59 protein-coding genes and 1 tRNA gene (1 of these 60 cut by a window edge) are annotated in these 54,787 nt (G+C 66.7%); 36 read left to right on the top strand and 24 right to left on the bottom strand.

Going from position 1 to position 54,787, the window contains the following annotated elements; genetic code table 11:
- The 6 genes from GGQ89_RS08640 to GGQ89_RS08665 all read left to right on the top strand — a co-directional run.
- Positions 1-447: the 3' portion of a segregation and condensation protein A gene (locus tag GGQ89_RS08640; RefSeq protein WP_184105460.1), read on the top strand. 279 nt of this gene lie to the left of the window's left edge; 447 of the gene's 726 nt are visible here — the last part of the coding sequence; its start codon lies off the left edge, out of view; it ends in the stop codon at positions 445-447.
- Positions 444-1,070: an SMC-Scp complex subunit ScpB gene (gene scpB / locus GGQ89_RS08645; protein WP_184105461.1), complete on the top strand. Its 627-nt coding sequence runs from the start codon at positions 444-446 to the stop codon at positions 1,068-1,070. The genes GGQ89_RS08640 and scpB overlap by 4 nt, the downstream gene beginning before the upstream one ends.
- Positions 1,071-1,223: 153 nt before the next feature.
- Complete coding sequence (locus GGQ89_RS08650; protein WP_056434199.1) at positions 1,224-1,460, top strand: Sec-independent protein translocase subunit TatA; 237 nt, start codon at positions 1,224-1,226, stop codon at positions 1,458-1,460.
- A 32-nt stretch (positions 1,461-1,492) separates the two neighbouring features.
- Positions 1,493-1,951, top strand: a complete 459-nt coding sequence (tatB, locus tag GGQ89_RS08655; RefSeq protein ID WP_184105462.1) for a Sec-independent protein translocase protein TatB — start codon at positions 1,493-1,495, stop codon at positions 1,949-1,951.
- A complete protein-coding gene (gene tatC / locus GGQ89_RS08660) occupies positions 1,948-2,733 on the top strand; it encodes a twin-arginine translocase subunit TatC (RefSeq protein ID WP_184105463.1) in 786 nt (261 codons plus the stop codon). Before tatB ends, tatC begins: the two co-directional genes overlap by 4 nt.
- 238 nt (positions 2,734-2,971) lie before the next feature.
- Positions 2,972-3,286 carry a hypothetical protein gene (locus GGQ89_RS08665; RefSeq protein WP_184105464.1) on the top strand — a complete coding sequence of 105 codons (315 nt, stop codon included), beginning with the start codon at positions 2,972-2,974 and terminating at the stop codon, positions 3,284-3,286.
- Between the two features lie 252 nt (positions 3,287-3,538).
- Here the strand turns inward: GGQ89_RS08665 and GGQ89_RS08670 are convergent, their stop codons facing one another.
- The 3 genes from GGQ89_RS08670 to GGQ89_RS08680 form a co-directional block, all read right to left on the bottom strand.
- On the bottom strand, positions 3,539-3,673 hold the full coding sequence (locus tag GGQ89_RS08670) for an entericidin A/B family lipoprotein (RefSeq protein WP_056434194.1): 135 nt from the start codon (positions 3,671-3,673) through the stop codon (positions 3,539-3,541).
- A 283-nt stretch (positions 3,674-3,956) separates the two neighbouring features.
- Positions 3,957-5,543 carry a sensor histidine kinase gene (locus GGQ89_RS08675; protein WP_184105465.1) on the bottom strand — a complete coding sequence of 529 codons (1,587 nt, stop codon included), beginning with the start codon at positions 5,541-5,543 and terminating at the stop codon, positions 3,957-3,959.
- 12 nt (positions 5,544-5,555) lie between these two features.
- Positions 5,556-5,726 (bottom strand): NepR family anti-sigma factor, encoded by a 171-nt coding sequence (locus tag GGQ89_RS08680; protein ID WP_156884308.1) that lies wholly within the window; start codon positions 5,724-5,726, stop codon positions 5,556-5,558.
- Between the two features lie 247 nt (positions 5,727-5,973).
- Between GGQ89_RS08680 and GGQ89_RS08685 the strand changes: the two genes are divergently transcribed.
- From GGQ89_RS08685 to GGQ89_RS08700, 4 genes are all read left to right on the top strand, one after another.
- Entirely contained in the window at positions 5,974-6,774 is an 801-nt protein-coding gene (locus GGQ89_RS08685; protein ID WP_042489968.1) for a response regulator, read from the top strand.
- Between the two features lie 51 nt (positions 6,775-6,825).
- Positions 6,826-6,963: a hypothetical protein gene (locus tag GGQ89_RS08690; RefSeq protein ID WP_042489965.1), complete on the top strand. Its 138-nt coding sequence runs from the start codon at positions 6,826-6,828 to the stop codon at positions 6,961-6,963.
- 106 nt (positions 6,964-7,069) lie between these two features.
- Positions 7,070-7,717 carry a sigma-70 family RNA polymerase sigma factor gene (locus GGQ89_RS08695; protein WP_056434188.1) on the top strand — a complete coding sequence of 216 codons (648 nt, stop codon included), beginning with the start codon at positions 7,070-7,072 and terminating at the stop codon, positions 7,715-7,717.
- Between the two features lie 99 nt (positions 7,718-7,816).
- The gene (locus GGQ89_RS08700; protein WP_184105466.1) at positions 7,817-8,848 is read left to right on the top strand and encodes a DUF6624 domain-containing protein; all 1,032 of its coding nucleotides are present in this window, start codon (positions 7,817-7,819) and stop codon (positions 8,846-8,848) included.
- Between the two features lie 11 nt (positions 8,849-8,859).
- Here GGQ89_RS08700 and GGQ89_RS08705 read toward each other — a convergent pair whose 3' ends face one another.
- Positions 8,860-9,018 carry a hypothetical protein gene (locus GGQ89_RS08705; protein ID WP_184105467.1) on the bottom strand — a complete coding sequence of 53 codons (159 nt, stop codon included), beginning with the start codon at positions 9,016-9,018 and terminating at the stop codon, positions 8,860-8,862.
- 112 nt (positions 9,019-9,130) lie between these two features.
- Here GGQ89_RS08705 and GGQ89_RS08710 point away from each other — a divergent pair, with 112 nt between their 5' ends.
- The 7 genes from GGQ89_RS08710 (at position 9,131) to GGQ89_RS08740 (ending at position 15,779) form a co-directional block, all read left to right on the top strand.
- Positions 9,131-11,806 (top strand): bifunctional [glutamine synthetase] adenylyltransferase/[glutamine synthetase]-adenylyl-L-tyrosine phosphorylase, encoded by a 2,676-nt coding sequence (locus GGQ89_RS08710; RefSeq protein WP_184105468.1) that lies wholly within the window; start codon positions 9,131-9,133, stop codon positions 11,804-11,806.
- Entirely contained in the window at positions 11,793-12,248 is a 456-nt protein-coding gene (locus GGQ89_RS08715) for a peroxiredoxin (RefSeq protein WP_184105469.1), read from the top strand. The genes GGQ89_RS08710 and GGQ89_RS08715 overlap by 14 nt, the downstream gene beginning before the upstream one ends.
- Positions 12,245-13,069 (top strand): ferritin-like domain-containing protein, encoded by an 825-nt coding sequence (locus tag GGQ89_RS08720; RefSeq protein ID WP_184105470.1) that lies wholly within the window; start codon positions 12,245-12,247, stop codon positions 13,067-13,069. Before GGQ89_RS08715 ends, GGQ89_RS08720 begins: the two co-directional genes overlap by 4 nt.
- Positions 13,070-13,156: 87 nt before the next feature.
- Entirely contained in the window at positions 13,157-13,906 is a 750-nt protein-coding gene (locus GGQ89_RS08725) for a M23 family metallopeptidase (RefSeq protein WP_056434181.1), read from the top strand.
- Between the two features lie 178 nt (positions 13,907-14,084).
- Positions 14,085-14,423, top strand: a complete 339-nt coding sequence (gene erpA, locus GGQ89_RS08730) for an iron-sulfur cluster insertion protein ErpA (protein WP_056434179.1) — start codon at positions 14,085-14,087, stop codon at positions 14,421-14,423.
- A gap of 1 nt (position 14,424) precedes the next feature.
- Positions 14,425-15,201, top strand: a complete 777-nt coding sequence (gene xth, locus GGQ89_RS08735) for an exodeoxyribonuclease III (protein WP_184105471.1) — start codon at positions 14,425-14,427, stop codon at positions 15,199-15,201.
- Positions 15,202-15,359: 158 nt separating this feature from the next.
- Positions 15,360-15,779: a hypothetical protein gene (locus tag GGQ89_RS08740; RefSeq protein WP_184105472.1), complete on the top strand. Its 420-nt coding sequence runs from the start codon at positions 15,360-15,362 to the stop codon at positions 15,777-15,779.
- Between the two features lie 57 nt (positions 15,780-15,836).
- Here the strand turns inward: GGQ89_RS08740 and GGQ89_RS08745 are convergent, their stop codons facing one another.
- Both GGQ89_RS08745 and GGQ89_RS08750 read right to left on the bottom strand, forming a co-directional pair.
- Entirely contained in the window at positions 15,837-16,097 is a 261-nt protein-coding gene (locus GGQ89_RS08745; protein ID WP_007405135.1) for an SWIB/MDM2 domain-containing protein, read from the bottom strand.
- Between the two features lie 56 nt (positions 16,098-16,153).
- Positions 16,154-16,357 carry a hypervirulence associated TUDOR domain-containing protein gene (locus tag GGQ89_RS08750; RefSeq protein ID WP_056434174.1) on the bottom strand — a complete coding sequence of 68 codons (204 nt, stop codon included), beginning with the start codon at positions 16,355-16,357 and terminating at the stop codon, positions 16,154-16,156.
- Between the two features lie 109 nt (positions 16,358-16,466).
- On the opposite strand from GGQ89_RS08750, the gene GGQ89_RS08755 reads away from it, so the two are divergent.
- The 9 genes from GGQ89_RS08755 (at position 16,467) to GGQ89_RS08795 (ending at position 23,523) form a co-directional block, all read left to right on the top strand.
- Entirely contained in the window at positions 16,467-17,579 is a 1,113-nt protein-coding gene (locus GGQ89_RS08755) for an S-(hydroxymethyl)glutathione dehydrogenase/class III alcohol dehydrogenase (RefSeq protein WP_076716950.1), read from the top strand.
- On the top strand, positions 17,579-17,965 hold the full coding sequence (locus tag GGQ89_RS08760; RefSeq protein ID WP_184105473.1) for a VOC family protein: 387 nt from the start codon (positions 17,579-17,581) through the stop codon (positions 17,963-17,965). Before GGQ89_RS08755 ends, GGQ89_RS08760 begins: the two co-directional genes overlap by 1 nt.
- The gene (locus GGQ89_RS08765) at positions 17,965-18,360 is read left to right on the top strand and encodes a VOC family protein (RefSeq protein ID WP_184105474.1); all 396 of its coding nucleotides are present in this window, start codon (positions 17,965-17,967) and stop codon (positions 18,358-18,360) included. The genes GGQ89_RS08760 and GGQ89_RS08765 overlap by 1 nt, the downstream gene beginning before the upstream one ends.
- Positions 18,357-19,214 carry a formyltetrahydrofolate deformylase gene (gene purU / locus GGQ89_RS08770; RefSeq protein ID WP_184105475.1) on the top strand — a complete coding sequence of 286 codons (858 nt, stop codon included), beginning with the start codon at positions 18,357-18,359 and terminating at the stop codon, positions 19,212-19,214. Before GGQ89_RS08765 ends, purU begins: the two co-directional genes overlap by 4 nt.
- Complete coding sequence (gene fghA / locus GGQ89_RS08775) at positions 19,211-20,053, top strand: S-formylglutathione hydrolase (protein ID WP_184105476.1); 843 nt, start codon at positions 19,211-19,213, stop codon at positions 20,051-20,053. The genes purU and fghA overlap by 4 nt, the downstream gene beginning before the upstream one ends.
- Before the next feature lie 193 nt (positions 20,054-20,246).
- Positions 20,247-20,873: a GTP cyclohydrolase I FolE gene (gene folE / locus GGQ89_RS08780; RefSeq protein WP_056434162.1), complete on the top strand. Its 627-nt coding sequence runs from the start codon at positions 20,247-20,249 to the stop codon at positions 20,871-20,873.
- A complete protein-coding gene (locus GGQ89_RS08785) occupies positions 20,870-21,616 on the top strand; it encodes an SDR family oxidoreductase (protein ID WP_184105477.1) in 747 nt (248 codons plus the stop codon). Before folE ends, GGQ89_RS08785 begins: the two co-directional genes overlap by 4 nt.
- A complete protein-coding gene (locus GGQ89_RS08790) occupies positions 21,613-21,966 on the top strand; it encodes a dihydroneopterin aldolase (protein ID WP_058744895.1) in 354 nt (117 codons plus the stop codon). The genes GGQ89_RS08785 and GGQ89_RS08790 overlap by 4 nt, the downstream gene beginning before the upstream one ends.
- Before the next feature lie 102 nt (positions 21,967-22,068).
- Positions 22,069-23,523, top strand: a complete 1,455-nt coding sequence (locus GGQ89_RS08795) for a porin (RefSeq protein WP_184105478.1) — start codon at positions 22,069-22,071, stop codon at positions 23,521-23,523.
- A gap of 161 nt (positions 23,524-23,684) precedes the next feature.
- Here the strand turns inward: GGQ89_RS08795 and GGQ89_RS08800 are convergent, their stop codons facing one another.
- Together GGQ89_RS08800 and leuA are read right to left on the bottom strand one after the other, a co-directional pair.
- Positions 23,685-24,485, bottom strand: coding sequence for a hypothetical protein (locus GGQ89_RS08800; protein ID WP_184105479.1), 801 nt, complete (start codon positions 24,483-24,485; stop codon positions 23,685-23,687).
- A gap of 117 nt (positions 24,486-24,602) precedes the next feature.
- Positions 24,603-26,261 (bottom strand): 2-isopropylmalate synthase, encoded by a 1,659-nt coding sequence (gene leuA / locus GGQ89_RS08805; RefSeq protein WP_076716939.1) that lies wholly within the window; start codon positions 26,259-26,261, stop codon positions 24,603-24,605.
- Positions 26,262-26,552: 291 nt separating this feature from the next.
- On the opposite strand from leuA, the gene GGQ89_RS08810 reads away from it, so the two are divergent.
- Positions 26,553-26,954, top strand: coding sequence for a BLUF domain-containing protein (locus tag GGQ89_RS08810; RefSeq protein WP_240456620.1), 402 nt, complete (start codon positions 26,553-26,555; stop codon positions 26,952-26,954).
- A 52-nt stretch (positions 26,955-27,006) separates the two neighbouring features.
- Here GGQ89_RS08810 and GGQ89_RS08815 read toward each other — a convergent pair whose 3' ends face one another.
- The 5 genes from GGQ89_RS08815 to miaA form a co-directional block, all read right to left on the bottom strand.
- Complete coding sequence (locus tag GGQ89_RS08815) at positions 27,007-27,615, bottom strand: YceI family protein (RefSeq protein ID WP_184105480.1); 609 nt, start codon at positions 27,613-27,615, stop codon at positions 27,007-27,009.
- Between the two features lie 347 nt (positions 27,616-27,962).
- Positions 27,963-28,982, bottom strand: a complete 1,020-nt coding sequence (gene ilvC, locus GGQ89_RS08820) for a ketol-acid reductoisomerase (RefSeq protein WP_056434154.1) — start codon at positions 28,980-28,982, stop codon at positions 27,963-27,965.
- Between the two features lie 67 nt (positions 28,983-29,049).
- Positions 29,050-29,565, bottom strand: a complete 516-nt coding sequence (gene ilvN / locus GGQ89_RS08825; protein ID WP_056434153.1) for an acetolactate synthase small subunit — start codon at positions 29,563-29,565, stop codon at positions 29,050-29,052.
- Between the two features lie 211 nt (positions 29,566-29,776).
- Positions 29,777-31,522 carry an acetolactate synthase 3 large subunit gene (locus GGQ89_RS08830; RefSeq protein ID WP_076718306.1) on the bottom strand — a complete coding sequence of 582 codons (1,746 nt, stop codon included), beginning with the start codon at positions 31,520-31,522 and terminating at the stop codon, positions 29,777-29,779.
- A gap of 85 nt (positions 31,523-31,607) precedes the next feature.
- On the bottom strand, positions 31,608-32,540 hold the full coding sequence (gene miaA, locus GGQ89_RS08835; protein ID WP_184105481.1) for a tRNA (adenosine(37)-N6)-dimethylallyltransferase MiaA: 933 nt from the start codon (positions 32,538-32,540) through the stop codon (positions 31,608-31,610).
- Between miaA and serB the strand changes: the two genes are divergently transcribed.
- Positions 32,539-33,423, top strand: a complete 885-nt coding sequence (gene serB / locus GGQ89_RS08840; RefSeq protein WP_184105482.1) for a phosphoserine phosphatase SerB — start codon at positions 32,539-32,541, stop codon at positions 33,421-33,423. The genes miaA and serB overlap by 2 nt on opposite strands.
- Positions 33,424-33,637: 214 nt before the next feature.
- On the opposite strand, the gene GGQ89_RS08845 is transcribed toward serB, so the two are convergent.
- On the bottom strand, positions 33,638-34,747 hold the full coding sequence (locus GGQ89_RS08845) for an SPOR domain-containing protein (protein WP_184105483.1): 1,110 nt from the start codon (positions 34,745-34,747) through the stop codon (positions 33,638-33,640).
- A gap of 226 nt (positions 34,748-34,973) precedes the next feature.
- Between GGQ89_RS08845 and GGQ89_RS08850 the strand changes: the two genes are divergently transcribed.
- Positions 34,974-36,263, top strand: a complete 1,290-nt coding sequence (locus tag GGQ89_RS08850; RefSeq protein ID WP_342354516.1) for an SPOR domain-containing protein — start codon at positions 34,974-34,976, stop codon at positions 36,261-36,263.
- 72 nt (positions 36,264-36,335) lie between these two features.
- On the opposite strand, the gene GGQ89_RS08855 is transcribed toward GGQ89_RS08850, so the two are convergent.
- Positions 36,336-37,523, bottom strand: coding sequence for a BaiN/RdsA family NAD(P)/FAD-dependent oxidoreductase (locus GGQ89_RS08855; protein ID WP_184105484.1), 1,188 nt, complete (start codon positions 37,521-37,523; stop codon positions 36,336-36,338).
- 202 nt (positions 37,524-37,725) lie between these two features.
- On the bottom strand, positions 37,726-38,181 hold the full coding sequence (locus GGQ89_RS08860; RefSeq protein ID WP_184105485.1) for a GreA/GreB family elongation factor: 456 nt from the start codon (positions 38,179-38,181) through the stop codon (positions 37,726-37,728).
- Positions 38,182-38,391: 210 nt separating this feature from the next.
- Between GGQ89_RS08860 and GGQ89_RS08865 the strand changes: the two genes are divergently transcribed.
- Positions 38,392-40,134 (top strand): DEAD/DEAH box helicase, encoded by a 1,743-nt coding sequence (locus GGQ89_RS08865; RefSeq protein WP_056434141.1) that lies wholly within the window; start codon positions 38,392-38,394, stop codon positions 40,132-40,134.
- 179 nt (positions 40,135-40,313) lie between these two features.
- Here GGQ89_RS08865 and GGQ89_RS08870 read toward each other — a convergent pair whose 3' ends face one another.
- From GGQ89_RS08870 to GGQ89_RS08890, 5 genes are all read right to left on the bottom strand, one after another.
- Entirely contained in the window at positions 40,314-41,531 is a 1,218-nt protein-coding gene (locus GGQ89_RS08870; RefSeq protein WP_184105486.1) for a dihydroorotase, read from the bottom strand.
- Positions 41,528-42,511 carry an aspartate carbamoyltransferase catalytic subunit gene (locus GGQ89_RS08875; RefSeq protein ID WP_007405051.1) on the bottom strand — a complete coding sequence of 328 codons (984 nt, stop codon included), beginning with the start codon at positions 42,509-42,511 and terminating at the stop codon, positions 41,528-41,530. Before GGQ89_RS08875 ends, GGQ89_RS08870 begins: the two co-directional genes overlap by 4 nt.
- Positions 42,512-42,709: 198 nt before the next feature.
- Positions 42,710-45,079, bottom strand: coding sequence for a TonB-dependent receptor (locus GGQ89_RS08880; RefSeq protein WP_338112410.1), 2,370 nt, complete (start codon positions 45,077-45,079; stop codon positions 42,710-42,712).
- Between the two features lie 166 nt (positions 45,080-45,245).
- Positions 45,246-45,710, bottom strand: a complete 465-nt coding sequence (ruvX, locus tag GGQ89_RS08885) for a Holliday junction resolvase RuvX (protein WP_184105487.1) — start codon at positions 45,708-45,710, stop codon at positions 45,246-45,248.
- Positions 45,707-46,813, bottom strand: coding sequence for a DUF3089 domain-containing protein (locus GGQ89_RS08890; protein ID WP_184105488.1), 1,107 nt, complete (start codon positions 46,811-46,813; stop codon positions 45,707-45,709). The genes ruvX and GGQ89_RS08890 overlap by 4 nt, the downstream gene beginning before the upstream one ends.
- Before the next feature lie 138 nt (positions 46,814-46,951).
- On the opposite strand from GGQ89_RS08890, the gene gatC reads away from it, so the two are divergent.
- The 4 genes from gatC to gatB are packed head-to-tail and all read left to right on the top strand — an operon-like array spanning position 46,952 to position 50,608.
- The gene (gene gatC, locus GGQ89_RS08895) at positions 46,952-47,239 is read left to right on the top strand and encodes an Asp-tRNA(Asn)/Glu-tRNA(Gln) amidotransferase subunit GatC (protein ID WP_037568622.1); all 288 of its coding nucleotides are present in this window, start codon (positions 46,952-46,954) and stop codon (positions 47,237-47,239) included.
- Positions 47,239-48,720: an Asp-tRNA(Asn)/Glu-tRNA(Gln) amidotransferase subunit GatA gene (gene gatA, locus GGQ89_RS08900; protein ID WP_184105489.1), complete on the top strand. Its 1,482-nt coding sequence runs from the start codon at positions 47,239-47,241 to the stop codon at positions 48,718-48,720. The genes gatC and gatA overlap by 1 nt, the downstream gene beginning before the upstream one ends.
- Positions 48,714-49,130, top strand: coding sequence for a hypothetical protein (locus tag GGQ89_RS08905; protein WP_184105490.1), 417 nt, complete (start codon positions 48,714-48,716; stop codon positions 49,128-49,130). The genes gatA and GGQ89_RS08905 overlap by 7 nt, the downstream gene beginning before the upstream one ends.
- Positions 49,127-50,608: an Asp-tRNA(Asn)/Glu-tRNA(Gln) amidotransferase subunit GatB gene (gatB, locus tag GGQ89_RS08910; protein WP_184105491.1), complete on the top strand. Its 1,482-nt coding sequence runs from the start codon at positions 49,127-49,129 to the stop codon at positions 50,606-50,608. The genes GGQ89_RS08905 and gatB overlap by 4 nt, the downstream gene beginning before the upstream one ends.
- A 265-nt stretch (positions 50,609-50,873) precedes the next feature.
- Here gatB and GGQ89_RS08915 read toward each other — a convergent pair whose 3' ends face one another.
- Positions 50,874-51,116 carry a hypothetical protein gene (locus GGQ89_RS08915; RefSeq protein ID WP_056434125.1) on the bottom strand — a complete coding sequence of 81 codons (243 nt, stop codon included), beginning with the start codon at positions 51,114-51,116 and terminating at the stop codon, positions 50,874-50,876.
- A gap of 12 nt (positions 51,117-51,128) precedes the next feature.
- Positions 51,129-51,287, bottom strand: a complete 159-nt coding sequence (locus tag GGQ89_RS08920; protein WP_167334720.1) for a hypothetical protein — start codon at positions 51,285-51,287, stop codon at positions 51,129-51,131.
- 136 nt (positions 51,288-51,423) lie between these two features.
- On the opposite strand from GGQ89_RS08920, the gene GGQ89_RS08925 reads away from it, so the two are divergent.
- Positions 51,424-51,508 (top strand) — tRNA-Leu (locus GGQ89_RS08925).
- 59 nt (positions 51,509-51,567) lie between these two features.
- The gene (gene tig / locus GGQ89_RS08930; protein ID WP_184105492.1) at positions 51,568-53,211 is read left to right on the top strand and encodes a trigger factor; all 1,644 of its coding nucleotides are present in this window, start codon (positions 51,568-51,570) and stop codon (positions 53,209-53,211) included.
- Between the two features lie 147 nt (positions 53,212-53,358).
- Here the strand turns inward: tig and GGQ89_RS08935 are convergent, their stop codons facing one another.
- Positions 53,359-54,717, bottom strand: a complete 1,359-nt coding sequence (locus GGQ89_RS08935; protein WP_206362802.1) for a hypothetical protein — start codon at positions 54,715-54,717, stop codon at positions 53,359-53,361.
- Between the last annotated feature and the right edge of the window lie 70 nt (positions 54,718-54,787).

Genomic DNA, 54,787 nt, shown 5'->3' on the forward strand with positions numbered 1-54,787 from the left:
CTGCAACTCCGGCTGGAGCGGCTGGCGGCGATGCGCGAATGCGGCGCGCGGCTGATGGCGCGTGATCGACTGGGCCGCGATGTCTTCCCGCGTGGCGCGCCCGAAGGGCTGGCGGTGCAGCGCAAGGCGATGTGGCAGGCCGAGCTGTACGACCTGATTTCCGCCTATGGCCGGATCAACGCGCGCACCCGCCCGGTCATGCACGTCGTCGCCGACCGGCAGGTCATGACGCTGGAGGCGGCGCTGGAGCGGGTGTCGATGCTGGTCGGCAGCCGGATCGACTGGTCGGCGATCGAGACCTTCCTGCCCGACGGCAGCGAGCGGTTGCGGCGGTCTGCGCTGGCGTCGAGCTTCCTCGCGGTGCTGGAACTGGCGCGGCAGGGCAAGGTCGAACTCCGCCAGGCCGCGCCGTTCGCGCCGCTGATGATCCGCCAGCCCGCGCCATGACCGAGATCGACCCGATCGTGCGCGCCGTCGAGGCGGTGCTGTTCGCCTCGCCCGAGCCGATGAGCGTGGATTCGATCCGCGCGCATGTCGGCGTCGGCAGTCGTGGGGGCAAGGGCGGCGGCGATATCCGTGCGGCCCTGGAACAGTTGGAGGCGCAGTATCGCGGGCGCGGCATCATGCTCGTCCGGCGCGGCGACCGCTGGCATTTCCAGACCGCGCCCGATCTCGCCCATTTGCTCCGCCGCGACCGCGAGGAAGCCCGCCGCCTGTCGCGCGCCGCCATCGAGACGCTGGCGATCATCGCCTATCAGGAACCCGTCAGCCGCGCGGAGATCGAGGCGATACGCGGCGTCGCCATCTCCAAGGGGACGCTCGACGTGCTGATGGAGGCGGGCTGGGTGCGTCCCGCCGGACGACGCGAGGTCCCGGGGCGGCCGCTCATCTATGCGACGACGCCCGCCTTTCTCCAGCATTTCGGGCTGACCAGCAGGCGGGACCTGCCGGGGTTGGAGGATCTGCGTGCCGCCGGGCTGCTCGATCCGGTCGATCTGGCGCTGGAGCGGATGGGTGATGAGGATATGCCCGACGCGTCCCCGGATTCGAGTGAGGAGGAACGCGATTGAGCGCTTTCCTTTGCGTCATGGCCGCGTCACAATGCTCCGCCACGGCCCTCGCATCCCCGATCGGGGGCCATGCCATCGCTCGACCATTGCCGCTGGCCCATTGCCGCTGGTGATGCCAAAGCCTAGATAGATAGAAATTCCAGGAGACGTGCCATGGGCAGCTTTAGCCCGATCCACCTTCTCGTCCTCGCAGTCGTCGCGATCCTTCTGCTCGGCGGCGGGCGTTTTTCCAACCTGATGGGCGACGTCGCCAAGGGTGTGAAGAACTTCAAGAAGGGCATGGCCGAGGAAGACGAGACGCCCGCCAAGCCGTCGGCGCGTATCGAGGCGCAGAAGTCGGCCGAGCCCGCCTTCGATCGCGATGGCGAGCGCGTGCGCGACGATCGCTGATCCCGGTCCGTTAAAGCCAGCAGCGGACTTTCATGTTCAACATCGATTCCAGCGAGTTCCTGCTGGTCGCCATCGTCGCGCTCGTCGTGATCGGTCCCAAGGATCTGCCCAAGGCGATGCGCGTCGTCGGCTATTGGGTGGGCAAGGCGCGCGGCGTCACGCGCCAGTTCCGCCAGGGCTTCGACAATATGGTCCGGGAGGCCGAGTTGGAGGAAATGGAGAAGCGCTGGGCCGCCGAGAATGAGCGGATCATGCGCGAACATGCCGCCGACACGCCTCCGCATGTCGATGCCGAAGCAACCCCTTCGGCGGCGACCCCGGCGGCGGCCTTGCCTGATCACACGACGCCTGACCACAAGACGCCCGATGCGACGCATGGCGATGCCCATGCGGATCACAGCGATCGCCCGGTGATGGTCGAAAAGCCCGTGGTCGCGCCCGCACCCGCCAGCGAGCATCCCTCGCGCGGCACCGAGGGGGCGGCATCGTGAGCGACCAGGAAGACATCGATGCCAGCCGCGCGCCCCTGCTGGAGCATCTGATCGAGCTGCGTCGGCGGTTGCTCTACTGCATCATCGCGGTGGGCTTGGCCTTTGGCGTGTCGATGTATTTTTCGGAATTCATTTTCGGCTTCCTGGCCAAGCCGCTGCTGCGCGCCGGGCAGGGGACGCTGGTCTATACCCAGATTTTCGAGGCGTTCTTCGTCCAGGTGAAGGTCTCGTTCTTCGCCGCGATGATGATTTCCTTCCCGGTGATCGCCAACCAGCTTTGGCAGTTCGTCGCGCCGGGTCTGTACCGCAAGGAAAAGAAGGCGCTGCTGCCCTTCCTGCTGGCGACGCCCGTGCTGTTTCTGATGGGGGCGGCGATGGCCTATTACATTGCCATCCCGATGGCGCTGCACTTCCTGCTGGGTTTCGACGGCATGGTGGGCGGCGTGAAGCGCGAGGCGCTGCCCGCGATCGGCAATTACCTGTCCTTCGTCATGCAGTTCCTGTTCGCCTTCGGCCTGGCCTTCCTGTTGCCGGTCCTGCTGATGCTGCTGGAGCGGGCCGGGATCGTAACCCGCAAGCAGCTGATCGGCGCGCGGCGTTATGCGATCGTCGCGGCGACGGCCGTGGCGGCGGTGCTGACCCCGCCCGACCTGATGTCGCAGGTGCTGCTCGCGGTGCCGCTCATCATTCTCTACGAGCTGGCGATTATCGGCATCTGGTTCACCGAGCGGGCGCGGTCGAAGCAGGCGGCCGTGGAAGAGGATGCCGACGCGGTGGCGTGATCGGGCTGGAGTTTGGAATTGTGAGGGTCTCGGTGAAAGCCGAGGCCCTTTTTTGTTGGGCTGATGGGGCGTGGCCTTCGACTTCGCTCAGGCTGAACGGCGGTTGGGATTTTGCCCTTTCCCCCGCTGCGTTCAGCTTAAGCGCGGTCGAGGGCCATGGGTGGCAGCGCTGGCGTCCGTAATCGTCATGCCTGCCATGGGTGGAAAGCGGCCTTCGATCTGCGTAGCGTGCCGCCCTATGCGTAATGCCAAGCGAACGGAAAGCGGGAGGATCTCGGTCGAAGGAGAGGACTTCGCATGGCGCCTGCATCGCGAGCCGCAATGGTGCACTGCCGATGGTTGGCGTGGGATGGTGCTTGCCGTTCGTCATGTCGATGGCCAGCGGGAGGCACTGGTCGAGTGGCCGATGCCAAAGGCCGCGAGTCACAGCGTGCCTTATCGTCAGCGCCCGAAGATTGATGCGCCGCTGCTCAATCGCGCCGTGACCGCTGCCATTCAGGCCGGTTGGCAACCGCTTTCACGTGGAAAGCCCGTCAGCGTGCTGGTGGAGTAGTTCCGCGAGCGAAGGTTAGCGGAACGATCGGTTCTCGGCGAAAACGGACGTTGCGGTAACGAAGGATTCGTTGAAAGCCATCGCTCGCCCCCCTCGGCGTTCGGCCATGCATCGCAACGGAATGTCGAGTTTTGGGCGAAAGCAGATCGTCAGGTTGATGGCGAAAATAACGGAACCACCTCCGCCCCAAGAAGAAAAGGGCCCCGGCGGAAACCCGCCGGAGCCCTTTCGCAATGTCAACCGGGTGAAGGCTTATTTCGCGTCGTTCGCCGTCTTGGCGACGGTGTTGCCCGCCGAGCTCACGTCGCGACCGACGCCCTCGACCGTGTTGCACGCGCTGACCAGCAGCGCACCGGCAACGATGGCCAGACCCATGAGCTTACGCATTCTCAGTCTCCTCGATGAATTCCGTCGCCGATCAATGCGTCAGGCGTGCAATCGTTCCGCCTCTGTTACGGACGCTGCATCAGATATCGGTGGAGGGAGGGCGAAGGCCCTGAAAAGATTAAGGCCTGGAAGCGTCACCGGGGGGGGGGAGGGTGGACGCTTCCAGGCCTATGGCTTGGACAGCGAGAGCGGGGGGGCATAAGTTCGCTATCCGAAGAGCAGAACACATTGCCAAGGCAGGGGTTCCCGCCTTTTTAACGACCGCCGATCTTTTTTCGAAAAGTCAGTCGCGCCCGACGATCGGGATGGCGATCTCATAGGCGCCGACCAGCGGATCGTGATGCAAGGGCGCGCGCAGCTGCCGTGCCAGCCCCTCCATGACCCGGCCATAGCGCTTGCCGATCAGGTGGCGCAGCTCGTCCGTCTCGACCAGCGCGCGGGTGACGACGCGGACGACCGCGCGGCCCTCCTGCTCGGCGGGCTTGATCGCCACGCGGATCTGCGCGGCCGGATCGCAGTTCATCGCCAGCTCGATCGTCTCGGTGACGAGGAAGGCAACGGCGACCGCCACGTCCTGGTTGACGAGCAGGGGCGCGACGTCGAGCGAGATGCCGATCCCGGCGGCGTTTTCCGGCGCGGTGGCGCGGATATTGGCGGCGAGTTCACCGATCATCGTGCGCAGGTTGAGGCCGCGATTTTCCTCCAGCTCGGCGAAATGGTGACGATGGACCACCGCCAGCGCATCGACCCGCCGCTGGATCGAGGAATAGGCGGCCATCGCCTCCGGTCCCGTCGCGCCGCGCGCATGGAAGTTGATGAGGCTGGAGATGACCTGCAGGTTGTTCTTGACCCGGTGATGGACCTCGCGGGTTAGCTTGGTCTGGCGCACCAGCCCTTCCGCCAGGCCCGCCTCGTGCGTGGCAACGGTGCGGGTGATCGCCTCGAACGTGTCCGCCAGATCGCGGATTTCCTGCGCGGGCGCGGCCTCGACCCCGGAAATGTCGAGAACTTCACCCGGTTGATAGGTCGCGACGATGGCGCGCAACTGACGCAGCGGACGGATCAGCAGTCGGTCGACGATGAACCAGCCCAGCACGACGGCGGCCAGCCACATCAGCAGCGGCAGCGCGAGCGCCACGATCAGCGAGGACGTGATCGGCGCACTCGGCGTGGAAGTGCGCAGGACCAGCCCGGCAATGCCCAGCTCGGTCCGCATCGACTTCATCCGCTCCAGCGCACCCTGGCGGGAAAGCTGCTTGATGGGCAACAACTCGCCGTCCAGCTCCAGCACCGACTCGATCGGGCTGGTCGGGTTGCTCTGGTCGACCAGCGACTGGAGGAAGGGCAGGGGGAAGAAGGCGCGGGCTTGGGCACGGCCGTCCTGGCTGGCGACCGACAGGACCAATCCCTTGCCGGGAAGGATGTCGGCTCCGATCGGCGAACCGTCGACGGGCGTGGGCAAGGCCGCGGGCAGCGGATCGCCGCATAGGACCTTGCCCGCTCGGTCGGTGATGAGGAAACGCGCGCCGGTCATCGACTGCTGCGCAAACACGCCCTGGGCGCGCGCGCAACTCGGCATATCGAGCGGATCCTGGCCCATGGCGCGCACGGCGACGCGCAGCGCCGTCATGTCGCCCATCAGCTCGGTGGCGATGGCGCGTGCGTCTTCGTTGGCGGCGATACGCAACCGGCCGCTCGCCTCGCTATCCGCAAGCCTGGTCGTCTGGAGCGTCGCGAAGATCGCGATAGCTGCCAGGATGAACAGGGTGCTGCCCAGCACGAGCACGAGCTTCGCGCCCGTCGTGAGGCGGGGCGGGGCAGGGCGGAGGCGTTCGGGAGCCTCGATGTCTTGGGGAGGTGTGCTGGCCATTCAGCCGGACGTTCAGTCCAGCTTGCTGAGAAGGTCAAGCATCTCGGCAGGAACCTGCTCGTCCACCGTCTTCTGATACGCCTGGCGAAGGGCCGAGCCCGCATCTTTCTGACCGCCCTTCGGGGGCGTGTCGGACGGCGTGTTCTTCGTCTTGTTGCCCAAACTCAAAATATCCCCCTGCACGACCCACTAGCGGGGCAACCGACGCAATGGCGGCCATGGGCACTGCCGGTTGGCGTCATGCCTGGGCCATAGTTGATGTGGCGATGAAACCAAATTCGATCTTGTTGGTTCCCGATGCGATACGAAAAAACCAAAGGGCGCGTCCATAGGGTGTGTCGGATGGGGATTTCGGGAAACGGCATTGAAAACATGCGCGGGGGTCAGCACATCAGGCGTCCGCGAATACCTCAGGGAGTGATTATTACCCATGTCGCTTGGACAGCAGCTTGCGCCCCATCTTCCCTTCCTGCGGCGCTATGGCCGGGCCCTGACCGGCAGCCAGATGCACGGCGACAAATATGTCCGCGCCACGCTGGAGGCGATCGTCGCGGCCCCGGACCAGTTTCCGCGCGACGTCGATCCACGCCTTGGCCTGTACCGCATGTTCCAGGGCATCTGGTCGTCGGCCAATTATGACGAGCTGGACAATGACGGCATCGACGCCGACGGCAATGAGGGGCTGGCCCGCGCCCGCCTCGCCCGGATGACCCCGTTGTCGCGTCAGGCGCTGCTGCTGACCGCGATGGAGGGCTTCACGCCTGAGGACGCGGCCTATCTGATCGACGTGGAGCCGAGCGAGGTCGAGAACCTCGTCTCCGAGGCGCTGGCCGAGATCGAGAAGCAGACCCGCGCCCGCGTGCTGATCATCGAGGACGAGCCGATCATCGCGATGGATATCGAGACGATCGTTCGCGACCTGGGCCATGAAGTCACCGGCGTCGCCGTCACCCGCGACGAGGCCGTGGCGCTGGCCATGGAGGATCGCCCCGGCCTGGTTCTCGCCGACATCCAGCTGGCCGATGACAGCTCGGGCATCGACGCGGTCAAGGACATCCTGGCCGAATTCGAGGTTCCGGTGATCTTCATCACCGCCTTCCCCGAGCGCCTGCTGACCGGCGAGCGTCCGGAGCCGACCTTCCTGATCACCAAGCCATTCCAGCGGTCGACCGTGAAGGCCGCGATCAGCCAGGCGTTGTTCTTCGACCAGAGCACCGTTCCGGCCGAATAAGAAAGACCTACAGTTACGGACCCAAAACGGTTGAGAGGCGTTGAGGTGGACATGGCTGATTCCAATGAACCCATTCATGTCGCCAAAGAGGATGCCAGGGCAGGGTCGACGCCGCATGTGACGCGGTACATCCTGCCCATCTCGCTGGTGCTCGTGATCGCGATCTTCGCCTTTCTGGTGCTGCGCTGACACGAGCCTCCTCGATTAGCCCTTTGGGACGGCTGGCTATTTCAGGGTTGGCCCCTTATGTTTCGAAACGGTCGCGAGGGCGGCCGTTTCCGATGATCGGATTTTCATGACGCAGCCAATGACGCGGGACGAATTCGAGGACGACGCACCCGATGCGCCCGTCGAGCACGTCGCGCTCCCCGACTCCGAATTCAAGGCGGAACTGGCACGTGTCATCCCCCATCTTCGCGCCTTCGGCCGCTCGCTATCGGGCAGCCGCGATCTGGCCGACGATCTGGTGCAGGAAACGCTGCTCAAGGCATGGGCCGCGCGCAAGCGGTTCCAGGCGGGCACCAACATGCGTGCCTGGACCTTCATCATCCTGCGTAACCTGTATCTGTCGCAGATGCGTCGTGCACGCTTCAAGGGCGAATGGGACGATCTGGTCGCCGATCGCATCCTGGCGGCTCCGGCCAGTCAGGATCGCCACGTCGAACTGGGCGATATGCAGCGTGCGCTGATGCACCTGCCGCAGCCGCAGCGCGAGGCGCTGATCCTCGTCGGTGCCGGTGGCTTCGCCTATGAGGAAGCGGCCGAAATCTGCAACGTCGCGGTCGGCACGATCAAGAGCCGCGTGGCGCGTGGGCGAGTCGCGCTGGAGGCAATCCTGACCGAAGGTTCGCTGCCCTCACGTCGTCTGCATGAAACCGACAGCAGCAAGACCGCGCTGGACAGCATCATGGGAGATGTCGACCAGTTAAGCGGCGGGCGGTAAGCGCCTTTACTTTCGGGCTTTAATAGATGGCCGTCCCGGTTCTGGTCGGGGCGGCTTTTTTGTGTCGGAATGGGTCGGCTTGACAGTGATCGCAAGACCTTGTCCGATCCGGCCATGCGCATGCTTGCCCTGATCGTCTCCGCCTTTCTGCTGACGGCGGCCACGCCGCCGGTCCCGGACGTCCTCAAACCGTATATCAAGGGCGATCGCTTCGATCCGGGTGATTATAAATGGATGAAGGGGCGCTTTCCGGATGCAACGCCGGAGGAAAAGGCGCAGTCCGAACAACTGAAATCATGGCTGAACGCCTGTTTTGACTCGGATCAGGTGGAAAGGCGGGCTGAATTGCTGGCCTTGAATGTAGCGGATCCGAAGTTGAACGGAATGGATTTTCGCGACGGGTTATGCGCGCAGGTTGCGTCGGCCCCTTCCGCAGAGCTCTGGCCAAACTTCGCTGCGTTCCAGCGTTCGGTGCAGATGGCAACGCCACTTGCCGACACCTATCTTATGGCGGTGAAGGTAGCCCAACAGGTTGGGGCGGCATCGTCACCCAAAATGGCTGATTTGCTTAAGGCAAGAGTGATCGGTGACCAGATGCTGCGCTTTGGAGTTGGCTGGGGTAGCGGCGAGATGTCCATGGCTCCGGCCGTTTCCGCCGACGTGAAAGCCATCATCGAAGCACGGCTCAGCTTGGCTTTGGCTGTGGAAGATCGTTCCAACACCGAGTGGCTGAAACGAATCGTTCGTGAACAAGGCTGGCCTAAACGCTCCGAGGTCGGCGAGGGAGCAGCCGGGAAGGCTTGGTTGCTGGTCCAGCACGCCGATGCCGATCCGACCTTCCAACTTACGTCTCTGCGTTTGATGGAGCCGCTCGTGTCATCCGGTGAAGTCTCGAAGGGCGACTATGCCTATTTATACGACCGCGTGATGCTCAAGATCACCGGCAAGCAACGTTATGGAACGCAGGCTATGTGCCTCGACGGTAAGCGCGTCGTCCAACCTTTGGAGGATGCCAAGGCCGTTGATCGACTTCGGGGCGAAGCTGGGCTGCAGCCGCTGGCGAATTATTTGAATGGCATGAACACTTCATTCGGAGAATGCCCGACTTCGTCGTCTGCTCATCACCAGTAGTAGCGTATCTGCTACTGGGAACGCCGGTCCAGCCGCGCCAGCAGCCGCACCCAGTGATCCGGCAACCGCACCGGCCGGGAATAGGCCGAGCGGAGCGCACAGCCGATATCGTCCGTGCGCTGCGGCGCGCGGACGATGCGGATGTCGCTGGTCCCGGATTCGGTGCTCATCATGGCAACATAACCGATCGCGGCTTGACAAGTTGCAAATCATCTGATGCGCATTTGTTAACGGGATCGAAAGTGTTTCTTTCGCCACACCCCGCGGGGTAGAAGCAGGGCCATGAGCAGCCTGTCCTCGTCCGCCTTGCCCGATGCCGTCGGCCGTGCCCGTCGGCATTCGTCCTTTCTGGCGATGCTGCTCGACCGGGAGCCGGAAATCGAGGCGGCGGCGCTGGCCGGAGAGTTGCTCCCGCCGCCCGTCGTGGCGGAGGACTTGCCGGTCGGTACCCGGTTGCGTCGTGAGCGGCGCGCGCTGGCGCTCACCGTCGCGCTGGGCGATCTGTCCGGGCTGCACGACCTGACCGAGGTGACGCACCGGCTGACCGATTTCGCCGACCGGTCCCTCGACCGCGCGATCCGCGCCGCGATCGAGGAGCGCACGCCGGGCGCGGAGCCGGTCGGTTTCGCCGCCATCGCGCTGGGAAAGCAGGGGAGCCGTGAACTCAACTATTCCTCCGATATCGATCCCATTCTGATCTTCGACCCCCAGACTCTGCCCCGTCGTCCGCGCGAGGAACCGGAGGATGCGGCGGTGCGCATCGGCAAGCGGGTCGTCGAATTGCTCCAGGCGCGCGATGGCGAGGGCTATGTGCTGCGCGTCGACCTGCGGCTTCGGCCCTCGCCCGAAGCGACGCCGATCGCGATCCCCGTGGAGGGGGCGATCGCCTATTATGAAAGCCAGGCGCTGACCTGGGAACGGGCGGCGTTCATCCGCGCGCGGGCGGCGGCGGGCGACCTCGCGCTGGGGCAGCGTTTCCTGGATGCGATCCGCCCATTCGTGTGGCGGCGTGCGCTCGATTTCGGCGCGGTCGGCGAGATTCGCGACCTGACCCGGCGCATCCGCGACCATCATGCGCAGGGGCAAGCGATGGGGCCGGGTTATGACCTGAAGCGCGGGCGCGGCGGCATCCGTGAGATCGAATTCTTCGCGCAGATTCACCAGTTGATCCATGGCGGCCGCGACCCCGTGCTACGGGCACCCGCCACCCGCGACGCGCTGGCGACACTGGCCGAGTCGGGGCGGATCGATGCGGGGCAGGCGGCGGCGCTGACCGACGCCTATGTCCTGCTGCGCACGATCGAGCACCGGGTCCAGATGATCGACGATCGCCAGACCCATCAACTGCCGTTCGGCGACGGGCTGGGCCGGGTCGCGCAACTCCACGGACTGCCGGATGGCGATGCGCTGATCGCCATTCTGGCACCCGTCACCGAACGGGTCGGGTGCTTCTACGACGCGCTCGACGCCGATGAGCGGCCCCGACTGCCGCATGACCCGGTCTTGCTGAACGCGCGGCTGGCGGCGGCGGGGCTGCACGATATCGAGGCGGCGGCGCGGCGGATCGCGGCATGGCGTGGCGGCGACTATCCCGCGCTTCGCAGCCCGGCGGCACGCGAGGCGTTGGACGCGGTGCTGCCCACACTGGTTGAGGCACTCGCCGAGGCCCCCGATCCCGATGCCGCGATCCTGAAGCTCGATTCGCTGTTCGAACGGATGACGAGTGCGATCAACATCTTCCGCCTGCTGGAGGCGCGGCCGGGGCTGGCCAGCCTGACCGTCGCGATCCTCAGCCATGCCGCACCGTTGGCGGCCGACCTGGCGCGGCGGCCCGCGCTCCTCGATGGGCTGATCGATGCCTCCGCCTTCGAGCCGTTGCCCGCCGTGAAGTTCCTCGAACGCGCGATGCGCGGCGGCGAGAGCGGGCAGGATTATCAGGATCGCCTCGACCATGTCCGCCGCGTCGTGGGCGAGTTGCGGTTCGCGCTGGGGGCGCAGATCGTTGCGGGGCGGGCCGATCCGCTCGAGGTGGCGGGTGGCTATGCGCGCGTCGCGGAAGCGGCAGTCGGCGTCTTGGCGCAGGCGACGGTCGATGAATTCGTCGCGGCGCATGGCCGGGTGCCGGGTAGCGAATTGGTGATTCTGGCGCTCGGGCGGATGGGGGGCGCGGCGCTGACCCACGCCTCCGACCTCGACCTCGTCTATCTGTTCACCGGCGATTTCGCAGGCGAGTCCGATGGGCCGAAGCCGCTGGGGGCGACGCTCTATTACAACCGGCTGGCGCAGCGGGTGACGGCGGCGCTGTCGGTGCCGACCCAGGCGGGGCCGCTCTATCCGGTCGACACGCGGCTGCGCCCATCGGGCACGCAGGGGCCGCTGGTGGTCTCGGTCGAGAGTTTCGCGCGGTATCAACGCGAAGACGCCTGGACCTGGGAGCATATGGCCTTGACCCGCGCCCGGCCGATCTTCGGCTCGGCAGAAGCGCGGGCGGAGGTGGCCGCGATCGTCGCCGGTGTCCTGAACGGCAACCGCCCGGCCCGTGACGTGGCGACCGAGGCGGGCGACATGCGCGCCGAAATGGCGCGGCACAAGCCGCCGCAGGGGCCGCTCGACATCAAGCTGCTGCCCGGCGGACTGGTCGACCTGGAGTTCGCGGTGCACCGGGTGCAGTTGATCCATCGGACCGGGTTCGACCCCGATCTGGGCCGGGCCATCGGCGCGCTGGTGGTGCAGGGGCTGATGCCGCCGTCCATGGCGCAGGCGCATGACGTGCTGACTCGCGCGCTGGTGTCTTTCCGCCTGTTGGTGCCCGATGGGCAGGAGCCGCCCGAGCCGACCCGCCCGCTGATCGCGCGCGCCATGGGCCTGCCCGATTGGGCGACGGTGGTTGCCACGCTGGAGGCGACACGGCAGGAGGTCGCCCAGGTCTGGCATGGAGATGGTGATGCAGCAGGGTGATGCGATTCCGGCGGTGACGGTCACCACCGCGAATGACGAAAAGCTGGCGCTGGGCGATCTGACCGGGCCGCTCGTCGTCTATTTCTACCCCAAGGACGACACCAGCGGCTGCACGCGCGAGGCGCAGGACTTCACCGCGCTGGCGGCGGACTTCGCGGGCGCGGGCGTGCGGGTGATCGGTATTTCCAAGGACAGCCCGGCCAAGCACCGCAAGTTCACCGAAAAATATACGCTGGCGGTCGAACTGGTCAGCGACGAGGACGGCACGGCCTGCGAGGCGTTCGGCGTCTGGGGGGAGAAGAAGCTCTACGGCAAGACCTATATGGGCATCGAGCGGGCGACCTTCCTGTTCGATCGTGACGGCAAGCTCGCCCAGAGTTGGCGCAAGGTGAAGGTGCCCGGCCATGCCGAGGCCGTGCTGGAGGCGGCGCGCGTACTTTGACGACGATCGCTCAAGCCTGCGCAGCCGTCCTGCGCGAAAGCGATCCGCTGGCCAAGGTGCGGTTGGCGCGGGCGATGGCGCGCGGCTGGCGTCGCGGCGCTCTGGCGCATGACTTCGATGTCGCGATGCCCGATGCGCCGGGGCGGCCCGACCGGCCCGAATTGCTGCCGCCCAACCGCATGCCCAAGCGCGGGCGGGGTGGTTCGGAAAAGGGGCGGATCGCGCTGCTCCACGCGCTGGCGCATATCGAGTTCGCGGCGATCGACCTGGCCTTCGACGCGGCGGGCCGGTTCGGCGGGCAGTTCCCGCGCACCTTCGTCGACGACTGGATTTCGGTCGGCGCGGATGAGGCGATGCACTTCGCCGTCCTGCATCGTCGGCTAAAGACCTTGGGGTCGGGTTACGGCGAACTGCCTGCCCATGCGGGCCTCTGGGAAGCGGCGGAGGAAACCGCGCATGACGCCATGGCGCGGCTGGCCGTCGTGCCGATGGTGCTGGAGGCGAGGGGCCTCGACGTCACGCCGGAGACGGTCGCACGCTTCCGCGCCGGGGGCGACGAGGCGTCGGCGCGCATCCTCAACCGCATCTATACCGACGAGATTCGGCATGTTGGATTCGGCGCGAAATGGTTTGGTTATCTGGCCGCCCGGCATGACATCGAACCCGCCGAGCATTGGCGAATGCTGGTCCGCCGCCATTTCCGGGGGGCGGTTAAGCCACCGTTCAACGTTTCGGCGCGCGATACAGCCGGTTTGACGCGCGATTTCTATGCGCCTCTTGCGGACGAGGAACCCATAAAGGCACAAGCTGACCGTCTGTAACGCGGTGGGGCTGCGACACAGCATAGGATGAACGAAGCCGGGCTTTTCCGACTGCGGGATCGTTCGGCGACAAGGGTTCGGGGTTCGATGAATCAACTGGCACTCTCGGGTAAATCGATTGCATCGCGCGTCCGCTCTGTTTTCCTCGCTACCCTGATCGTCGGTTTTTCGGGCGGTCTGTCCGGCCAGATGGCGATGGCCCATTCGGCACCCGCCGCTCCGGCCGCCAAGGCCAATGCCGCCGTCGGGGGCGAGTTCATCCCCGCCAACAGCGCCGAAGCCTCGGCCGACCTTCGTACCGACCAACAGTTCCGCACCCTGTTCCAGACCTGGAAGAAGATGGACGCCCGCCCGAATGGCGTCATCGCGATCCCCTCGGTCCATCCGGTCGAAAAGCTTCAGTTCACCAGCAATTTCGGCATCCGCTCCGACCCGTTCCGCGGCACCGCCGCGATGCATGCCGGGGTCGATATTCCGGGTCCGGTCGGCACCCCGATCTACGCCACCGCCGACGGCATCGTCGATCATGCGGGCTGGCAGGGCGGCTATGGCAATCTGGTCGAGGTCAATCATGGCAAGGGCATCGCGACCCGCTATGGTCATCTGTCGAAGATCCTGGTCGCCGACGGCGCCCGCGTGACGCGCGGCCAGCTGATCGCGCTGATGGGCTCGACCGGCCGTTCGACCGGCCCGCACCTCCATTATGAGGTCCGCATGGACGGCCATGCCGTCAACCCGATCCCCTTCCTGACCACCGGCGATTATCTGACCGCGTCGCAGGATCACGCGATCCACCAGATCCCCGTCTCGACCGACGGCCCCGCCGCGCAGGACTGAAGTTTATTCCTCCCCTGTAAGGGGAGGGGGACCGCTCGCAGAGCGGTGGAGGGGGATGGCGGCTAGAGGCGCCCTTTGCGGAAGCGCCCCTCCGTCAGACTTTCGGTCTGCCACCTCCCCGTACCGGGGAGGATTTAGTGGGATTGCCCCATTCGCCCCTCGCGCCTATCTCACCTCCATGGCCACCAGCATTTCCGAAATCGCGCTGACCCCGGCCGCCGCGGCGCGCGTCGCGACGATCGCCGAGCGGCAGAACAAGCCCGCCATCCTGCGTCTGTCGGTCGAAGGCGGCGGCTGTTCGGGCTTCCAGTACAAGTTCGGCCTGGCCGATGCGCCCGCCGAGGATGATTCGGTGGCGCAGACCGATGGCGTTACCCTGGTCGTCGACAGCATCAGCCTGGACCTCGTCCGGGGTGCGCAGGTCGATTATGTCGAGTCCCTCGGCGGCGCGGCGTTTCAGGTGAAGAACCCCAACGCGGCCTCGGGCTGCGGTTGCGGCACCAGCTTTTCGGTCTGACGTGAAGATCACCACTTACAACGTCAACGGGATCAAGGCCCGTCTGCCCCGCCTGCTCGAATATCTAGCCGAGGCGGATGCGGATATCGTCTGTCTTCAGGAACTGAAGGCCAGCGACGAAACCTTTCCGATCAAGGACATCGAGGCCGCCGGATATGGGGCGGTCTGGCACGGGCAGAAGAGCTGGAACGGCGTCGCGGTCCTCGCGCGCGGTGCCCAGCCGGTCGAGCGGCAGCGCGGGCTGGCAGGCGAGGATGAGGACGAACATAGCCGCTACCTCGAATGCGACGTGAATGGTCTGGTCGTCGCCTCGCTCTATCTGCCCAACGGCAATCCCCAGCCGGGACCGAAATTCGATTACAAGCTGCGCTGGATGGAACGGCTGGCGAGCCGCGCGCGGGCGTTGCTCGCGGAGGAAGTTCCCGCCGTGCTGGCCGGGGACTATAACGTCATCCCCCATGACGACGACACCTTCTCCGTCCCCGCCATGGCGAGCGACGCGCTGATGCAGCCGGAAAGCCGTCAGGCCTATCGCCGGTTGCTGGCGCAGGGGTGGACGGACTCGCTGCGGACGCGCGCGCCCAAGGGCGGGGTATGGACCTTCTGGGACTATCAGGCCGGGTCGTGGCAGCGTGATGCGGGGTTCCGTATCGACCATTTGCTGCTCAGCCCGCAGGCCGCCGACCGGCTGGTCGATGCGGGCGTCGACAAGAGCTATCGCGGCCGGGAAAAGGCGAGCGACCATGCCCCGACCTGGGTGAAGTTGCGCGATAAATAATTCCTCCCCTGCAAGGGGAGGTGGCAGGCCAAAGGCCTGACGGAGGGGTGTCACGGCCGATGGCGTGACCCATCGCTGGCGGTTACACCCCTCCACCACCGCTTCGCGGCGGTCCCCCTCCCCTTGCAGGGGAGGAATAGTTCGAACAGAGACCACCCATGCGCCGTGCCGTTTCCCTCTTGCTGCTGACCCTCGCCATCACCGCCTGCGATCAGCGCGGAAGTGCCGACGATCGTCTCGCCAACGCCGACGCGCAGGAGCGCTCCCGCCAGGAGAAGGTCGCGAAGGACATGGTCGCGCAGACCGAGGATCAGGTGCGGGTCAAGATGCTGGAACAGCGTGTGGCGGCGCTGGAGGCGCAGGTGGCGGCGATGCAGGGGGATCGCAAGCTGCTGGATGCGCAACTGGTCGAGCAGAGGCTGAACCAGATCGAGGCGGGGCGTGTGGGGGCGGACGATCCGGTACCTGCGGCGACGCCGACGCCCGCAGCGACACGTGGCCAGGGTCGCGCACCGGCGGCCCAAACTCCGTCCCAGCCACCGCCCGCGCGCAAGCCGCTGGTCCTGGACCTGCGATAGCGGCGCGGGCGGTGAGGGGTTACGCCCCGGCGCGGTGGCCGGGGCGTTGCCGAAGGCTTACTTCTTCAGGTGCGCCGAGATGAACTTGTTCATCTCGAACATGGTGCACTTGTCCTTGCCGAAGACCTTCTTCAGCTTGTCGTCGGCCAGGATTTCCCGCTTGTTTTCGGGATTCTGCAGGTTGTTGGCCTTGATATAGTCCCACACCTTGCTGATGACCTGGCTGCGCGGCAGCTTCTCGTTGCCGACGATCGCGCCCAGTTCCTCGGACGGCTGGACCGGGGCGTGGATGCCGGTGCCCGTGGTTGCGGTGGCCATGATGTTCCTTCCTATAATCCTTCAGCGTCCCAGCCCTTTGGCGGGACGCGCGTGAATCACGCTTTCTTCAGCGCGTCCGCCTTGTGCGCTGCCTTTCCGCCATTGTCACTCTCTACTATGTATTGCGGTTCGTCCTTCGACGCACGGACGGTATGGCCCTTGATGGTCGTGTCGCTGGTCTGCTTCTTGACGACCTTGCCCTCGGCCGTGCCGCCATGGCTGTTCCATTCGACATGATCGCCTTTTTTGAACTCGGTCATCGTCGCTCTCCTGGGGTTGTGATCGGCATCAATCCCTCGAGGCTTTCGTTGGTTGCACCGGCGCGCGCCACGGGGCATCAGGGCGGCCAGCCAAGGAGACAGGAACCCCATGAAGACCCGCGCAGCCGTCGCCTTCGAAGCCAAGAAGCCGCTCGAAATCGTCGAACTCGATCTGGAAGGCCCCAAGGCCGGTGAGGTCCTGGTCGAGATCATGGCGACCGGCATCTGCCACACCGACGCCTATACGCTCGACGGGTTCGACAGCGAGGGCATCTTCCCCAGCGTGCTGGGCCATGAGGGCTGCGGCATCGTGCGCGAGGTGGGCGCGGGCGTCACCTCCGTGGTGCCGGGCGACCATGTCATCCCGCTCTACACCCCCGAATGCCGCCAGTGTAAGTCGTGCCTGTCGGGCAAGACCAACCTGTGCACCGCGATCCGCGCCACGCAAGGCAAGGGCCTGATGCCCGACGGCACGACGCGGTTCAGCTATAAGGGCCAGCCGATCTTCCATTATATGGGCTGCTCGACCTTCTCGAACTTCACCGTCCTGCCCGAGATCGCGGTGGCGAAGATCCGCGAGGACGCGCCGTTCGACACCAGCTGCTATATCGGCTGCGGCGTGACGACGGGCGTGGGCGCGGTGGTCAACACCGCCAAGGTGCAGCCGGGCGAGAATATCGTCGTCTTCGGCCTGGGCGGCATCGGCCTGAACGTGATCCAGGGCGCGAAGCTGGCGGGCGCCGGGCGGATCATCGGCGTCGACATCAACCCCGACCGTGAGGAATGGGGCCGCCGCTTCGGCATGACCCACTTCCTCAACTCCAAGGGGCTGAGCCGCGAGGAGACGATCGCCAAGGTGCTGGAACTGACCGATGGCGGTGCGGACTACAGCTTCGATGCGACCGGCAATACCGAGGTGATGCGTACCGCGCTGGAGTCCTGCCATCGCGGCTGGGGCACCTCGATCATCATCGGCGTGGCCGAGGCGGGCAAGGAGATCAGCACGCGGCCGTTCCAGCTGGTGACGGGGCGCAACTGGCGCGGCACGGCATTCGGCGGCGCGCGGGGGCGGACCGACACGCCCAAGATCGTCGACTGGTATATGAACGGCATGATCGAGATCGACCCGATGATCACCCACCGCCTGACGCTGGAGGAGATCAACAAGGGCTTCGACCTGATGCACGCGGGTGAGAGCATCCGCAGCGTGGTGATCTTCTGATGTTCAGCCATGTCATGCTGGGCGCCGACGACATTGCGGCGGCCAAGCGCTTCTACGATGCGACGTTGGGCGTGCTGGGCGCACCCGAGGGTGTGGTCGATGCGGCGGGACGGCTGGTCTACAGCCATAATGGCGGCCGCTTCCTGATCTCGAAGCCGATCAATGGCGAGCCTGCGACCTATGCCAATGGCGCGACGCTGGGTTTCGCGATGGACTCGCCGGAGCAGGCCGATGCCTGGTACGCGGCAGGGCTCGCGAATGGCGGCACCGCGATCGAGGATCCGCCCGGCATTCGCAACGTACCTGTCGGCAAGGTCTATCTGGCTTATTTGCGCGATCCGACCGGCAACAAGCTGTGCGCCCGGCATCTGGTGGAGGCGGCCTGATGTATACGCATGTCATGGTCGGATCGAACGACATCGCGCGTTCCAAGGCCTTTTACGATGCGCTGTTCGGCGCGTTGGGTGGCCAGCCGGGGATGCAGATGGGCGAACGCCTGCTTTATCGGCATAACGGCGCGGCCTTCATGGTGACGCGCCCCATCGACGGAGAGGCCGCGACCTTTGCCAATGGCGGGACCATCGGGCTGGGCGCGGCGGATCCGGCACAGCTCGACGCCGCCCATGCGGCGGCCGTGGCGAATGGCGGCACCGCGATCGAGGCGCCGGTGGGCGAGCGCCAGACGCCGATGGGTCCGGCCTATCTCGGCTATCTGCGCGATCCGGACGGCAACAAGCTCTGCCTGGGCTGCCGCCTGCCAGCCCCCGCACCTGCCGCATGAGCGACTATATCCTGACGTTGGCGTGCCAGGACCGGGTCGGCATCGTCGCCGCCGTGTCGGGTGCGCTGGCGGGGATCGATGGCTTCATCCTCGACAGCCAGCAATATGCCGATCTGGAGACGGGGCGCTTCTTCCTGCGCATCGTCTTCACCGGCCAGGGAGAGCGTTTCCCGACCTCGGTCGAGGGGGTGCGCGCGGCGCTGGCCGAACCCGCCGCACGGTTCGGCTTCGACTGGCATGTCGCGCCCGCCACCGAGCGACCCCGGATGCTGATCGCGGTGTCGAAGGGCTCGCACTGCCTGAACGACCTGCTCCATCGCTGGCGGACCAACACGCTGCCGGTCGAGATCGTCGGCGTCGTATCCAACCACGACTCTTTGCGCCCGCTGGTCGAATGGCATGGCCTGCCCTGGCACCATCTGCCGGTCGACAATGGCAATCGCGCGGAGCAGGAAGCGGCGATGCTGGCGTTGATGGAGGAAAGCGGCGCCGATTATCTCGTCCTCGCCCGCTATATGCAGGTGCTGGGCGAGCGGCTGGTCGCCGCCCTTCCGGGGCGGTGCATCAACATCCATCACAGCTTCCTGCCCGGCTTCAAGGGCGCACAGCCCTATCACCGCGCCCATGCGCGCGGCGTGAAGCTGATCGGCGCAACCGCGCATTTCGTGACGGCGGACCTGGACGAAGGGCCGATCATCGAACAGGCGGTCGAGCGGGTCGATCACCGCGCCAGCGTCGACGACCTGATCCGCATCGGCCGCGATATCGAGGCGCAGGTGCTGGCCCGCGCGGTCGCCTGGGTGGGCGAGCGGCGGGTGTTCCTCAATGACAACCGGACGGTGGTGTTCCGATGACGATCGAGACGATGTCGACCTCGAAGGCGCATGGCGGCGTGCAGGGTGTGTACGCGCATGACAGCGAAGCGACGGGTACGCGCATGACCTTCTCGGTCTTCGTGCCGGAGCATGAGGAGGGGGAGAAGCTGCCCGTCCTCTGGTATCTGTCAGGGCTGACCTGCACCCATGCCAATGTCACGGACAAGGGCGAGTATCGAGCCGCTTGCGCCGAGCACCGCGTGATCTTCATCGCGCCCGACACCTCGCCGCGTGGGGAAGGCGTCGCGAATGACGATGCCTATGACATGGGGCAGGGGGCTGGCTTCTACGTCGATGCGACGCAGGAACCCTGGGCACCGCATTTCCAAATGCGAACCTATATCGAGCAGGAACTGCCCGCGCTGATCGCCGAGCATTTCCCGGTTGCCGATATGGGCGCGCAAGCGATCACCGGCCACTCGATGGGCGGCCACGGCGCGCTGACCATCGGCCTTCGCCATCCGGATCGCTTCCGCAGCGTGTCTGCCTTCGCCCCGATCGTCGCGCCGGGCCAGGTGCCATGGGGTGAGAAGGCTCTGGGTGGCTATCTGGGGCAGGACCGCGCCGCGTGGCGACAGGCGGATGCCGTCGCCTTGATCGAGGACGGCGCGCGACTGCCCGACCTGCTGGTCGATCAGGGCGATGCCGACCAGTTCCTGACCGAGCAGTTGCGTCCCGAATTGCTGGCCGAGGCGTGTGACAAGGCGGGGATCGCCCTGACGCTGCGGATGCAGCCGGGGTACGACCACAGCTATAATTTTATTTCGACGTTCATGGCGGATCATGTCGCTTGGGCGGCCGAGCGGCTGCGCGGGTAATCCCCCAACCGCCGTTCAGCCTGAGCGAAGTCGAAGGCCAAGGGAATCCGCTTGGGTTCAGTCGTTGTCGCGTGGCCTTCGACTTCGCTCAGGCCGAACGGGCGTGATGGCGAGGATCGTCCGGCGTCCCCATGAGTTTTGCACCCGCGCAATCGATACGCTATCGCACCGGCTTTGACGTAAAGGACAGAATATGAGCTGCGCGCATGGCGATCCGGAGGATGGCGACCTGATGGGCGCGGACGGCAAGATCGCCGTGCCCGATCATGTCGCCGACGCCATCCGCACGCTGATCGCCTGGGCGGGCGACGATCCCACGCGCGAGGGGCTGATCGATACCCCGAAGCGCGTCGCGCGGGCGTGGCGCGAATATTGCGGCGGCTATGGCGACGACCCCGCCGTGCACCTGTCTCGCGTGTTCGAGGAGGTTGGCGGCTATGACGAGATCGTGCTGCTGAAGGACATTCCCTTCCAGTCCCATTGCGAGCATCACATGGCGCCGATCATCGGGCGCGCGCATATCGCCTATCTGCCGCGCAACCATGTCGTCGGCATCTCCAAGCTGGCGCGCGTGCTGCATGGCTTCGCCCGCCGGTTGCAGGTGCAGGAGCGGCTGACCGCGGAGGTCGCCGACTGCATCTGGGAGAATCTCAAGCCGCTGGGCGTCGCGGTGGTGATCGAGGCGACGCATGGCTGCATGACCTCACGCGGGGTACGCACGCCGGGCGTGTCGATGGTGACGAGCCGGATGATGGGCGTGTTCCGCGACGACGATCGCAGCCGCAAGGAAGTGCTTTCGCTCATGGGCATGGCCGGATGATCAGGCGTACCGTGCTGGTGACCGGCGCGGCCAGGCGGCTGGGCGCGAGCATCGCCCGGCGGCTGGCGGCGGACGGGCATCGACCGGTGATCCATTATAACGGCTCGGGCGAGGATGCGGCGGCGCTGGCGGCGGAACTGGATGCGCCGATGGTGCAGGGCGACCTGTCACGGATCGACGCGATCGACGCCCTGTTCGCCCGTGCGCGGAAAGCGGCGGGTGGGCCCATCGACGGGCTGGTCAACAGCGCCTCGGCCTTCGAGTTCGACCGGCCGCCGGAGACGGATGCGGGCCTGATGGCGAAACTCTATGCGATCAACGCCGCTGCGCCCGCGCTGCTCGCCTCGGCGCTGGCGCGACAGGATGACGTGGTAGATGGCGCGGTGGTCGACATTCTCGACCAGAAGCTGGCCAACCCCAATCCCGACTTCTTCGCCTATAGCTGCGCCAAATTCGCCTTGGCGGGTGCGAACACGATGCTGGCCCAGGCGCTCGGGCCCCGCATCGCGGTGAACGCGGTGGCCCCCGGCCTGACCCTGCAAAGCGGCGACCAGAGCGATGCCGAATTCGCCGAGGCGGCGACGAAGAACCTGCTCGGCCGCCCGATCGGCGCGGGGGCGGTGGCGGAGGCGGTGTCCTTTCTCCTCGGCGCGCGGGGGCTTCGCGGACAGACCCTGTATGTCGATTGCGGCCAGCGTTTCTGCCGCCGCGACGGCGATGTGATGTTCGAGGGACGGGCATGACGGCGACCTATCGGATCCTGCTCGATGAAATGACGGTTGCGATGCATCTGGGCATCTACCCGCATGAGGTCGCGCCCCAACCGGTCCGCCTGTCGGTCGCGATGACCGTCACCTATCCCGCCGCGCCCAGCGCCGACCGGATCGAGGAGGTGCTGGACTATGACTTCCTGCGCGAAGGCATATTGGCGATGGCGCGCGGCCCCGGTTTCGCATTGCAGGAAAGCCTGTGCGAGGCGGTGGCGGCACTATGTCTTGCCGACCCGCGCGTGACGGCGGTGACGGTGCGGTCGACCAAGACCGACATCTATCCCGATGCCCGCATCGGCTGCGAGATAGAGCGGAGCCGCTGACGTCGGACGGCTTGTCACGATAATATCACGCAGCTGTCATCAATCTGTTGCGAAAGGGCCCGGAGCCGTCCTAAGTCGCCGCCGCAAAAAGGGCGGAATAGCATGGCGATCAACTCGACACCCCAGCGGGCCGGTACCGGGATCGCCGCCGCGATGATGCTGGCCCTCTGCCCGGCACCCGCCGCAGCGCAGACCGTGCAGGAATTACAGAGCCAGATTGACGAACTGAAGGCGCAGATCAAGGCGTTGACCGATGCGCAGAAGGGCGCGACGGCGGCCGTTCCGACTGCCCCCGTCGCCGCATCCGCCCCGCCGGTCGTGGCTGCGGTGCCGGTCGCACCCCTGCCTATTCCGGCCCCTGTGCCGCAGCGGGTGGCGAGCACACCCAAGCCGGTATCGTCACGGACGCCCTGGTATGAGCGTATGCGTCTGCGCGGTTATACGCAGCTTCGCTACAACGCCCTGCTGGACAGCGAAAACGCGCCGGGGACCAACGGCTCGCGGCTGCGCTCGGTACATGATGCCTCGATCAACGATGACGGCGGCTTCCTGCTGCGGCGGGTCCGGCTGGTGCTGCAGGGCGACATCACCGACCGGCTGCAACTCTATTTCCAGCATGACTTCGGCGCGGCGGTGAACAACCAGTCGAGCACCGAGCGGCGCGAGAATTTCGGCCAGTTGCGCGATGTCTATGCCGACTGGTTTCTCGACCCCGAGCGCCGCCTGCGCCTGCGCTTCGGCCAGTCCAAGGTGCCGTTCGGCTGGGAGAATCTGCAATCCTCGTCCAACCGCCTGCCGCTCGATCGATCGGATGCAATCAACAGCGGCGTGCCCGGCGAGCGCGATGTCGGGGTCAACGTCTATTACACGCCTGCGCCGGTTCAGGCGATCTGGGACCGGCTGACCAAGAACAAGCAGAAGCTGTTCGGCAATTACGGCGCCTTTGGTCTGGCCGTCTATAACGGGCAGGGGACCAACCGGACCGAGCGGACCGACAATCTGATGAAGGTCGCGATGGCGACCTGGCCCTTCGCGCTCGACGGGTTGGGGCCGCTGTTCCGCGACCAGGTGTTGGAGGTCGGCGGCTCGGCGATGTTCAACCGTTTCCGGCCAGAGCTGCGCAGCGGCGGGGTCAGTTCGGTCGATTATCGCGACGATCGCGTCGCCGTCCACGCCATCCTCTATCCGCAGCCCTTTGGTATCCAGACCGAATGGACGACCGGCTGGGGGCCGCAATATGACAACGCATCGGGGGCAATCCGCTCCAGCCGCCTGGGTGGCGGCTATGTCCAGCTGATGGCGAATGTCGGCAAGACGCCGGTCGGCCGCGCCATCCCCTATGTCCGGTGGCAGCATTATCGCGGCGGGTGGAAGGCCAATGTCGACGCCCCCCGGCTGGAAACCGACGAGTGGGAACTGGGTACCGAGATCCAGCTGGTGGAGGCGCTGGAATTGACCATCGCCTATGCCCGGATGGAGCGGCGCGAGGCGGATTCTCGACGGACAGGCCGCGCGACGGGCGACCTGATCCGGACCCAGCTGCAATTCACGTATTAGAGTTGGACGAGGAATTCATCCACACCCCTCCCCTTCAGGGGAGGGGCCGGGGGTGGGGCGCGTCCACAAGCGTCGGGTTCGTGGCGAGGCCCCACCCCAACCCCTCCCCTAAAGGGTAGGGCACGCTCTGATGTAATGCGACGCCATCACCGACCGACGCGTCAACCACCGCCCTTGGTGGTGAAGTCGATCCGGATACGGACCCATTCGCCGATCATTTCCTTGCCGTTGACGCGCGGCGCACGGACGCGGAACTGCCAGGCGGCCTCGCGCATCGAGCGGGCCAGCCCGGAGCCGACGGGCGACTCGCCCAGGATTTGGCAATTCTCGACGCGGTAGCCGGGGATGGTGCGACACGCGATCAGTGCCCAGCCGCCCGGCGGCGGCGGGCTGCGCAGATAGCCGTTCAATTCCGCATCGCTCGGGCGGCGGGGGAACCACTCGGCATTGTAGAGCCGCCGACCGCCCGGCCCTTCGCCGGGGCCATAGGCCGACGCGCTGTCCTCGCCCCGATCGTCGCCGTTGCTGGAACCGACGCCCTTGCCCTCGCCCTTGGGCAGGGCGCCGATATCACCGGCCACGAACAGCGACTTGTCGCCCCATTGCCACGGCGTCGGGGTGGAGGTGTCGACGGGCTTTTCGGTCGGGGGCTTGGGCGTGTCGGGCTGCTTCTCCGTGACCGGCGCCTTGGAGCCGCCCGCCGCGGCAGGCTTGCGTGTCGCCGTGCGGGTTCTGGGCACCGGCGCGCCCGATTGCTGATCGTCGGGCGAGACGGAGAAGGTGTTGAGGACCGAGGATTTCTCCGGGTCGATCAGCTTGGGCGCCAGATGGAACAGCAGCCAGGCCAGCAGCAGATGTGCGAGCACGGTGAGCGTGATCGACGCACCCCGCTCGCGCAGTTTCTCGCGGTAGCGTTCGGGAATGAACGCCCAGCGCGATGACGGAGGGACGGCCGCGCTCATGATGGAGATGCCCCTCCGTCAGATCTTTGGTCTGCCACTGCCCCTTGCAGGAGACGAAAAGACGACGCTCCGATGGCCCGCATGGCGCGTCGTCTTAGCCGAGAAGGGCAGGGCGCATCAGGCCCGGTTGGCGGCGGAAAGCACCGCCCGGACGCTGGCAGTCGCAATGTCGGTGTCGAGGCCAACGCCGAAGACGACCCGCCCATCGGGGGTACGCGCCTCGACATAGGCAGCCGCCTGCGCGTCCGCGCCGTGCCCGATGGCATGCTCGTTATAGTCGATGACTTCCAGGTTCGGGCCGGTCGTGTCGGCAAGCGCCGCGATGACGCTGGAAATCAGGCCATTGCCACGTCCCGAGATCGAACGCTCCTCGCCGTCCACCTGCACGCGGCCGATAAAGGTCCGCTGCCCCGTCGAGCCGCTTTCCTCATAGTCACGCAGCACGAAACGATCGCCTTCGCGCGGCAGATAGGTCGCCTCGAACCCGCCCCAGATATCGGCGGCGTTGAGTTCGCGGCTGGTGGCGTCGGCCATCGCCTGGACATGGCGGCTGAAATCGGCCTGGAGCCGCTTGGGCAGCTTCAGCCCCTTGTCCTGCTCGATCACCCAGGCGACACCGCCCTTGCCCGACTGAGAATTGACGCGGATGACCGCTTCGTAGCTGCGACCCAGATCGGCGGGATCGATGGGCAGATAGGGCACTTCCCACAGATCGTCGTTGCGCGCCGATTGCGCCGCAAAGCCCTTCTTGATCGCGTCCTGGTGGCTGCCCGAAAAGGCGGTGAAGACCAGGTCGCCCGCATAGGGCGTGCGCGGATGGACGGGCAGGTTGGTGCAGTAATTGACCGTGTTCACCACCTCGTCGATGTCCGACAGGTCGAGTTTCGGGTCGACGCCTTGGGTGTACATGTTGAGCGCGACGGTCACGAGATCGCAGTTGCCGGTCCGCTCGCCATTGCCGAGCAGGCAGCCCTCGACCCGGTCCGCGCCCGCCATCACGCCCAGCTCGGCGGCGGCGACGCCGGTGCCCCGGTCGTTATGCGTGTGGAGCGAGATGACCACCGAATCGCGGTTCGGGATGTTGCGTCCGAACCACTCGATCTGGTCGGCATAGACGTTGGGCGTCGCGCATTCGACCGTGGCGGGCAGGTTCAGGATCAACGGATGGTCGGGCGTCGGCTTCAGCACGTCCATGACGGCGGCGCACACCTCGACCGAGAAATCCAGCTCGGCGGTCGAGAAGGTTTCGGGGCTGTATTCGAAGAACCAGTCGGTGTTGGGGCGCTTGGCCGCCTCGTCGCGCAGTATCTTGGCGCCCTCGACCGCAATCTTGCGGACCTCGTCGCGGGTCATGCCGAAGACGATCTTGCGCCAGGCCGGGCTGACCGCGTTGTAAAGGTGGACGATCGCAGTGCGCGCGCCCTCCAGGCTTTCGAAGCTGCGCTCGATCAGGTCGCGGCGCGACTGGGTGAGGACCTGGATCGTCACGTCGTCGGGGATGCGGTCGTCCCGGATCAGGCCGGAGATGAAATCGAACTCGGTCGCGCCCGCGCTCGGGAAGCCGACCTCGATCTCCTTCAGCCCGACCTTGACCAGCAGGTCGAACATCCGCGTCTTCTTCTCGGCGTCCATCGGGTCGATCAGCGCCTGGTTGCCGTCGCGCAGGTCGGTCGACAGCCAGCGCGGCGCGCTCGTGATCGTGCGGTTCGGCCATTGCCGGTCGGGCAGGGCGATGGTCGGGAAGGGGCGGTATTTGGTCGAGGGATCGCGCAACATGATCGGGTCTTCCAGCATTCTCGGCCGCGTCAGGCCAGGGCGCGGCGGGGACAGGCTTATCGTTTCATTCCGCCCTTAGGGAAGTCGCGCATGGCCACGCCGATCCTCCCCTAAGGGCGGATAAGTCGAAGCGAACGGAGCAGCAGCGCGGCGATCATGATGCAGGGGTTCATGCCGCGTAGGGGCGGGCTTGTCCATATCCCGCCGCACCGCGTGAACGCTTTGTTAAAGCGCCACCCGCCATCGACGGCAGCGAAGACCGGCAGGGGGGCCGGGCAGCGGGATACACGGATGTTGCGCCAACTCGTCTATATCAGCAGCGTGAAGGGTTCGGCGGCGGCCATTGATCCAGAGGCGATCCTGATCGCATCGCGCCGCAACAATGCGCAGGCGGGAGTCACCGGCCTGCTCTATTTCGACGGGCGACGTTTTCTCCAGGCGCTGGAGGGCGAGGCGGAGGCGGTGGAACGCCTGTATCGCCATATCGCGGCGGACCCGCGGCATCGCGCCCTGGTCGTCCTGTCGGATCGCCATGTCGAGGCGCGCGAGTTCGGCGACTGGGCGATGGGCTATGCGATCAAGGGCGAGGACAAGGCCGCACTGATCGAGCGGATCGCCAGGCTGGCGGCGTCGGCCGCGCCGGAGGTGCGCGCGACGTTCGAGAGTTTCGCCGGGTTGAAGCGGTTATTCTGATCCGGCCCCGGCCGCCCCTGGGATCGGGCGACCGGGGCAGGGCAACGACCGCTTACTGGGCGGTGAAGGCGGCGTTGATCGTCAGGTCGACCTCGTCACCGACGACGGGCACATAGGCGCCGACGCCGAAGTCCGAACGCTTGATCTTGCCCGTCGCGCGGAAGCCGATGTTCAGCTTCTTCGACATCGGATTGGTGCCCGCACCGAAGAAGGTCGCGTTCAGCGTGACCGGCTTGGTCTGATCCTTGATGGTCAGGTTGCCGGTGATGATGGCCTTGTTGCCCATGACCTTCACGCCCGTCGAGACGAAGCGCGCGGTGGGATAGGTCGCGGCATCAAAGAAGTCCTTCGACTTCAGGTGATTGGCGAAGGGCGCGGCGGTGACCGACAGATTGTCGATCTTGAAGGTCACATCGACCTTGGCGGCCTGCGGCTTGGCGGGATCGAGGGTCAGCGTGCCTTCGGACGCGCCGAACTGCCCCTCGAGCATCGAAAAGCCCATATGGTTCAGCGACCAGGTGACCTGGGTGTGGGCGGGGTCGACGGCATAGGTGCCCGCGACGACGCGCGAGGCGACGGCGGCACCGGGCGTGCCGGTCTGGGCCATGGCGGGCGCGGCGATGGTGGCGAGCGCCAGAGCGACGGGAAGGACGAAACGCATGGGTAGACTCCCTGTTGAACGGTGGCCTTTCTGGGCCGTGCGGTGAACGCACGTCAAAGGCCAAGGTCGCAACGATGCGTTTCTAGGTTGGTCTCTGCGAGGCCCCTTTCCCTCCCCCAGCCCCTCCCGCCTGCGGGAGGGGAGAGGTTTTGGGCGGGCGTTCGGCCATTTCCGCAAACTATGGGCTCGTTAAAGCGCTTGCGGCGTCCGCTTGGCACGCCCCTCCCGCAAGCGAGTTTCAGGTCGGTCATGCCCCCGGCATGACCAAAACGATGCGGGGCATCGTTTACCTGAAACTGGGGTGGGGGAGGGCCACGGTGTCTCACCGAGCCCACCTCCAAAACAAATCAGTTCTTCGCCTTGTCCACCAGCTTGTTCGCACCGATCCACGGCATCATCGCACGCAGTTCGCTGCCGACCTGCTCGATCGGGTGGCGCTTGGCGGCGATGCGGCTGGCCTTCAGTTCGGGCTGGCCGGCGCGGTTGTCGAGCACGAAGTCCTTCACGAAGCGGCCCGACTGGATGTCGGCGAGAACGCGCTTCATCTCCTTCTTGGTCTCTTCGGTGATGATGCGCGGGCCGGTCTTGATGTCGCCATATTCGGCGGTGTTCGAGATCGAGTAGCGCATGTTGGCGATACCGCCCTCATACATCAGGTCGACGATCAGCTTCAGCTCGTGAAGGCACTCGAAATAGGCCATTTCGGGGGCATAGCCTGCCTCGACCAGCGTCTCGAAGCCCGCCTGGACCAGCGCGGTCGCGCCGCCGCACAGCACGGCCTGCTCGCCGAACAGATCGGTTTCGCACTCTTCGCGGAAGTTCGTCTCGATGATGCCCGAACGGCCGCCGCCGACTCCGCTCGCATAGGCCAGCGCCACGTCATGCGCATTGCCGCTGGCGTCCTGATGGATCGCGATCAGGCAGGGCACGCCGCCGCCGCGCACATATTCGCTGCGCACGGTGTGGCCGGGGCCCTTGGGGGCGATCATGATGACGTCGATGTCCGCGGGCGGCTCGATCAGGCCGAAATGCACGTTCAGGCCGTGCGCGAAGGCGAGGGCGGCACCGGGCTTCATATTGCCCTTCAGGTCGGCGTCATAGATCGCGGCCTGATGCTCGTCGGGGGCCAGGATCATCAGGATGTCGGCCCAGCCGGCCGCTTCCTTGTTCGACAGGACCTTGAAGCCCGCCGCTTCCGCCTTGGCGGCCGAGGCCGAACCGGGGCGCAGCGCGATCGCGACATTCTTGACGCCCGAATCGCGCAGGTTCTGCGCATGGGCATGGCCCTGCGAGCCGTAACCCAGGATGGCGATGTTCTTCTCGGAGATCAGGTTCAGATCGGCGTCGCGATCGTAATACACACGCATTGGACTTCCCTTTCGAAATGGCTGGGCCGCTTGCGGCCTCATGATAGTCTGGAGATTAGGAGGCGGCTCAGGCCGCTTCGGCGCCGCGCGAGATGGCGGCGATGCCGGTGCGGGCGACCTCGACCAGGCCGACTTCGCCCATCAGCTCGACGAACTTGTCGATCTTGGCGATGCCGCCGGTGACTTCGAACACGAAGCTGGAGATCGTCGCGTCGACCACGCGGGCGCGATAGACTTCGGCGAGGCGCAGCGCCTCGATCCGGCGGTCGCCGGTGCCCGACACCTTCACCAGCGCCAGCTCGCGCTCGACATGGTCGCCCAGCACGGTCAGGTCGGCGACCTTGTGGACGGGGACCAGCCGGTCGAGCTGGGCGATGATCTGCTCCATCACCGGCGGCGAGGCGCTGGTGACGATGGTGATGCGGCTGACGGCCTTGTCGGCGGTGATCTCCGACACGGTCAGGCTCTCGATGTTATAGCCGCGCGCGGTGAACAGTCCGGCGATCCGCGCGAGAATGCCCGGTTCGTTGTCGACGATCACCGCCAGCGTGTGGCGTTCCACCTGTTCGGTCTTGATGTGCATCTCTAATCTCTTCCTCCCCGGAACGGAGTGGCAGGTGGATTGCCTCCCAGGCAATCCAGATCATGCCGGGGGCATGATCGACCTGTCACTGGGACCATGCGGAGCATGGTGGAGGGGGCTCTCCACTCATGCTGTCCTGCGCGGCGATCCCCCTCCACCGTGCCGCTTCGCGTCACGGTCCCCCTCCCCGTGCCGGGGAGGAGCTTCAAGGTCAAACCAGCGCCTTGGCCTCGTCGTCCATGGTGCCCGATACCTCATTGGCCTGCAGAATCATGTCGGTATGAGCCGCTCCGCTCGGGATCATCGGGAAGCAGTTGGCCAGCTTGGCCACGCGGCAATCGACGATCACCGGCCCGTCATGGTCCAGCATCGCGGCGATGCCGTCCTCCAGCTCGTGACGATGCTCGATCAATATGCCCTTCCAGCCATAGGCCTCACCCAGCTTTACGAAATCGGGCAGAGAGTCCGAATAGCTTTCGGCATAGCGGCTCTCATAGGTTAGTTCCTGCCACTGGCGGACCATCCCCATATATTCGTTGTTCAGGATGAAGATCTTGACCGGCAGGCGATATTGCGTCGCCGTCGCCAGTTCCTGGATGTTCATCTGGATCGAGGCTTCACCGGCAATGTCGATCACCAGCGCGCCCGGATTGCCGAGTTGCGCACCGATCGCGGCGGGCAGGCCGTAACCCATGGTGCCCAGGCCACCCGACGTCAGCCACTTGTTGGGCTTTTCGAAGCCGAAATGCTGCGCGGCCCACATCTGGTGCTGGCCGACCTCGGTCGTGATGATCGGCTGGCGCGCCTTGGTCGCGTCGTAGAGCGCCCGGATCGCGCGCTGCGGCATGATCGCGTCGCCCGCCTCGGGGAAGGACAGGCAGCCGACCGCACGCCAGCCCGCGATGCGGCGCTGCCACTCGGTCGTGTCGGGCTTGGGATGCTGGCGCGACTTCCAGATGCGCACCGCATCCTCCAGCGCGTGGCCGACATCGGCGATGATGGCCAGGTCGACGCGAACATTCTTGTTCACGCTCGACCGGTCGATATCGACATGAACCTTGCGGCTGTTCGGGCTGAACGCGTCCAGACGGCCGGTCACGCGGTCGTCGAACCGGCTGCCCAGCGCCACCACCAGGTCGGCCTGGTTCATCGCCATATTGGCTTCGTAGGTGCCGTGCATCCCCAGCATGCCCAGCCATTGCGGGTCGCTGGCCGGGAAGGCGCCCAGGCCCATCAGGGTCGAGGTCACGGGCGCGCCGGTGATGCGGGCCAGTTCGCGCAGCAGTTGCGACGCGGCGGGACCCGAATTGATGATGCCGCCGCCGGTATAGAGGATCGGGCGTTCGGCGGCCGCCAGCATGTCGACCAACTGCTCGACTTGGGCTTGGTCGGCCTTCACCTGCGGGCGATAGGTCTTGTGACGGATCGGACCCGGCTTCTGATAGCGGGCGGTAGCGACCTGCACGTCCTTGGGAATGTCGATCACGACCGGACCGGGGCGACCCGAGGTCGCGATGTGGAACGCCTCATGCACCACCTCGCCCAGACGCGCGGGGTCCTTCACCAGGTAATTGTGCTTGGAGCAGTGGCGCGTGATGCCGACGGTGTCGGCCTCTTGGAACGCGTCGGTGCCGATCAGCGCGGTCGGCACCTGGCCGGTGATGACCACCATCGGGATCGAATCGAGCAGCGCGTCGGTGATGCCGGTGACCGCATTGGTTGCGCCGGGGCCGGAGGTGACGAGCACCACGCCGGGCTTGCCGGTCGAGCGGGCATAGCCCTCCGCCGCATGGGTCGCCGCCTGTTCGTGGCGGACGAGAATGTGGCGGATGCGCTTCGATCGAAACATGGCGTCATAGATCGGCAGCACCGCACCACCCGGATAGCCGAAGACGACCTCCACGCCGAGATCGCACAGCGCCTCGACCAGGATATCGGCTCCGCTTTTCTCGGTCATCATCTTCGTCCTTCTGCATCCGTGCCCGCTGACGGGGCGTGTCGGGAATGGCGCGGCTACAAGTTTAAAAAGTGCGCGTCAACCGTCAATTGCGCAATAAAGTTTCTATTATGCTGCGACGCACATCGGGAGCCGTATCGGAAATCGCGGTCCAGCCGGGGCCGGGCTGGTGACGGAACCAGGTAAATTGCCTTTTGGCATAACGCCTTGTCGCGAGCGCGCCCGCAGCCTCCGCCTCGGCGCGGGTCATGGTGCCCGCCAGCAGCGCGGCGGCCTCCGGCACGCCGATCGCGCGGCGGATGGGGGCGTCGGCGAGCAGGTCAGGGCGGGCGAGGAGCGCGGCGGCTTCGTCCATTCCTTCGTCCAGCATCTCGCCGAAACGCCGGTTGATCCGCGCGTTCAGCCAGTCGCGGTCGGGCAGCAGGATCACGGCGGACAGGGTGATGCGGCCGCCGATGCCGCCTTCCTTGCGCGCCTGCCATTCGTGCAGCGGGCGGCCGGTCGAACGCACCACCTCCAGCGCGCGGGCAACGCGGGTGGTGTCGGCGGGGTTGAGCCGGGCGGCGGCGATGGGGTCTTCGCGAGACAGGGCTTCATGGGCTTCGGCGACGGGCAGGGCGCGAACCTCGGCGCGGATGGCGGGGGCGATCTCTGGCACGGGCGCGATGCCGTCGAGCAGGGTGCGCATATAAAGGCCGGTGCCGCCGACGACGATCGGCAGCGATCCCGCCGCCACGCTGTCGTCTATCGCCCCGCGTGCTTCGACGGCCCAGCGCGCCGCCGAATAGCCGGTGTCCGCCCCGTCGACATGGCCGAACAGCCGGTGCGGCGCCTGCGCTTCCTCCGACGCCGAGGGGCGGGCGGTCAGGATCGAGAGGTCCCGATACACCTGCGCCGAATCGGCATTAATAATCGTGCCGCCGGTCGCCTTGGCCAGATCGAGCGCCAATGCGGACTTGCCGCTGGCGGTCGGCCCTGCGATGAGCGCGACCCTGGGTCGGTCAGAGGAGTTCGCCATGTTCATCGCCACGCTGATAGCAGCCAAGGGCCGACTGGCCGATGCGGATTTGTCGGTTGCGCAGGAGAAAATGGCGGCGGCGGGCTGCACCATGTCCGCCACGCGCTGGATTGATGAGGGCATCGCGGCGGACCTCGACTTCACCGGCGATCCGTTGGTAGCGCGCGAGGTGTTGGAGGGCCGGTTCGACGCGACCGACGTGGTCGTGCAGCCTGCCGCGCACCGCGAAAAGCGGCTGCTGGTCGCCGACATGGATTCGACCATGATCACCGTCGAGTGCATCGACGAACTGGCCGATTATGCCGGGATCAAGGAGCAGGTCGCCGAAGTCACCGAGCGCGCGATGCGCGGCGAACTGGACTTCGCCGCGGCACTCGATGCCCGCGTTGCACTGCTCGAAGGGTTGGACGAGAGCGTCATCGAACAATGTCTGGCCGAGCGGGTCACGCTGATGGCGGGTGCCCGTGCGCTGGTCCGCACGATGAAGGCACGCGGCGGCCATGCGCTCCTCGTGTCGGGAGGCTTCACCCGCTTCGCCGAGCCGGTCGCGGCCGAGATCGGTTTCGACCGCGCCATCGCCAATTATCTTGAGATCGCGCACGGCAAGCTGACCGGCACGGTGCGCAAGCCCATCGTCGGCTCGGACACCAAGGAAAAGACGCTGCTCGCCGCGCTGGACGAACTGCGCATCGATGCGGCGGACAGCATGGCGGTGGGCGACGGGGCCAACGACCTGGCGATGATCCGCCGGGCAGGCCTGGGCGTCGCCTATCGCGCCAAGCCGATCGTCGCGGGCGCGGCGGCGGCGCGGATCGACCATGGCGACCTGACTGCGCTGCTGTATGCGCAGGGCATTCCGAGCGCGGAGTGGGTGGTCGGTTAACGGTCCCGCGAGGCTTCCCCTATCCCATTGGAGGGGGGGGGCTTCGAGACATTCCGAGCACCGTCCCGACGGAGGCCGGGATCCAGTTGCCCAGTGTCAGCCCTTTCATCCGATCGGGCCGAAACTGGACCCCGGCCTTCGCAGGGGCGGTTCGATGGAGGGTGTGGTCGGCCTTGGCAACCAGGCCCCCGTAAATGGCGGAGGCCTTTGGGCCTTACGGCGCGACCACCACGCAAGGCTGGCCCGAGCGGCTGCACGCGGCTTGCGCGGCGGAGCGATTGGCATAGCCGCCTGCCTGAAGCCGGGTGACGCCGCCCGCCGTCACGAAATAGGGCTGCGCACCGCTAAGGCGACCCCGCACCCGCTGCCAGAGCGCGTCGGCATTGCCGCGATCGCGGAAGGCGCCGAGCTGGATACGCCATGGCCCGCTGGTCGCGCGAGCCGGGGTCGGCTTGGCGGGACGCGGCGCGGGCGGCGGTGCAACGGGCTTGCGCCGGTCGGTCAGGTCGGACGCCTCCTCGCGGACCGGCGGCGTGTGGCTTGCGGGCGTGCCGGGCGCCGGATAGCTCGCGCCATAGCCGGACGTCGCCGGGCGTGACGGCGTGACCGGCACCGGCTGTACCGTCGGGCGGGTCTGCGCAGCGGTACGGGCCGGAGTATCGGCCGCCTTGACCGGAGTCGGTTCGGTGCCCACCGTCACCCGCTTCGGCCCGCTGGCGGCGGGGGTGGGCAAGGCGGCCAGGCGGGCGCGATATTGCTGGGCCAGCTCGACGCCGTGCTGGCGGTCGGGCGGGGTGATATACTGGTCCATCTGCGCCAGCGTCTGCGACGCAGCTTGCAGCCCCGCCTGCGACGCCAGCGTCATTAGCGCATAGGCGCGCGAATAGTCGCGCGGCACGCCATCGCCGTTGAACAGCATCGTGCCCAGCACCAGCTGCGCGCGCGGCTCGCCATGCGCGACGGACTTTTCCAGCCAGGGCGCGGCGTCGGCCTTCTTGCCCGACTGGAACAGCGCGAGGCCGTAATTGTCGGTGGCCTGGATATGGCCCTGAACGGCGGCCTTGCGGAACCAGCTTTCGGCAAGCGTGGGATCGAGCGGCACGCCACGACCCAGCTTATAGGCCTGGGCCAGGTTGAACTGCGCGTCGGCATCCCCCGCCACGGCGGGACCGCGCCATTCCTCGACCGCCTTGCGATAATCGCCCTGCGCCCAGGCATCGACCCCGGCCTTCACATCCGGCACCGCCAGCACAGGGGTGGCGACCAGAAATGCGGCCAGAAGAGCGGCGGGCGCGACCATGCCGCCGATCGGGAATCTGCGCATTATCCTTCGTCCTTCCGCCCTTGTTGCAAGCCATCCATGCCGCGCTGCCGGGCAAGGGTAAAGCGTTCAATGAAGGGGTTAACCGTTCCTTATAGGCTGGGGGGCTAGCGTGGCGGCCGATCGGGGAAACGGGTCATGCGCCGGGCGTATCGACCGCCTTCCCCCTGGGCTGAACCGGATGACCAAGATGACCACGTTCCGCACTCTCCTGTCCTGCAGCGTTGGCGTGTTGATTCTGGGGGGCTGCACCGCGACCGGCCCGCGCACCGCGCGGCTGAACGCGCAGGCCAGCCCGGCACGGGCGAGCGCCGTGCTCGCCGACCAGACCCGCCGGGTGCTGGCGCAGCGCGATGGCGACGCCGCCGTGGCGCTGGCCGAGCGGCTGGTCGCGGCCGAACCAAAGGATGCGGGCTATCGTTCGCTTTTAGGGCAGAGCTATCTTCAGGCCGGGCGTTTCGCCTCGGCGCGGCAGGCCTTTACCGACGCGTTGCAGCTCGATCCGGCGGATGGCCGCGCCGCACTGAACCTGGCCCTGGCGATGATCGCGGGCGGCAATGGGGCGGGCGCAAAGGCATTGCTGGACCAGCATGCCGCCGCCATTCCGACCGCCGATCTGGGGCTGGCGCTGGCGCTGGCCGGAGCACCGGGCGAGGGTGTCCGCCTGCTGACGGCCGCCACGCGGGAGCCGGGGGCGAGCGTCAAGGCGCGGCAGAACCTCGCGCTGGCGCTGGCGCTGTCGGGACAGTGGGATATGGCGCGAATGGCGGCGTCGGCCGACATGGCTCCGGCGGATGTCGAGGTGCGGATGCGTGAATGGGCGGACTTCGCCAATGCCAGCCCGGCCGACATGGTTTCGTCCCTGCTGGGCGTGAAGCCGTCAATCGACACCGGCCAGCCGATCATGCTGGCGCTGAACGCCGCTCCCTCGGCAGCGGTGATGCAGGACATGGTCCATGCGCTGCCCCAGCCGGTCGTCGCAGAGCCCACGCCTGACGCCGCTGAACCGGCGGCGGCGCGGACCGTCTTCGCCGCGCAGCAGGAGATCGTCCAGCCGCTGCCCATGACCCCCGAGCGCACCGCGCGGACTGCACCGTCGAGCCTGTTGCTGGCCCGGCGGGGTGACGAGCCGCAAGCCAGCATTCAACGTATCGCGGCAGGCCCTGTCACCGCGCCCGCCCTGCTTCGCCGGGCCGAGGAACGGCGCGTCGTCACGCGGCGTCATGGCGACTGGAATGTCCAGATCGGTGCCTTCGGCAAGGCGGACGGCGCGCAAAGGGCGTGGGACCAACTCACTCGCCGTTTCGACGGCCTGTCGGGCTATGCCCCGCAAAGCGGCACGGTGCGCCTGTCGGGCGAGCAGCTTTACCGCCTTTCGGTCGGCGGGCTCAGCCGCGCCGATGCCGACTCACTCTGTCTTCGCTATCGCGCGGCGGGGGGCGCCTGCTTTGTCCGGCGTCAGGCCGACGACCATATGGCGCAATGGGCGCGGCCGGGGATCGGCATCGCCTCGCTCTGAGCGTTTTTCAAAAACGTGGAGTGGCACCTTTTTTCCGGTGCCGCCGAAACTCGCGTTCAGCGAGTTTCCAAATCAAACCGCCTCGCCCGCCGCGCGGCCGCTCGCCCAGGCCCATTGGAAGTTGTACCCGCCCAGCCAGCCGGTGACGTCCACCGCCTCGCCTACGAAATGCAGCCCCGGCACCGCCTTGGCCTCCATCGTCCGTGACGACAGCCCGGCGGTGGAGACACCGCCGACCGTCACCTCCGCCTTGGCATAACCCTCGCTGCCATTGGGATGGAAGGTCCAGTCGGCGAGCCGTCCCTGTGCCGCCGCCAGCAGCTTGTCGGTGGCCGCGCCCAGTTCCGCGGGAAGCGCCAACCGCTCCGCCAGCGTCTCGGCCAGTCGGTCGGGCAGATGCTGGCCGAGTGCCCGGCGTACGCTGGTGCGTGGGGCGCTGCGCTTCAAGGCGACCAGCCAGTCGGGCGCGCAGTCGGGCAGGAAGTCGATGCCTATAGCCTCGCCATGCCGCCAATAGGACGACACTTGCAGGATCGCCGGGCCGGACAGGCCGCGATGGGTAAACAGCGCCGCCTCGCGGAAGCGGGTCTTGCCCGCGCGGGCGACGACCTCGGATGCGACACCCGAAAGCGAGCGGAACAGCGTCTCCTCGCCGCCCAGCGTCAGGGGGACGAGGGCAGGGCGCGGCTCGACCACCTTCAGCGCGAACTGGCGGGCCAGGTCATAGGCATAGCCGGTCGCACCCATCTTCGGGATGCTCGGCCCCCCGGTCGCGACGATCAGGCGGGGGGCGGTGAAGGCCTGACTGCCGCGCGTCACGCGGAACTGCGTGCCGTCATGTGCGACCGCCTCGACCGGCTGGCCGAGCGCGATGTCGACCACGCCGCCGGACCGCGCCGCCCGGTCGCATTCGTCGAGCAGCATCGCCACGATCTGCCGCGCCGATCCGTCGCAGAACAGCTGGCCCAGCGTCTTTTCATGCCAGGCGATGCCATGCGCCTCGACTAGGTCCAGAAAGTCGGTGGGCGTGTAGCGGCCCAGCGCGGACTTGGCGAAATGCGGGTTCGCCGACAGGAAGCGGTCGGGCACGGTCCCGATATTGGTGAAGTTGCACCGCCCGCCGCCCGAGATCAGGATCTTCTTGCCCGGCGCGTCGGCATGGTCGACGACCAGCACCCGCCGCCCCCGCTGCCCGGCGGTGGCGGCAGCCATAAGCCCCGCCGCGCCCGCGCCGAGAATGATCGCGTCATAGTGTTGCATGGCGGGGGTTTAGGGGGATTTGGCGGGGGGCGATAGGGTGGGTGGTTACGCTTGCCGTCGATACTTGGCACGCCCCTCCCGCAGGCGGGAGGGGATGGGGGAGGGCCGCGCCACGGGCGATGGTCTCGGTGAGACTCCTTTCCCTCCCCTCGGTTCCCTCCCGCCTGCGGGAGGGGATGCAGAAACAGAAGGTCGGGGGGGACTAGCCTACCTCCACCACCTCCACCGCATCCGCCTTACCGCCGAACGCCACCATTTCCCCCGCCATCGCCCCCATCAGCGCGCGCGCGAGCGGCGCGGCATAGGCGATGCGGTCGTGCGCGGGATCAGCCTCGTCATGGCCGACGATGGTCAGCGTTCTGGTCCGGCCGTTGAGCCGGATCGTCACCATGCTGCCGATCCCCACTTCATCCTCGGCGGGAGCGGGCGCCAGTTCCGCGGTGGCGGCGCGGGTATTCCAATAGCGTAGTTCGCGCTGGAGGCGGGTGCGTTCCTCGTCGTCGGTCGCGGCGGCGACGGCGGCCTCGACCTCCGTCACCTTGGCGCGGGTCAGCTCCAGCCCGCGCGGCGTGACCAGATTGGGGCCGGGCGGAATGGGCAGCTCGAATTTGGGTTCGAGATGTTCCTCATCGGATTCGCGGCGAAAGGCGACACTCATCGGGGATCAACGCGCAAGGTCATGGCACGGCTCCATGGCGGGCCGTTCGGTTCACCGCAAGCACGGCTTGAGTTTCTCTTCAATTGGTGTAAAGGGCCACGCTTTCACGGAACGCAAACAATCACCCGTGCCGCATGGGTGTATCCGCCAACCGAGAGGGATGGGTCCCTTGGTTCGGCGGTACGCGCTCCTTTTTCTGTTGGAGTCCCCATGCCTTTTTCTGCCTTGCCGCCGGTATTGTCGGCTGCCCTTTCCGCGCGTGGCTATACCGCGCCGACCCCGGTCCAGGCCGCCGTCATCGAGGATGACGCCCAGGGCCGCGACCTGATCGTGTCTGCCCAGACCGGTTCGGGCAAGACCGTCGCCTTCGGCCTCGCCATGGCGAGCGAGCTGCTGAACGGCGGCGATCACCTGCCCCAGCCGGGCGCGCCGATGGCGCTGGTCATCGCGCCGACGCGCGAGCTGGCGCTGCAGGTCAGCCGCGAGCTGGAATGGCTCTATGCCGGAGCGCGTGCGCGCATCGCGACTTGCGTCGGCGGCATGGACGCCTCGCGCGAACGTCGCGCGCTCAGCCATGGCACCCACATCGTCGTCGGCACGCCGGGCCGCCTGCGTGACCATCTGGAGCGCGGCGCGCTCGACCTGTCGTCGCTGAAGTTCGTCGTCCTCGACGAAGCCGACGAGATGCTCGACATGGGCTTCCGCGAGGACCTGGAGCAGATCCTCGACGGCACGCCGTCCGAGCGCCGCACGCTCCTCTTCTCGGCGACCATGCCGCGCCCGATCGTGCAGCTCGCCAAGCGGTATCAGACCAATGCCAAGCGGATCGAGACGATCAGCGAGGACAAGGGCCATGCCGACATCGCCTATCAGGCGGTGACCGTGGCGCCTGCCGATATCGAGGCGGCGGTCGTCAACCTGCTGCGCCTGCACGAGGCCGAGGTCGCGATCCTGTTCTGCGCCACGCGCGACAATGTCCGCCATCTCCATTCCAGCCTGGTCGAACGTGGTTTCTCCGCGGTCGCGCTGTCGGGCGAGCATTCGCAGAACGAGCGCAACCATGCGCTCCAGGCGCTGCGTGACGGTCGCGCGCGCGTCTGCGTCGCGACCGACGTGGCGGCACGCGGCATCGACCTTCCGGGCCTGACGCTCGTCATCCACGTCGAAATCCCGCGCGATGCCGAGGCGCTTCAGCATCGTTCGGGCCGCACCGGCCGCGCGGGTCGCAAGGGCACCGCGATCCTGATCGTCCCCTATCCGCGCCGTCGCCGGGTCGAGGGCATGCTGCGCGGTGCACGGATCGATGCCGAATGGCGCCGTGCGCCGACGCTCGAGGAAATCCGCGCACAGGATCGCGAGCGTCTGCTGGCGGCCCTTCTGGCGCCGGTCGAGGTGGACGAGGGCGATCGTGAGCTGGCCACCCGCCTGCTCGCCGAAAAGTCGCCCGAGGACATCGCCGCCGCGCTGGTCCGCGCGCACCGTGCGGCGCTGCCCCAGGCCGAGGAACTGGTCGAGGGTGATGCTCCGGCACCCCGCGAGCGTCGCGAAGGGTTCGATGACACCGCCTGGTTCCGCATGAGCGTCGGCCGCAGCCAGAATGCCGATCCGCGCTGGCTGCTGCCGCTGATCTGCCGTCGCGGGCACATCACCCGCAACGAGATCGGTGCGATCCGCATCCAGCCGAACGAGACGCTGTTCGAAATCCCGTCGGCGCTGGCGTCGCGCTTCATCGCCGCGCTGAAGCGGACCGAGGCGGATCATGCCGAGGACGATATCGCGATCGAGCAGGCCGATGGTCCCCCCGCCGGTGGTTCGGGCCATGGCGGTGCGCGTCGTGGTGGTCCGGGCGGCAACCGTCCGATGGGCGGCCGCCCCGCCGGTGGCCCCGGCGGCCCGCGCCGCTACTCGCCGCGTCCCACCCAGGGCGGCCCGCGCGGTCCGCGTCGCGGCTGAACTGGAAAACGGGTAAGCAAAAAGCCCTCCCCGAGACGTCTCGGGGAGGGCTTTTTTATTCCTCCCCAAGCTCGCTTGGGGGGGGCGTGGTGGTGGAGGGGCGTGACGGACCGGCCATGCCCCTCCACCCCTCGCTGATGCGAGCGGTCCCCCTCCCCATCGGAGATGGGGAGGATTTTTTAGTGGATCTCCCGTCCGGCCTTCCACAGCCGCAGCGCGCGGCCCTGGACCGGGAAGCCGTCGAACGGCGTATTCCCCGCCGAGGCGAAGGCATCGCCCGACACCATCCAGGGCTTGTCGGCATCGAACAGCATCAGGTCGGCGGGCTTGCCCGGCTCCAGCGTGCCAGTGTCGAGACCCAGGACCTTCGATGGATTGAGGGCCAACAGTGCGAACAGCCGGGGCAGGGTGATCCGCTCGTCGCGGACCAGCATCAGCGCCAGCGGGAGGAGCGTCTCCGCCCCCGCCATGCCCGCCTCGGCATCGACGAAGGGCAGGCGCTTGGACTCGGGTCCGTGCGGGTCATGGCCCGATCCGATGACGTCGACCGTCCCGTCCGCGACCGCCGCGAGCGCTGCCTGCCGGTCGCTCTCGTCGCGCAAGGGCGGCGAGAGGCGGGCATAGGTGCGGAAATCAGTGACGGCGATGTCGGACAGGTGGAGATGCGCGGGCGTGATGCCGCACGTCACCTTGACCCCCCGCCGCTTGGCCGCGCGGATCAGGTCGAAGCCCGAAGCGGTCGTCACCTGGCGGATGTGCAGCTTCGCGCCCGTCTCTTCCGCCAGCATCAGGTCGCGCGCGATGGCGAGCGACTCGGCGATGGCGGGGGCCGATGGCAGGCCCAGGCGGCTGGCCGTCTCGCCCTCGGTCGCAACCGCATCGGCGGCCAGGCCGCCGTCTTCGGCATGGGAAATTACGGTCAGCCCCAGGTCGCCCGCATAAGCGAGCACCCGGTGCATCACGCCCGTATCGGCGATCCAGCCCCGCCCGGTGCCGACTGCCTTTGCGCCAGCCGAGATGCACACGGCCATCTCGGCCAGATCGGTTCCCGCCAGCGAGCGGGTCGCCGCCGCGATGGGGTGAATCCACAAATCGGGGCGCCCGATCAGCGCGGCACGCTGCACCACACCGGGGTCGTCGAGGACGGGCGACTGGTCGGGCATCAGCCCGATGCGCACGATCCCACCCGCACGGCAGGCGGCACGGTCGACCTTGAACACGCCCAGATCGACGATGCCGGGGGCGAGCATCTTGCCGCCGCAGTCGATGACCGTCGCACCCTCCGGCACGTCGCCGGTGCCCGTAATGACGCCGTCCTCGACCAGCAGGGTCTGGCCCTTGATCTCACCGCCGACCGGGCAGATCAGCGTGGCGTTGGTAAAGGCGGTGACGCTCATGCCCAGCCCTCCAGCTTGCGGGCGCGGCGGGTCAGTACGTCAAGGCACGCCATGCGCACCGCGACACCCATCGCCACCTGCTCGGTAATCGCCGATTGCGGACCGTCCGCCACCTCCGAGTCGATCTCTACGCCCCGGTTCATCGGGCCGGGGTGCATGACCAGCGCACCGGGCTTGGCGCGCTTCAGGCGCTCGGCGGTCAGGCCATAGCGCATCCGGTATTCGCGGGTAGAGGGGATGTATCCGCCCGCCATCCGCTCGTTCTGGACACGCAGCATCATGACGACATCGGCATCCTCGATCGCTTCGTCGAAATCGGTGAAGGGGGTGACGAACATCCGCTCGATCCCCTTGGGCATCAGCGTCGAGGGCGCGCAGACCCGCACTTCGGCGGCGAGCGCGGTCAGCGCGAGGATGTCCGAGCGCGCGACGCGGCTGTGCAGGATGTCGCCGCAGATGACGACCTTCTGCCCCGCGACGCTGCCGCGGCGGCGGCGGATGGTCAGCATGTCGAGCAAGGCTTGCGTCGGATGCTCATGCCGTCCATCGCCCGCGTTCAGGACGGGGCAGTCGACCTTGTCGGCGATCAGGCGCACCGCACCGCTCGCCATGTGGCGGATCACGATGACGTCGGCGCGCATCGCGTTCAGCGTCATCGCCGTGTCGATCAGCGTCTCGCCCTTCTTCACGCTCGACTGGGCGGCGTGCATGTTGACCACGTCCGCGCCGAGGCGCTTTCCGGCGATCTCGAAGGACAACAGCGTCCGGGTCGAGTTCTCGAAGAAAGCGTTGATCTGGGTCAGGCCCGCCAGCCGCGTGTCGGGCGTGTCGGTCGCGCCGCGATCGAGCCAATGTTCCGCCTCGTCGAGCAGGAACATGATCTCATGCGGTTGAAGGCCGTCGATTCCGGTCAGATGCCGGTGCGGGAAAACGGCGCCACCCTGAATGAGTGTGCCGGGGCGATGATCCGAGGTCTGCATTAAAGCCGCCGGGTAGCGAGCGGCGGCACGATGGGCAAGTGAATCCTCCCATTCCTCAATCCTCCCCATCGTCAGATGGGGAGGGGGACCGCGCCCGCAGGGCGTGGTGGAGGGGCGGGGTGGAGAGGGTCAGGCTTTGCCCCTCCACCACCGCTACGCGGCGGTCCCCCTCCCCAAGCGAGCTTGGGGAGGATTGGATCAGAACGCGCCCGACAGGGTGATGAAGCCCATGCGCGGCGGCTGGGCATAGCTGTTCCAGGTCTTGGACGCCGCACCGACGACCAGTTCGTAAATGCCCTTGCGGTTGGTCACGTTGGTGACGTTGACCGACAGCTTTAGGTCCTTGACGCCGAACCCGTCGATCTGCGGCAGGCTGTACCCCGCCTGGAGGTTCAGCAGGTAACGCCCGCCGATCCCTTGATCATTGGTATAGGTGGCAAAGCGCGGGCCGACATAGTCGCCGATCGCCTGGATCTCGAACGGGCCGTCATTGATCGACACGACGGTCTTGTTCAGCCAGCGGGCGGTGTTGGGCACATATTTGCCCGCGGTCGCGATGGTGGTGGTGCCGCTGACATAATTGTCGCGGTATTCCGAGCTGTTATAGGACAGCGCGTTATAGACCGACAGGTGCGGGCCGAAGCGCAAGGTCGCCGCCGCATCGACGCCGTTGGTGCGCACGCGGCCGACATTCTGCAGGATCGACACGCCGCCGATGACCGAGGCGATCACCGGCGTCGCGCTGATCTGGAGCAGGCGGTTGTCGAAATCGACATGATAGGCGCTGACCTGCGCCTCGATCGCGGTCAGCGGGCCGAGGTCGAGCGCGTGGTGCGAGCGCAGGCCCGCCTCATAGGTCCAGGAAGTCTCGGGCGATGTGTTCGCCTTGATCTGGTCGAACGCCTGCTGGCTGCCGACCGCGAAGGGCGACAGGCCCGCCGCGACCGAGGCCTGGAACTGGCGGACATTCTTCTGGATATGGCCGAACAGCTGGTCGTTGGTGGTGATGTCCCAGATCGCACCGATCGCGGGCAGGAACCACTTCTTCGTGTTCAGCCGCCCCTCCGGATAGCCGGTCGAGGTGCCGGGCAGCGCGCCGGGCAGCGGCTGGGTCGGCACGCGGCCATCGGCGAATTGCAGGCTGGACTTGAAGCCCGCCTCGACCGTCACCGTCGGGGTGACGTGCCAGCGATCCTGGATATGCGTCTGGATCAGGTCGTATTTGGTGATCGCGGCATATTGGGTCAGGCGGCGAAGCGCCGGATCGGCCCATTCATAGGGCGAGGGCGGGTTGTCGATGGGGGCGGCATACCAGCGGCGGAAGATCGTGTTGCGGTTATGCTCGTACCAGCCGCCCAGCTCGATCTCATGGTCGCCCGCATGGATCGCCAGCGTCGAGATCGCGCCTTTCCGGTCGATGCCATATTCGGTGGTGCGCAGCGCATAGCCCGAGCCGCCGAAGACGGTCTTCAGATTCTGCCCCGGATAATAGATGCGGAACAGGCCCGGCAGGCCCGCCGCCGCGATCGGCCCAGTGATCTGCCCCTGGCCCTCGTCATGATGGTAATAGACCTGGTTGGTCCATGTCACCGCATCGCCGAAGCGATGCTCATACTTGATATAGCCCAGATAGTCGGTGCGCTGCGCGTCGCCGAAATAGTTCATGTAGTTGTTGGGGTTGTTCGACGGCGGCGCGCCGTTCGCGTCGACATAGGCCAGCGCCGCCTGCCAGTTCGGATAGAGCAGCGAGCGATAATAGGGCTCCAGGCCGCCCGCATTATGCGCGACCGAATCCTGGTTGGGCTCGACCTTGTCGGAAATATTGAAATAGCCGGTCAGCGTGCCGTTCTCGCCCTTGTGGACGAACTTGGCATTGCCCTGCCACCCGCCCTGCTTGGCGTTGAATTCCCAGGCGCGCGCCTTTTGCCGGACGACCGAGAGATAGCCGCTGTTGGTGCCGCCCAGCCCGTCGACCTCGCCGCTATCGATGCGCAGGAAGGTGCGGCTGGCGTCATAGCTGCCCAGCGTCTGGGCGAAGCGGACGCCCATGGTCGCGGTCGGATCACTCGAATAGGTCTCGATCCCGCCGCCCAGATTGCTGGCCGAGGCGGTGCCCAGGTCGGCGGCCCCGGCGGTCAGGCGGACGCGCGCGACGTTTTCGGAGATGACCGCGCGCTGCGGGCTCAGGCCGTTGTAATTGCCATAGGACTGGTCGCCCAGCGGCACGCCGTCGAGCGTGAAGCCCAGCTGGTTCTGGTTGAAGCCATGGACGAACAACGCGATATTCTGTTCGTTATTGCCCCAGGGATCGGCCGTCTCGAACTGTACGCCGGGCAGCGTCTGGATCGCCTTCACCGGGTTCGCGCCGGGCAGCACTTTCTGAATCTCCGCCGCGCCCAGCTCTACCGAGGAGCGGGTGGTGCGGGTCGCGGTGACGACGATCTGGTCGCCGTTTGTCGCGGCTTCGGGCGAGGACGGTTCGGACTGCTGTTGCGCCCAGGCGGGCACGGCGACGACGGCGGCGCCGATCATCAGCATCGAACGGGAAAGAACGGAAAAACGCTTCACGGCTGTGCCCCCCAAGGCTTCGTACGAAGCGGCGCACCTAGGGGGCTCGCGTGACGGGTTAACGACTGGTTAAAGACCAATATATGACATTTCTGTCGAAATCGGTCGTTTTGCGGTCAACGGTTTGGCGGCAACTTATTCCTCCCCTGCAAGGAGAGGAATAGTCTTACGCCATCACCAACGCGTCGATCGCCGCCTGGAGGATATGTGCAGCGGCGAGGTTGTCGATCCGCTCGGCCCGCTTGGCGCGGCTCATATCCTGTTCGATCATCGTCCGTTCGACCGCCACGGTCGACCAGCGTTCGTCCCACAGCAATATCGGGCCCAGATCGGCGCAGTTGCGGGCGAAGCTGCGTGTCGACTGCGAGCGTGGGCTTTCGCTGCCGTCCAGGTTCAGCGGCAGGCCGATGACCAGGCCCTGCACGCCCTGCTGCGCGATCATCGCGATCAGCTGTTCCTTGTCCTTGGTGAACTTGGTCCGGCGGATCAGGGTGGCGGGGCTGGCGAAGCTCCATCCGGCGTCGCACAAGGCGGTGCCCACGGTCTTGGTGCCGACGTCCAGCCCGATCAGCCGCCCGCCAGAGGGGAGGGCGGCGCTGAATTCGCTACGGTCGGTGGTGATCAGGCTCATCGAAAGGCTTTCAAACGGCGCTCCGCATCGGCGCGGACATTCGCCCAGAACAGGCTATAGTCGTATACGTGGTAGTTGTTGCCCGGCAGCACATAAGGGCCGACGCTCGGCCCCTCGCCGATGGTCAGGATGCCGCGCCCCTCGCACTTGGCGGGGACCTTGCCCGCGGCGATGGCGGCGGTCTTCAGGTCGGCGGACGGGTAGAGGGTGCCCAGATTGGCGGTGGCGGGCGCGGCGACGCCGGGCGTGCCGGTCAGCGGGTTGGTGCACAGCATCTGAGTGCCCTTGCGCGGCGCGCCCGTATAGCCGTTGGTCTGGTCGAACACGTCGAGGATCAACGACGGATCGGCAGGCTCGCCAAAGCTCTGCCAACTGAGGATGCACCCCGTCTGGTCGGGCGTCGCACAAGCGGGCAACCCCATGGCGGGCAGGTCGGCAGTCATCGAGATCGGCCAGCCGACGACATAGGCAGCGACGATCCGTCGCTTGAGGGCAGGGGTCTTCGCCACCCGGTCGGTCAGCAGCCGCGACAGATGCAGCGCGCCCTGGCTATGCCCCGCCAGGATCAACGGGCGCTTGGGATCGACATCGGCCAGGAAGGCGGTAAAGGCGGCGTCCACGTCCCTATAGGCAAGGTCGAACGCGCGCTCGGCATCCGCCATGCTGGTCAGGAACGCGCCGAAGGTCGCCTGGCGATAGCGCGGCGCCCAGATGTCGCCCGCTCCGTTGAAAGCGCTGGCCTGTCCGCGCAGGAACAGCTCGGCCCGGCCATTGGTCTCGGGATCGTCGAGCGGCGCGTTCCAATGCGCCTTGCTGATATAAGAGGTCGGGTGGATAAAGAAGACCGCCGCACCCTGACCCGGCTGGCCGGGCGTATAGCCGGTCGGCACCCATAGCGCCGGATTGCCGGGCAGGTCGGGCCGCGCCAGCCACATCTTGCGGTCGCGATATTCCTCGGCGCGCGTCACCGCCTGGGTCTGGAACGACTCGGACGGCACCGTCGACCAGCGGAGTAGCTGGTTGCCGAACAGGCGGTAAGCAAAGGCGGCGGCGATCGTCAGCACGATGAGTGCCGCCACGACATAGAGGAATTTGCGCGCCAAATCATCACTCCGTTGTGCGGTGCAACAAAATCGGACGGCCCGCAATTGCTATCCATGATGCCCCACTTGCCCCCATTGCAATCGCCGAGGCGGCAAAAGCGTTGCGCGAAGCCGCGCGGCGATGCTAGCCGCAAATCCATGTCCGTAGATACCGCAACCGTGAAGAAGATCGCGAGCCTCGCCCGCATCGCGATCACCGAGGAGGACGCGACGCGCCTCGCCCCCGAGCTTGGGAACATCCTGGGCTGGATCGAGCAGCTCGGCGAGGTCGATACCCAAGGGGTCGAGCCGATGACCGCGGTGATCCCGAACCAGCTTCGCCTGCGCGACGACGTCGTCAATGACGGCGGCATCCGCGACCTCCTCATGCAGAATGCGCCGCAGGCCGAACATGGCTTCTTCACGGTGCCCAAGGTGATCGAATAATGACTGATCTCACCACATTCGGCATTGCCGCCATCCGCGACGGCGTGCGCGACGGCCAGTTCAAGGCGCGCGAAGTCGCCGAGGCGTTCAACGCCAAGGTCGCGGGGGCTGACGCGCTCAACGCCTTTCTGGTCAAGACACCGGAGCATGCGCTCGCCGCCGCCGATGCGGCCGACGCGGCGCGTGCCGCTGGTGAGACGCTCAAGCCGCTGGCAGGCGTGCCGATCGGCATGAAGGACCTGTTCGCGACCAAGGGCGTCGCGACCACCGCCGCCAGCAAAATCCTCGAAGGCTTCGTGCCGCCTTATGAGTCGACGGTTTCGCAGAATCTGTGGAATGCGGGCGCAGGCATGCTGGGCAAGCTGAACCTCGACCAGTTCGCCATGGGCTCTTCCAACGAGACCAGCGCGTTCGGCAACGTCGTCTCGCCCTGGCGTCGCCCGAACGACACCGCCCCGCTCGCCCCCGGCGGGTCGTCGGGCGGGTCGTCGACGGCGGTGTCGGCGGGGCTGGCGCCGGGCGCGACCGGCACCGACACCGGCGGCTCGATCCGCCAGCCCGCCGCCTTCACCGGCATTTCGGGCATCAAGCCGACCTATGGCCGCTGCTCGCGCTGGGGCACGATCGCCTTCGCCTCCTCGCTCGACCAGGCGGGGCCGATGGCGCGCGACGTGCGCGACTGCGCGATCATGCTGGAGGCGATGGCGGGCTTCGACGCCAAGGACGCGACCTCGCTGAAGCTCGACGTCCCCAATTGGGAAGCCGCGCTGTCGACCGACCTGAAGGGCAAGAAGGTCGGCGTGCCCAAGGAATATCGCGTCGACGGCATGCCCGCGGAGATCGAGGCGCTGTGGCAGCAGGGCATCGACTGGCTGCGCGATGCAGGCGCGGAGATCGTCGAGGTTTCGCTGCCGCACACCAAATACGCGCTGCCCGCCTATTACATCATCGCGCCGGCCGAGGCGTCGTCCAACCTCGCCCGCTATGACGGCGTGCGCTACGGCCTGCGCGACCTGCCCGAAGGGGCTGGCCTTCAGGACATGTACGCCGCCACCCGCGCCGCCGGGTTCGGCGACGAGGTCAAGCGCCGTATCCTGATCGGTACCTATGTGCTGTCGGCGGGCTTCTACGATGCCTATTATACCCAGGCGCAGAAGGTCCGCACGCTGATCGCCCGCGATTTCGAGCGCGCGTTCGGTGAGTGCGACGTGCTCCTCACCCCGACCGCGCCCTCGGCGGCGTTCGCGCTGGGCGAGAAGCAGGCCGATCCGCTGGCCATGTATCTCAACGACGTATTCACGGTGCCCGCCTCGCTGGCCGGGCTGCCCGCCATGTCGGTGCCGGGCGGGTTGGACAAGGACGGGCTGCCGCTTGGCCTTCAGATCATCGGCAAGCCGCTGGACGAGCAGGGCGTGCTGAACGCTGGCCTCGCCATCGAGCAGCGCGCGGGCTTCACCGCCCGTCCGCAGGCCTGGTGGTAAGCGACCGAGCCTTTTCGGCCCGCAACACCGCCGTGTTGCGGGAGGCGCAGGGCGCCCTGAACGTCGCGTTCGGGGCGATTCTCAGCGCCTATGTCGGCGTGTCGCTGAGCCATATGGAAAGCCAGCCCTTCGACCATCACACGCTGGCGCGCTTCTTTCTGGGCGTGGCGGGCTTCATCCTGTGCCTGTGCGTGGGCAACAGCGTGATCCTGCGCGGTGAGGTGCGGCTGGGCATCCTGTTCCTGCTGCTGGGCGCGGGCGCGGCCTATATCGGGTTGCGGGAAGCAAGGAGTCTCGGCTTCGAGACGTCCGTCCTGCGCATTCTGTCGACCTGCTGGATCGTCGCCCTGCTGGGCAGCAACGCCGTCCTGACGGCGATCAACTATCTTCATCATCGAGATCGAACATGAGCGAATATCGCATCCAGGGCGCGAGCGGAGAATGGGAGGTCGTGATCGGCCTGGAAGTCCATGCCCAGGTCACCACCAACGCCAAGCTGTTCTCCGGCGCGGCGACCGCGTTCGGCGCGGAGCCCAACACCCAGGTCTCGCTGGTCGACGCCGCGATGCCGGGGATGCTGCCCGTGCCCAATATGGAGTGCATCCGCCAGGCGGTGCGCACCGGCATGGCGATCGATGCGCAGATCAACAAGTGGTCGCGTTTCGACCGGAAGAATTACTTCTACGCCGATCTGCCGCAGGGCTATCAGATCAGCCAGCTCTACCACCCGCTGGTGGGTGAGGGCGCGATCGAGATCAGCCTGGACGAGAAGAACCCTGACGGCCCGACCAAGTCCATCGGCGTCGAGCGTATCCATGTAGAGCAGGATGCGGGCAAGCTGATGCACGACCAGCATCCGACGCGCTCCTATGTCGACCTCAACCGTTCGGGCGTGGCGCTGATGGAGATCGTCAGCCGCCCCGACATGCGTTCGCCCGCCGAAGCAGGGGCTTATCTCCGCAAGCTGCGCGCCATTCTCCGCTATGTCGGTAGTTGCGACGGCAATATGGAAGAAGGCTCGATGCGTGCCGACGTGAACGTGTCGGTGCGCAAGCCCGGCGACGAATTCGGCACGCGGACCGAGACGAAGAACGTCAACTCGGTCCGCTTCGTCATGGCCGCGATCGAATATGAGGCCAAGCGCCAGGTCGCGGTACTGGAGGATGGCGGCAAGATCGTCCAGGAGACGCGCCTCTTCAACGTCGAGAGCGGCACCACCCGCTCAATGCGGTCGAAGGAAGATGCGCATGATTATCGCTACTTCCCCGATCCCGACCTGCTGCCGCTGGAACTGACCGACGCGTTCCTGGAGGAATGCCGTGCCAGCCTGCCCGAACTGCCCGACGCCAAGCGTCGCCGCTATGAGGCTCTGGGCCTGACCGCGTATAATGCGGGCGTGCTGACCGCCGAGGTCGAGACGGCGCGCTGGTTCGACGGGCTGCTGGACGCGCTGGAGGGCACGAGCGCCAAGCCCGCACAGGCGGCCAACTGGGTCGCGGCCGAGCTGTTCGGCGCGCTCAACCGGCTGGGCAAGGACATCACCGAGAGCCCGGTTTCGCCTGCGCAGGCGGCGGAATTGCTGGCCCTGGTCGCCGACGGCACGCTGTCGGGGAGCCTGTCGAAGCAGGTGTTCGAGATCATGCTGGAGACGGGCGATGGTCCGTCCAAGATCGTCGAGGAACGCGGTCTCAAGCAGACCAGCGACACCGGCGCGATCGAGGCGGTGATCGCCGAGGTTCTGGAGAAGAATCCGAACCAGCTGGGCCAGTATCGCGCGGGCAAGGAGGCCCTGTTCGGCTTCTTCGTCGGGCAGACGATGAAGGCGATGGGCGGCAAGGCGAACCCGGCGGTCGTGAATGATTTGCTGAAGAAGGCGCTGGCGGGGTGATCTAGCGCTCCCCCTCCCGCCTGCGGGAGGGGGCTAGGGGGGAGGGCAGGGAGCCTCGCAGAGATCGCCGCTTGTGGCTTTCCCTCCCCCATCCCCTCCCGCCTGCGGGAGGGGCGTGCTCTAGGCTAGCGGTGTGCGCTATCGTGACGTTAGCTCTAGCGAACGACCTGCGATAATTTTCCCGCCTCACCACAAGCCTCTCCCCTCCCGCAAGCGGGAGGGGCTGGGGGAGGGCAACGGTGTCTCACCTAGCCCACCCCCTCAATTACTGCGCATCCAGATCCTGGTTGCGCACCACGCCGCCGGTCCCGCCGACGCCGTCATGCTCGCCGGTATCGGTAAACGTCACCGGCTCTTCACCGCCCTCGCCACGCGCAACCGCGTCCGAACGCGCCTCGACCGCCTGTTCGATGTCGCTGCGCGGGTCCTCGCGCGGCGGGCTGTCGGGGTTGTTCTCGGGCGCCTCGCTGGGCGGGCTGTCGGGATGGTTTTCGGGATTGGTCGCCATGATCGGCTCCTTTCAAATCTGGGGCGGCTGGGCCGTGCCGGGATCGCCGGGGCCGACGCCGGGGGCGGGCTGGTCGATGTCCGGACCGGGCGGCACGATTTCGGGCGGCGGCGTATCGGGCTGGGCCGGCTGGGTCGGCTGCGGGCTTTCGGGCGGGGGCTGGGTTGCCATTCTCGCTCTCCGTAAATGTGGCCGTTTTTCCGGCTGGGGAGGGCATAAACGCATCGGACACGCCGATGTTGCCTGTTGTCCCTTGCCGAAGCCGCCCAGGGTGATATAGACGCGCGCCCATCGGCGGTGTCCTCGTGCGGGCGTGGCGGAACTGGTAGACGCGCTGGATTTAGGTTCCAGTATCGTAAGATGTGGGGGTTCGAGTCCCTTCGCCCGCACCAGTCCCCGGTCACAACGGGGCGACAGCCACACGGAATTTCTCCAGATTGAAGGCCTTTAGATGCAGACTGTCGAGACGCTGAACGAGGGGCTGAAGCGCGCCTACACGCTCACCATCACTGCCAAGGACATCGAGGGTAAGGTCGATGCCGAGCTGAAGCGGATCGCTCCGCAGATGAAGATGCCCGGCTTCCGCCCCGGCAAGGTGCCGACGAACCTGGTTCGCAAGATGCACGGCCCGGCGCTGCTTCAGGACGCGCTGAACACCGCGCTGCAGGAAGGCGTGCGGTCGCTGATCGCCGAGCAGAACCTGCGTCCCGCGATGCAGCCCCAGGTCGAACTGGTCGGCGAGTATGAGCAGGGCCAGGACGCGACGCTGAGCGTCACGCTTGAAGTCCTGCCGCAGGTCCCGACCCCGGCGATCGACGCGCTGAAGCTCGAGCGTCTGACCGTGCCGGTCGCCGACGAGGCGATTGACGAGCAGCTGCAGAAGTTCGCCGACCAGCAGAAGCGCTGGGACGATGCGGGCGACAAGGCCGCCGAGCAGGGTGACCAGGTCACCGTCGACTTCGTCGGCAAGACCATGGACGGCGTCGCCTTCGAGGGCGGCTCGGGCGAGGACATGGCCGTTGAGATCGGCGGCGGTCGCCTGATCCCCGGTTTCGAGGACCAACTGGTCGGCGTGAAGGCCGGTGAAGAGAAGCAGATCTCGGTCACCTTCCCCGAGGACTATCCTGCCAAGGACCTGGCCGGTCAGCCCGCGACCTTCGATCTGACGATCAAGTCGGTGAAGACCGCCGGCGAAGCCAAGGTCGATGACGAGATGGCCAAGAATCTGGGCCTCGAGAGCCTGGAGCAGCTGCGCGGTCTGCTGAAGGGGCAGATCGAGCAGGAGCATAACGGCCTGACCCGCACGTACATGAAGCGCAAGCTGCTCGACCAGCTGGCCGATGGTCATGACTTCGAAGTGCCGCCTTCGATGGTCGAGGCCGAGTTCTCGCAGATCTGGGCGCAGCTCGAGCATGAAGCGACCCATGAGGAAGATCCCGAGGCCGCCAAGGCCGAGATGGAGAAGGAGCGCGACGATTATGAGAAGATCGCCGAGCGCCGCGTCCGTCTGGGCCTGCTCCTCTCGGAGATCGGTCAGGCGAACGGCGTCGAAGTGACCGCGCAGGAAATGAACCGCCTGATCGCGCAGGCCGCGCAGCAGTACGGCCCGGAAGATCGCCAGCGTTTCATCCAGTATGTCCAGCAGGAGCCGATGGCCGCCGCCCAGCTGCGCGCCCCGCTCTATGAGGACAAGGTCGTCGACTTCCTGTTCGGCAAGGCCGAGATCACCGACCGCGAAACCACCCGTGAGGAGCTGGAAGCCGCGATCGAGAGCGAAGACGGTTTCGCGACCGGCACGCATGTCCACAATCACGATCATGACCATGACCACGGCGCCAAGAAGGCGAAGGCCAAGAAGGCCGACGTGACCGAGGACGCGGCCGAAGAGGACGCCGCGGACGCGCCGAAGAAGGCGACCCGCGCCAAGAAGGCCGCTCCGGCCGAGGGCGAGGCGGAAGCCGCCGAGGCGACCGACGAAGCCCCCGCCAAGAAGCCGCGTGCCAAGAAGGCCGCTGCTCCGGCGGAAGGCGAAGCGGAAGCCGCCGAGGCCCCTGCCAAGAAGCCGCGCGCCAAGAAGGCTGCGCCGACCGAGTAAGGATGGCCTGAGCGGGCTTCGGCCCGCCAGCTGGTAAAAAGGGCGGCCGCGAAAGCGGTCGCCCTTTTTGCGTTCAGGCCCGCCGCGCCTTTAAAACAAGACGATATGATATGGACTCACCCCTCCCCTTCAGGGGAGGGGCTCGCGTTAGTTCAAGGCAATATCAGAACGGTCAAGAACCGGGCGTCGCTGGGTGCCAATGACAAAGCACGCCGCGAGCAGCGGCAACAGCCACAGCACCCGGCTCTGATAACGATCGTCGGGGCCGGACAGATCGCCGGTGATAGCCGCGTTGAGCAACAGCGTCGCGACGACCAACCCCGTCAGTCCCAGCAACGGCCACCGCCGCTGGCGTACCGCCCAGACCAGCATCAGGGGCAGCAGCAGGACGACCGCCACCGCCACCGCGACATCGGGCGCGAACTTCAGCGGATCGAGCGCCCCGCGCTGCTGCCGCGATACCGCAAACGCCTGGTAGGCGTCCGGCAGCCGGGTCTTCAGGATACGCACAATCTGCATGTCGGCGGCATAGGGCGGCAGCACGCCCTTGCGGACGGTCGACAGTTGCTCGGCAAAGCCCTGCCACGCCAATGTCGCGACGCCGCCGGGATCGTCGTGCAGCACGTCGCGGATGATCATCCGCTGCTCGGCGATCACGCCCGGCCGGTCGCGGTGGAGCATCGCGCCGAGCGGCGAACGCCGATCCCAGAGATAGGCCTGGCCCGGCTTGGCGACCAGAGGATCGTCAACCAGGGGGCGCACTGCACAATGGGCAAGCGTGCCCTCGCGACACAGCCGCGCCAGCGTCGGTTGCGCCACATGCCCGTCGAATAGCCGTGCGAGCAGGAAGGTGTCGGACGACAAGGCAGGCCTGAACTCATAACCCGCCACGCGGTTCAGGCCGCTCAGACCCAGCAGCGTCAATGCGATGGCCAGTGCGGCGGGCAGGGATCGCCGGATCGTCTCCCGCCACCCCGTGCCGCTCACCAGCATCGCGACCGCCGCCAGCACCAGCAGCCCAACTGTCAGCAGCACATGGCTGAAATGCACCGCGATCAACAGGGCCAGTAACACTGCCAGTCCGGCGCGCTGCCATAGGGGCGTATCCGAGGGGCGGGCGAGCATCGCGAACAGGGCCAGCGGCACGAAGCCGGTGGCGATATCGGGCATGATCTGTCCGACGAACCAGGGCAGGCTGCTCCCCAGGCCCAGAAGGGCACAGGTGGCGACCACATCCCGCGCGTGAAGGCGGCCGCCACCGATGGCGAGCGTCATCGCGATCATCAACACGCTGCCGATCGCCTGGACCGCGACGATCCCCCAGACCCCCGTGGTCCACAGCGGCAATCCGATGGCGAGGCCATAAACGGGCGGCCGATCGGTCGGATAGAAGAGTTCGAGCGGGATCCGCAAATAGGTGCCCGAGTCGGCGAAGACCAACGGAAAGCCGTTGGCGACCGCAACCCAGCACAGGATCGCCGCCCCTGCCAGGATCGCCACGGCCATCGGCCATGATATTCCGAAACGCCGTCGATCCGGCTTTGACTCGTTCATGGCGCAGCTTAGGGATATGCCC

It is taken from the genome of Sphingomonas yabuuchiae, from assembly GCF_014199595.1.
Taxonomy (GTDB): Bacteria; Pseudomonadota; Alphaproteobacteria; order Sphingomonadales; family Sphingomonadaceae; genus Sphingomonas; species Sphingomonas yabuuchiae.

Coding starts and splice junctions, on each gene's coding strand:
- scpB (WP_184105461.1), top strand. CDS start 444: ATGACCGAGATCGACCCGATCGTGCGCGCCGTCGAGGCGGTGCTGTTC.
- GGQ89_RS08650 (WP_056434199.1), top strand. CDS start 1,224: ATGGGCAGCTTTAGCCCGATCCACCTTCTCGTCCTCGCAGTCGTCGCG.
- tatB (WP_184105462.1), top strand. CDS start 1,493: ATGTTCAACATCGATTCCAGCGAGTTCCTGCTGGTCGCCATCGTCGCG.
- GGQ89_RS08665 (WP_184105464.1), top strand. CDS start 2,972: ATGCGTAATGCCAAGCGAACGGAAAGCGGGAGGATCTCGGTCGAAGGA.
- GGQ89_RS08670 (WP_056434194.1), bottom strand. CDS start 3,673: ATGCGTAAGCTCATGGGTCTGGCCATCGTTGCCGGTGCGCTGCTGGTC.
- GGQ89_RS08675 (WP_184105465.1), bottom strand. CDS start 5,543: ATGGCCAGCACACCTCCCCAAGACATCGAGGCTCCCGAACGCCTCCGC.
- GGQ89_RS08685 (WP_042489968.1), top strand. CDS start 5,974: ATGTCGCTTGGACAGCAGCTTGCGCCCCATCTTCCCTTCCTGCGGCGC.
- GGQ89_RS08690 (WP_042489965.1), top strand. CDS start 6,826: ATGGCTGATTCCAATGAACCCATTCATGTCGCCAAAGAGGATGCCAGG.
- GGQ89_RS08695 (WP_056434188.1), top strand. CDS start 7,070: ATGACGCAGCCAATGACGCGGGACGAATTCGAGGACGACGCACCCGAT.
- GGQ89_RS08705 (WP_184105467.1), bottom strand. CDS start 9,018: ATGAGCACCGAATCCGGGACCAGCGACATCCGCATCGTCCGCGCGCCG.
- GGQ89_RS08710 (WP_184105468.1), top strand. CDS start 9,131: ATGAGCAGCCTGTCCTCGTCCGCCTTGCCCGATGCCGTCGGCCGTGCC.
- GGQ89_RS08715 (WP_184105469.1), top strand. CDS start 11,793: ATGCAGCAGGGTGATGCGATTCCGGCGGTGACGGTCACCACCGCGAAT.
- GGQ89_RS08725 (WP_056434181.1), top strand. CDS start 13,157: ATGAATCAACTGGCACTCTCGGGTAAATCGATTGCATCGCGCGTCCGC.
- erpA (WP_056434179.1), top strand. CDS start 14,085: ATGGCCACCAGCATTTCCGAAATCGCGCTGACCCCGGCCGCCGCGGCG.
- GGQ89_RS08740 (WP_184105472.1), top strand. CDS start 15,360: ATGCGCCGTGCCGTTTCCCTCTTGCTGCTGACCCTCGCCATCACCGCC.
- GGQ89_RS08745 (WP_007405135.1), bottom strand. CDS start 16,097: ATGGCCACCGCAACCACGGGCACCGGCATCCACGCCCCGGTCCAGCCG.
- GGQ89_RS08750 (WP_056434174.1), bottom strand. CDS start 16,357: ATGACCGAGTTCAAAAAAGGCGATCATGTCGAATGGAACAGCCATGGC.
- GGQ89_RS08755 (WP_076716950.1), top strand. CDS start 16,467: ATGAAGACCCGCGCAGCCGTCGCCTTCGAAGCCAAGAAGCCGCTCGAA.
- GGQ89_RS08760 (WP_184105473.1), top strand. CDS start 17,579: ATGTTCAGCCATGTCATGCTGGGCGCCGACGACATTGCGGCGGCCAAG.
- GGQ89_RS08765 (WP_184105474.1), top strand. CDS start 17,965: ATGTATACGCATGTCATGGTCGGATCGAACGACATCGCGCGTTCCAAG.
- purU (WP_184105475.1), top strand. CDS start 18,357: ATGAGCGACTATATCCTGACGTTGGCGTGCCAGGACCGGGTCGGCATC.
- fghA (WP_184105476.1), top strand. CDS start 19,211: ATGACGATCGAGACGATGTCGACCTCGAAGGCGCATGGCGGCGTGCAG.
- folE (WP_056434162.1), top strand. CDS start 20,247: ATGAGCTGCGCGCATGGCGATCCGGAGGATGGCGACCTGATGGGCGCG.
- GGQ89_RS08785 (WP_184105477.1), top strand. CDS start 20,870: ATGATCAGGCGTACCGTGCTGGTGACCGGCGCGGCCAGGCGGCTGGGC.
- GGQ89_RS08790 (WP_058744895.1), top strand. CDS start 21,613: ATGACGGCGACCTATCGGATCCTGCTCGATGAAATGACGGTTGCGATG.
- GGQ89_RS08795 (WP_184105478.1), top strand. CDS start 22,069: ATGGCGATCAACTCGACACCCCAGCGGGCCGGTACCGGGATCGCCGCC.
- GGQ89_RS08800 (WP_184105479.1), bottom strand. CDS start 24,485: ATGAGCGCGGCCGTCCCTCCGTCATCGCGCTGGGCGTTCATTCCCGAA.
- leuA (WP_076716939.1), bottom strand. CDS start 26,261: ATGTTGCGCGATCCCTCGACCAAATACCGCCCCTTCCCGACCATCGCC.
- GGQ89_RS08810 (WP_240456620.1), top strand. CDS start 26,553: ATGTTGCGCCAACTCGTCTATATCAGCAGCGTGAAGGGTTCGGCGGCG.
- GGQ89_RS08815 (WP_184105480.1), bottom strand. CDS start 27,615: ATGCGTTTCGTCCTTCCCGTCGCTCTGGCGCTCGCCACCATCGCCGCG.
- ilvC (WP_056434154.1), bottom strand. CDS start 28,982: ATGCGTGTGTATTACGATCGCGACGCCGATCTGAACCTGATCTCCGAG.
- ilvN (WP_056434153.1), bottom strand. CDS start 29,565: ATGCACATCAAGACCGAACAGGTGGAACGCCACACGCTGGCGGTGATC.
- GGQ89_RS08830 (WP_076718306.1), bottom strand. CDS start 31,522: ATGACCGAGAAAAGCGGAGCCGATATCCTGGTCGAGGCGCTGTGCGAT.
- serB (WP_184105482.1), top strand. CDS start 32,539: ATGTTCATCGCCACGCTGATAGCAGCCAAGGGCCGACTGGCCGATGCG.
- miaA (WP_184105481.1), bottom strand. CDS start 32,540: ATGGCGAACTCCTCTGACCGACCCAGGGTCGCGCTCATCGCAGGGCCG.
- GGQ89_RS08845 (WP_184105483.1), bottom strand. CDS start 34,747: ATGCGCAGATTCCCGATCGGCGGCATGGTCGCGCCCGCCGCTCTTCTG.
- GGQ89_RS08855 (WP_184105484.1), bottom strand. CDS start 37,523: ATGCAACACTATGACGCGATCATTCTCGGCGCGGGCGCGGCGGGGCTT.
- GGQ89_RS08860 (WP_184105485.1), bottom strand. CDS start 38,181: ATGAGTGTCGCCTTTCGCCGCGAATCCGATGAGGAACATCTCGAACCC.
- GGQ89_RS08865 (WP_056434141.1), top strand. CDS start 38,392: ATGCCTTTTTCTGCCTTGCCGCCGGTATTGTCGGCTGCCCTTTCCGCG.
- GGQ89_RS08870 (WP_184105486.1), bottom strand. CDS start 41,531: ATGAGCGTCACCGCCTTTACCAACGCCACGCTGATCTGCCCGGTCGGC.
- GGQ89_RS08875 (WP_007405051.1), bottom strand. CDS start 42,511: ATGCAGACCTCGGATCATCGCCCCGGCACACTCATTCAGGGTGGCGCC.
- ruvX (WP_184105487.1), bottom strand. CDS start 45,710: ATGAGCCTGATCACCACCGACCGTAGCGAATTCAGCGCCGCCCTCCCC.
- gatC (WP_037568622.1), top strand. CDS start 46,952: ATGTCCGTAGATACCGCAACCGTGAAGAAGATCGCGAGCCTCGCCCGC.
- gatA (WP_184105489.1), top strand. CDS start 47,239: ATGACTGATCTCACCACATTCGGCATTGCCGCCATCCGCGACGGCGTG.
- gatB (WP_184105491.1), top strand. CDS start 49,127: ATGAGCGAATATCGCATCCAGGGCGCGAGCGGAGAATGGGAGGTCGTG.
- GGQ89_RS08915 (WP_056434125.1), bottom strand. CDS start 51,116: ATGGCGACCAATCCCGAAAACCATCCCGACAGCCCGCCCAGCGAGGCG.
- GGQ89_RS08920 (WP_167334720.1), bottom strand. CDS start 51,287: ATGGCAACCCAGCCCCCGCCCGAAAGCCCGCAGCCGACCCAGCCGGCC.
- tig (WP_184105492.1), top strand. CDS start 51,568: ATGCAGACTGTCGAGACGCTGAACGAGGGGCTGAAGCGCGCCTACACG.
- GGQ89_RS08935 (WP_206362802.1), bottom strand. CDS start 54,717: ATGGCCGTGGCGATCCTGGCAGGGGCGGCGATCCTGTGCTGGGTTGCG.